Here is a 47,886-nt window from a genome sequence, read left to right as displayed (position 1 = left end):
GCCGTGTGCGGTGAAAGTCGCAAGCACGGTTTTGTAGGAGAGATGGTAGGGGACACTCTGCCATCGACTCTCTAACTTTGTCAAAGGTCAGGATTTCATCGGATTGTCGGGAGGCCTGAGTTTTAACCAGTTAGAAATAAGTCTGAACAATAACAGCGCGCTGATTAAATTAAAGGGAAGTGGAGAAGTAATTGCTTCGTTAACTGGAGTCAATGCCAGCTTAATTGGTGTTGACGATTTCCGAATTGTCTGATATCCTGTCTGCTAAAATAACCGTTACAAGGCAAGTAGTGAGGACTTCATTCCTCACTACAAACCAATTCGATCGTGCAGGTTGTAGCGGACATACTATCAGCCGTTTTGGCGCACTCCGACTCCTCGAAACCGGGTTTTTTACGCCCGTGTGCGGCCTGCGATGCGTCTGTTCGTAAAAAAACCCGGTTTCTTGGCCCCCATGCGTCCAGGACTAGAGAATTGGAAAAAATAAGCTGATTCCGTGTAAACTCTTTCTATTAATTCTGCGCTTTGCCTTATGCCTTCTGCCGAACGGTGACTAATTGCCCGATCGCCTTCAGCGCAATACTGGGAGAAAAAAGTACAGCCGGCGACTCAATCATGTGCACAACTTCCACAAATGCTTGACAAACTTTAGCATCTCCGACGAGCACTTTTAACACCAAATCCATGTAATCAATTGTCAGCCTCGTAGCGAGGTTTAGTTTTGCACCTGTACTTCCCCGATAGCGAGAGTCCTGACTGATGGCAAATGTCCAAGGAATTGTATGTAATTTTGCTAATTTTTTTTGAAATTGTCGAGAGAAACCTTTTAAATTGCCCTGCAGATAGCGCTGCCGCTGCTTTTGGAGGCATTCATCTAACATCTGAGCATCCAGTGCAGCAACCGTTATTCCGTGTCCGTATATCGGGTTAAAAGCGCAAACTGCATGACCGATAATTATTAAGTTTTCAGGATAACGACGGAGGCGCTCGTAGTGGCGCCAACGATTTTCTGTACCTCGATAGCTATAAACTGGTGTGATGGCTTCTGCGTCTTTAATCGCATGATAAATTGTCGGGGTTGGCAAAGTGCGGGCAAATTCTAGAAAGCCTGCTTCGTCTGTGGGGGGATAATCGCGATCGCCCCCGTCGAGAGTCACCAGCCAGCGATTGCCTTCGATCGGAAAAATTGCACCGCCACGAGTGCGAACTGGCGGGGCTAGTGACACAAATACTGGCGCTGTTTCTGACAATTTACCGCTGCATTTATAGATGCGGGTGGCATAGCCGACAAAAGCATTGATAACGGTTTCTTGCGGAGGTTCATAGCCCAAACTTTTCAACCATTTAGGTGTTTTGGAAACTTTGCCACCAGCATCGACTACTAAATCTGCATACAAATTCTCTGTATGGATGTTACTAGGGTTGTGACGATCGCGAAAACGCACCGACACGCCAGCAACCTCCGCACGCGAGGCATTAGCCAGCAACCCCGTTACTGTGCCTCCTTGGAGGAAATGCACGTTCGTATTTTCAGCCAAGCGGCGGCGAATTTGCCAATCAAGTAAATCCCGACTGAACAAAATTAAATCATTTAGATCCGGGCTAAAGTGCGGGGCCCAACCCGCCGGACTAAACCACCCGATCGACCTCGGATCTAAACTACGAGCACCAGCAGCTACCAGTTCGTTTTCCAAGCCGGGAAAAAACTCTTCTAGGATGATTCTCCCGCGATTTAAAAGGATGTGAAGGTGACGAGATTGAGGAATCCCAGGGCGAGGTGCGGGTTTTTCTGGAAAAAAATCTCGTTCAACAATACTTACTCTGTCGAAGTGTTTTGCTAATACTCTAGAGGCAAACAGTCCTGCTAAACTGCCGCCAATAATAATTGCATGACTTTCTCGCTGCACTATCGAATTCCTTCAAAGCTAATTTGCTATGGAATTGGTTGATGAATTTTGAACAATTTGTCTGGGCTTCTGTGCCGACTCTGAATATCGATCGACCACAGATTCTCCTGTGCGATTATTTTAATCAGACTTACATACCACAAATTGCCCTAAAGTGACAGCCGGCCGCAGACATATTTCTACACTTCCAACTGTAGGGGGATGCTTTAGCTCGACAATAAGGCGATGCTTGCCATTGGGGGCATGAGTCTAAAACTATACATTAGTTAACTTGCGCCAATGAGCGCGCGCACCCACTCCTTAACGAGGAATATACTATGTATCAAAATTTGCCAATAAATCCACAACTGTATAACATCGGGTTCTGGCTGGCCCAAGTGCCAGTAGACCAGACTACAACAACAAACAGAGTAGAAGACGCAGCACTCCTCTATTCCGGGCCACAATTTTTTATCGCCTTGATAGCTGGAGTGGTACTCGCCTGCGCTTTCCAACTCTTGCTAACAAATTTATCAGTAGCAGCCGGCCTTTCGTACATTGGACAATCCCACGACGACGACCACCACTCGGATAGCGGCAGCCCCCCAGTCCGCCATATCGGCAGAAAAGTAGGCACTTGGACGCTGATTACCGTCACCATCGCCCTATTCTTTGCTTGCTTGCTAGCAGTTAAGCTCAGCTTGATTAGCAGTCCCGGTTTAGGTGCGATCGTCGGTTTAGTCGTGTGGGCTACCTATTTCTCAATGCTTGTTTGGGTGAGCTCCACCACCGTCGGTTCCTTGATCGGTTCCGTCGTCAACAGCGCCACAGCAGGCTTTCAAGCCATTGTCGGCACCGCAGCCTCGGCTATCGGCGCCAAAGCAGCCAGCAACCAAGTAGTCGCCACAGCCAAAGCAGCAGCAGCAGCAGTGGGCCATGAACTCGGTAGCGCGATCGACCCCACAAGCTTGCGCGAAAACGTCGAAGACTACATCCAAAGCCTCAAACCGCCAGAATTAGACATCAAAGGGATGCGTAGCGAGTTTGAAAAATTGCTCAACGATCCGCAACTAAAAACTATTGCAGCCGAAAATTTGCCAAATCTCGATCGGCAAACCCTCGTAGATTTAGTAAGTTCGCGATCGGACTTATCAAAACGCGACGTAAACCGGATTGTAGACCAACTTCAAGATGCTTGGAAACAAGTAGGAAAACAAGGGCAGCCATCAGACGGCATCGCTCAATTAGTAGACTATCTCAAATCTGCTAAATCGGGAGATTTGGTCTCAGATAAATTGGCAAGTAGGGTAGAAAAAGCCCTCAGCAATCTGGGCGGTCAAAATTCCGGAGAAAGCCCGACCATGATGTCCCAAGCAACGACAATGGCAGTCAATGCTTTAATGGGAATAGTATTGGGTCGCACGGATATTTCTGACTTCGATGTTGAAAAAGTAGTTGGTCAGCTCAAAGAAGCTAAAGACAAAGTTACCCAGCAAACTGATAAAATTACCGCTCAAGTCAAAGGCGAACCCGTAACTTACAGCCCAATTCGTGCCGACGTAGAAAACTACCTACTCAACACTTATTCGTGGCAGATGAACCCCCAAGCCATCGAGCGCGAATTTCGGGACGTGCTCTACGATCCTACCGCCGACCCCGGAACAGTGCGCCGCGAATTAGAAAAACTAAAACAGTCTAATTTTGCCGAAATCTTGGCTAGTCGAGGCGTTTTTACCCAAGACAAAATTAAAGAAATTTCCCAGGAATTAGAAGCAATTAGACAGCGCGTTTTACAAACCGTGATCTTTGCCGAGGAGCAAGAAAAAGCTCGCGATTTGCAGTGGCGGTTGGAAACTTATTTGAAGTTGACGCCGAAAGAGGAACTGACAGCAGCAGGTATCGGGAGCGATTTCAAAAAAATCTTAGAGGATTCCGACGCGAGTTACGAACAGTTGCGCGATCGACTTTCTCCTTACACCCGCGACAGTTTTGTGCAAATTCTCCGAGGTCGCGAAAATTTCGGATTCCAGGAAGTAGAACAGATTGTTCAAGAGTTAGAAAGGACGCGAGATGTAGTTTTAGCAGATGCTAAAGGTCTGCAAGAAGCAGCGCAAGCCCGACTAGATAACCAGTGGCAAAGAGTACAAGAATACTTGAAGTCTACGGGCAAAGAAGAACTCAATCCCGAAGGCATCAAGCGCGATTTGAAAACGCTGCTGGACAACCCGGAAGCGGGAATGTGGGCGCTCAGAGCTAGAGCTTCTAAGTTCGATCGCCAAACTTTGGTAAAATTGCTATCTCAGCGGAAAGACCTCAGCGAAGACCAAGTAAATCAGCTTCTCGAAAGCGCCGAAGAAAATTGGCACAGCGCGGTACATACGCCGCAAAAGTTGGCAGAAAAAGCTAAGGATCAGTACGACCAAACCACCACCGCCCTTGCAGATTACCTTCGCAATACTGGCAAATCAGAACTCAATCCTGAAGGGATTCAGCGGGATTTGACAAAACTGCTGGAAAATCCAAAAGAAGGAGCTTTGGCGCTGCGTGGCCGCCTGTCTCAAGTCGATCGCGATACTTTGGTAAAACTGCTTTCTCAGAGACAAGATTTGAGCGAGGAACAAGTCAATCAAATTATCGACCAAGTGCAGGAAACCCTTGGCTCGATTGTGAAAGCGCCCCGCCGTTTGGCAAAACGGGTGCAAAGCCAAGTGCACGATTTTCAGAGTGTTTTAGAAGATTATTTGCGTAATACGGGCAAGGATGAATTAAATCCCGAATCCATCAAGCGCGACTTGCAACTGCTGCTGCATGACCCGAAAGTCGGTGCATACAGTTTGGGCGAGCGCTTGTCGCACATCGATCGAGCTACAATTGTTTCTCTGCTGTCTCAGCGGCCGGATATTTCTGAAGCAGAAGCCAATCGCATTGTCGATGGAATTTTGTCGGTGCGCGATGAGTTCGCACTGCAAATTCAGAAAATACAGGAGGGTATTCAGTCGGTAATTGACGGGGTTCTCGGAAAAATTCGGGATTACCTCAATTCGCTCGATCGCCCTGAACTAAATTACGAAGGCATTACGCGGGACGTGCGGAAGTTATTTGACGATCCGCAAGCCGGATTTGATGCTTTGCGCGATCGGCTGGGTCATTTCAACCGCGATACTTTAGTAGCACTAATGAGTTCTCGCGAGGACATTTCCGAAGCAGATGCCAACCGCTTGATCGACCAAATTGAAAGAAGCCGCAACACCGTCTTGCAAAGAGCAGAACGCTTGCAGCAAGAGGCGCAGCTTCGCCTCGAAAGCATCAAACTGCAAGCTGAAAAACAAGCCGAAGAAACCCGGAAAGCAGCAGAAGTTGCCTCTTGGTGGCTGTTTTTCACCGCTCTTTCCTCGGCTGCAGCTGCAGCAGGCGCCGGTGCTTTAGCCGTCATCCGATAAAAAAGACTCAAGTTGCGATCGGATTGCATATAGTGCCTGATGTGAGTTTCTACTGACATCAGGCACTAATGTTAGTAAAGGATTTGATCGGGGATTGGGAACGAGTTTGTATTAATTTGTTAGTACGGTTGAATAATGTTATGGTAAACCAGTTCATACCCGTTTTTTGAGGCTGGTGCCAACGGTGAATCTATACATTTTAATTAGCAGTTTTGATGAATTTAAAATAGAAAAGTGAAAAGCCGATTTTATTGATTGTCGTATATTTTATTTGCAGATGTAATAAATAAAAAGTAGCCGGATCTTCATTGCCTCTGCTATCACAATTTTTGAACGGGGTTCAGGCTTGCAGGCTGGATTTGCTTTGAGGCAGATTCTACAACTGTTGCAAGGATTACTGAAGAATGACAAAAATCAAAACATTTATTGGAGTGAAAACCTTTTGGCAAAGCAAACTTCGCGGGCCAGTTCCCTCTCTCCTCAATATTTTTTAGGTACAATAATAGAGAGGGTTCTCCACCCAGCACGCCTGTTCTCCCAACCGCCCGCCGCCCTGGCTGCGTTAGTATCAAACAAACGCGAACTGTTTTGAGTTCGATCGGCGGTTAATTTTGAAGATGCCGATCGTCAGGTTTTGACTTGTAGGTCATAGGTTGTAAGGAACCCCATAGCTAAAGCTAGGGGCTTTCAGGAAGTCCGGCTCGATCGCCAGCGGTTCAAGAAGAAAGCCCGAACCTTACCAGAGACAGGATTAGACCTACGTTTTTTGAGTCACGATACCGGAGAATGCGACGCTAGTTTTCCGATCTATCGCCAAAAGTTAAACAGGCTTAACGGGGTTAAACCAGTGCTTTTGGCATAACAAGCTCAATAAACATTCAAGGGAGCGAACTTTACCCAGCAATGGAGGACTTTATGTCTAATTTTGTTTTTGTAATTGATGCCCAAAAAAGACCGCTAACACCAATTCATCCCGGTTTTGCAAGGAGGCTTCTGAAGCAGAAACAAGCGGCTATTTACCGTAAGTTTCCGTTCACTTTGATTCTTGAAGAGTCCCGACCCGATTTAATCAGACCCCATTTAAAGATTAAAATCGATCCTGGTTCTAGGGTAACTGGTTTTGCCATATTGAACGGCGCACAAGTCATTTGGGCAGCAGAATTGACTCACAGAGGTCAGGCAATCAAAGATGCTCTGCTCTCACGCCGTCAACTGCGGAGGGGACGACGAAATCGACATACTCGTTATCGTCAACCAAGGTTCTTGAATCGCACAGGTCCTAGAGGTTGGTTGGCACCCAGTCTTGAACACCGAGTTTTGACTACACTCACTTGGGTGAACAAACTCATCAAACTTGCGCCTATCGGGTCAATAGCTCAAGAACTTGTGCGATTTGATTTACAACAACTTGAAAACCCTGAAATCTCAGGTATTGAATATCAGCAAGGCACACTTTTGGGCTACGAGGTTCGCGAATATATTCTTGATGCGTGGGACAGAAAATGCGCTTATTGTGGTAGTGAAAATATACCTTTACAAGTCGAACATATTCACCCTAAAGCTAAAGGCGGCACGAATCGTATCTCAAATCTATGTCTGGCTTGCGATTCTTGCAATAAAAAGAAAGATACTCAAAAAATTGAGCAATTCCTGGCCAAAAAACCTGATGTTCTTAAAAGAATTCAAGCACAAAGAAAACGACCCTTAAAAGATGCTGCTGCCGTCAACTCGACACGTTGGGCGTTGTTCAATCAGCTCAACAAAACTGAACTTCCGGTAACTACGGGTTCTGGCGGTCAAACGAAGTTCAATCGAACTCGTTTGCAACTACCTAAATGTCACTGGTTAGATGCTGCAAGTGTCGGCAAAGTCGAAGAATTAAAGGTGCTGACTTCTCAACCACTGCTAATCAAGGCGACGGGACATGGCAGCAGACAGATGTGTGGCACGGATAAGTTTGGCTTTCCAATTCGCCATAAATCAAGAAAGCAAATCCATTTCGGTTTTCAAACTGGTGATATTATCAGCGCGACAGTCACCGCAGGAAAGAAAGTCGGCTCCTATGTGGGACGAGCTCTGTGCCGTGCATCCGGCTCGTTTGATATCGCCACCACGATGGGAAGAGTGGCAGGGATTAGCCATAAATATTGCAAACCCATTCACAAAAAAGATGGTTATTCGTATGGATTTTGAAGAGAGGCGACTGAAGTCGCAGCCGCTTTCCTCCCCATGTCTAAAGCCAGGGGCTTCTCGCTCGTTTTTTGGTGAATAATATGGAACTAAAGCTCTGAAAATACTACACTGGCTGTGGGGGGCAACATACCGGATACCTTGGGAATACCAAGGGCTTTGCTTTCGTCAGCCCAGAAAAGTCCAAACACGCAGGCCCTGCGATCGCCAATGTTAAACAACCTACGTCTCAAACCTCTCCTGGCTAGTTGCCTATTAGCACCGTGAGGAGGGCGACGCCATGCAACTCCGAAAAAAAACACTATTAATCATCGGTGCAGCGCTGATCAGCCTGATTCTGGTTCTCTATGCCACTGCATCAACTATTTTGCTGCATGATTTTCACAACCTGGAGGCACAGTACGTCCGCCAGGATGTCGCACGGGCTTTGGACGCATTAGATGATGACTTGTCGAATTTAGACACCAGCGCCCAAGATTACGCCGATTGGGACGATACTTACTCTTTCGTCGAAACACGGAACGAAAATTTTGTCAAGTCAAATTTCGTCGATTCGACATTTATTTACTTGAGACTAAACTTATTGGTGCTGCTTGACTCCAACGGTAAGACAATCTTCAGCAAAGGTTTCGACCTTAAATCCCAAACCGAAATCCCGATTCCCGAAAGCTTCAAACAGCACTTGACCGAGGCACTAATAGACTCATCGACAGTCGAGGGCGATCGCCCCGTCGCCAAAACAGGCGTCCTCACCCTGCCAGAAGCCAGACTGCTGATTGCCGCCAAGCCCATCTTGAACAGCAACTCCCAAGGCCCGTCGCGGGGGACGCTGATCTTGGGACGCTACCTAGACAGCAGCGAAATCGGTTTGCTTTCAGAACTGACTCACCTGTCAGTGGATTTTAGATTGCCGAGTTTAGATTTTAAAGTGGGAGCCGCGAACTACTCCGGGCACAGCGCCAAGGCGATGGCTCGATCGAGGCAGGAGTTGGAAAATGTCAAACTCAAAATTTCCAACCTCAAATCAGCAGAAATTTTAGTCGAGCCACTCAGCGACACCTTAGTCGCAGGATACGCCCTGATTCGCGACATCCACGGCAACCTAGCGCTGCTGCTGCGAGTAGAGACAGATCGCATCATCTACGGCCAAGGTCAGGCTACCTTGGAGCTGTTTACCTTATCAATACTGGCAGTAGGTTTAATATTTAGCGCCATCACCCTGCTGTTGCTAGAAAAATTAGTTTTGGCGAGATTGGCTTCCTTGAGCACCAGCGTCAGCAACATCGCAGCCAACGGCGACCCAAGCTTGCGCGTTGATATTGCCGGAGAAGATGAACTCGCAAGCTTGGCCGACGCCATCAACCGAATGCTAGAAGCATTGGGCAATTCTCAAGTCGAACGTAATGAAAGCGAAGACCGCTATCGGTTGATGGCCGAAAACTCAACCGACATGATCACCAGACACGACCCCAAAGGCGTGTTTGTTTACGTCTCGCCCGCCAGCAGGGCTTTGCTGGGATACGAACCTTCGGAACTCATCGGCCGCGTCCCCAAGGATTATTTTCACCCCGACGATTTAGAAACCATTGCCAAAGCCCACTGGAAAGTCCTGGCCCTCCCAGTTACTTACACCGTCAGCTACCGCATCCGCCGCAAAGACGGCAAATACATTTGGTTTGAAACCACCGGCCGCACGATCAGCGATCCCCAAACAGGCGAAGTCCAAGAAATTATCGGCATTTCCCGCGACATCAGCGTGCGGAAGCAAACTGAACAAGAACTTCGAGAAAGCGAAGCTGCAATCAAAGCTTTGTACCAAGTGACTTCGGCTCCCCGTACAGACCCGCTCAACCACCTCTCTACCTTTGATTTGCGCCTCCAAGAACTGCTGGCAATGGGATGTCGGCATTTAGGCCTGTCTGTGGGAATTTTGTCCTGCATTCAAGGCGACAACTATCAAATAATGGCTGTTGAGTGTCCCGACGGGTCGATCGTCAAAGACCAAATCTACGATCTGGAAAAAACTTTCTGCGTCGCTACGTCAATGGCAAAAGAACCGATCTACTTTGAGTCGGTGAGATTTTCGGGTTTTTCCTTTAACACGCACGATCGAGCCTTCCCCATTGAAGCTTACATGGGCATTCCCGTCACGGTGGGAGGCAAAGTTTACGGCACTCTGTGCTTCTTTTCTCCGACTCCTGTGACAGAACCGTTTCGAGCTGTAGACAGAGAGTTGATGAAACTGATGGCTCAGTGGGTGGGAAGCGAACTCGAACGCCAGCAAACCGACGTAGATTTGGCAAAAGCTCGCGATCAAGCACTGGCGGCTACTAGAGCCAAAAGCGAATTTTTAGCCACCATGAGCCACGAAATTCGCACTCCGATGAATGGAGTCATCGGCATGACTGGTTTGCTGCTGGATACCCCCTTAACTCGCGAACAGCGCGATTTTGTAGAAACTATCCGCAGCAGTGGCGATGCCTTGCTGACTCTGATCAACGATATTCTAGATTTCTCGAAAATTGAATCGGGCAAATTGGACTTGGAGGAACATCCGTTTGACCTCCGCACTTGCATAGAGGAATCTCTAGACTTGGTAGCTGCTAAGGCGGCAGAAAAAAAACTGGAAGTGGGTTACTTGATCGATCGTACAGTACCCGCAACGGCGATCGGCGATAGCACCCGCTTGAGGCAAATTTTAATCAACTTGCTCAGTAATGCGGTTAAATTTACCGACGCTGGAGAAGTGGTGGTTTCGGTGACTGCCAAAAAGATTTCAGTGCCGGCGGCTAACGCTAAAGAACCGCCATTAATTGCTGGCGAACCGGTAGCAATTAACCCAGCATACGAAATACATTTTGCGGTCAAAGATACCGGTATCGGCATTCCGAGCGATCGCATGGATCGGCTATTTAAATCTTTCAGCCAGGTGGATTCTTCAACGAGCCGGCAGTACGGCGGTACCGGATTGGGTTTGGCAATTAGCAAGCGTTTGGCCGAAATGATGGGCGGTCGGATGTGGGTGGAAAGTATGGGTAGTGTCGCGGGCAATCCTCCGGCTCATTTTAGATCGTCGGCAGTTTTTGATTTGGGATGGGCAGAATCTTGCGAAATTGCCGAAAAATATGGCTATGCCAAATCTGTACTCAGCAACCAGCCGATCGCCCAAAATACGAAATCCGTTGGCTCTACTTTTTATTTTAGTACGATCGTTTCTGGCTGCAAGAATTCCTTACCACTTAACTTGAGCAATTCTCAACCTGAATTAGCTGGGAAGCGAGTCTTAATTGTCGATGACAATGCTACCAACCGCAGAATTTTGACTCTCCAAGCTCAGTCTTGGGGAATGGTGGCTAGGGCTTCAGCTTCGGCTCGTTTGGCTTTAGATTGGCTGGCTGCTAAAGAAATGTTTGACTTGGCAGTTTTGGATATGCAAATGCCGGAAATGGACGGGTTGGCTTTAGCGGCGCAAATTCGCCGGTATCCTGATTGCGAAAAGTTGCCGTTAGTGATGCTAACTTCGATCGGCAGGCAAGAAATTAATTCCCCTTCTATGGAGATGGATTTTGCTGCTTTTTTAAATAAACCCATCAAACAATCTCAGCTTTACAATGTTTTAATCAATATTTTTGGAGAACAGACACCGGAATTTAAAGGGCAGCGCACTAGCGGGCCTTTCTTGCAAACCATACCCGTGCTGGCCGAGAACTTACCGCTGCGGATTCTGTTGGCTGACGATCATTTGGTGAATCAGAAGGTGGCTTTGCAAATTTTACAGCGGATGGGGTATCGCGCGGATGTGGCGGGAAACGGTATCGAAGTGCTCGAAGCTTTGCGCCGCCAGCCTTATGATGTGGTGCTGATGGATGTGCAAATGCCGGAAATGGACGGACTGGAAACTACCCGCCGCATCCGCGAGCAATTTTCAGCAGATTTAACTTTAGAAAATCTCACGGGAGAATCAGAACTTTCCGCAACTGATGAGCAATCTAATAATCGAAAATCGAAAATCGAAAATCCCCCATTGACTGACGAGGAATCTAACAATCGAGAATCGCAAATCGAAAATCAAAAATCGACTGATGAATCTAACAATCGAGAATCGCAAATAGAAAATAGAAAATCGACTGATGAATCTAACAATCGAGAATCGCAAATAGAAAATCAAAAATCGACTAAGGAATCTAACAATCGAGAATCGCAAATAGAAAATAGAAAATCGACTAAGGAATCTAACAATCGAGAATCGCAAATAGAAAATAGAAAATCGACTGATGAATCTAACAATCGAAAATCGCAAATAGAAAATAGAAAATCGACTGATGAATCTAACAATCGAAAATCGAAAATCGAAAATCGAAAATCGACAAGGCCTTGGATTGTGGCGATGACGGCAAATGCGATGCAGGGCGATCGCGAAGAGTGTATGGCTGCGGGGATGGACGACTATTTGAGCAAGCCGATCGCCATCGATCAGTTGGTGCGAGCTTTGATGGCGTGTAAATCTCGATCGAACTCCGCATTCGATCGTCTGCAGCCGATCGTTTGCTTGGATGCCCCGGCGGAACAGATCGAAGGAACGAGTGAATTACAAGTGCGATCGAATGTGGCTGTTGCGGGAAATCCACAACAGACAATTCCCAATTCGCCGGCAGTCGTCGAGTGGGGTGCATCAAATCTCGATCGGGCTTTGTCAGAGGGGCACGAGTCCCTGAGTGCCAAGATTATAGAGGGATTGCGAGAAGTGGAAGCTTTAGACGAGGCGATCGAGATTTACCTCGAAACAGCTCCCGAACTGCTGCGAGGCATCTCTATGGCTCTGTGCAACGCCGATCCGCTGGCTTTGCGGCGATCGGCTCACTCTTTAAAGTCGATTAGCGGTACTCTCGGTGCTTTTCGCTTGTTTGAGCTGTGCGAGGAACTCGAAATCATGGGCCGCATGGGAACAAATGCTAACCAGTCTTTACCCGATCCGGCCTGCGCGCTTTTAGAAGAGGTTGAAGCGGAGTATCAAAGAGTCGAAACGGCGTTGAAAATAGAAAGACTCTACAGCGATACAATCACAGAATAATTAACAAGTGATAACTAACTCTTTGAAGCGAAACAGATATCATGGATAACAATCTAGTTGCTAAGACAGTATTTTTTTCAGTATTAGTACCTGGTGCTTTGTACATTGCTTACGCCGCGAAAGTAGCCCTCAATCTCAACCTTGATATATTCGGTGCAGGTCACACCCCTGCTAAATTAGAAGAAATATCCGGTGGAATCATTAAGTGTAAGTGGTTCCCTAATTCCCACCACTGCCCCGGAAATAATCGTGTTAAATAATCACGGACGCATCAAAACCCAATAAACCAGGCTTTTCGGCGGGGGTGCATCTCAATTTTGTAAAAGCGAACCATTCCGGCAGATAATTTATTAGCGATTACCATAGATTTACTGCCGGAATGCTTCGCCCCTACGAATATATTTGCAAAAATGAAATGCACCCTGGCGGGCTTTGAGCCTGATTAAACTTCTCCAATTTCAGGTGCAATTTCTGGATCTACTTCTTCAAAATTCACTTTATTATAGATATCTGCCACAGCAATTTCAAAGGATAGTGAAGCAAGCGCGATCGTCTCATCCAATTCATTGTACTCAGCAAACGACCATCGCTTATCATCCGTCTTAGAAAAATGTTCGATATATCTCCGATTTTGGTCGAGCAATAAGTATTCTTCAAGAGTGGGAATTGTGCGGTATCCCTCAAACTTTTTGCTGCGATCGTATCCTTTAGTTGAAGCTGACAAAACCTCAATAATTACTCTGGAATTGGTAATCGTATCGGTGCGGTTATTATAATACTCCGGCTTCCCACATACTACCATCACATCGGGATAAGTATAGATGCGCTTCTTGGGTATCCACAAGCGGACATCGCTCATGAAAACTCGATAGTCTAGTTTTTTGAATGCAAAATTTAGTTCGGTACTGAAGTTGAGCGCTATTTGATTGTGATTTGTAGAGCCACCGGCCATAGGAAATATTTCACCGTCAATGTATTCGCTTTTGTAGTCCGCAGCTTCTTCTAGTGCTAGATATTCCTCGATCGAGTAGTATCGTTGTTCAGTAAGTTGCATAGTTCTATTAGAGAGCATTTAACTGAGGCTTTTGTTTAGTGTAACATTTTTGGGTAAGCTTTTTAAGGTTGAGTTTGTGTAGGGGTTTTTGAGATTGTTGGTTTGTGGTATGAATTGTTGGTAAACTCGTCCGCACACAGCCGATCGCCTAGATTGATCTGATATGCGATTGCATCCCAAAAATAGACCTCTTGCAAAAATGCTTTTCATCAATTGATGGGACGGGCTCTGGGGCTCATCCCACAAGAAAAAATAACTCTTGTGGGATGGGCCCCAGAGCCCGTCCTAATTATTTTTGCAAGAGGTCTAATGTAGATTTGGATTTGCCGCCCAAGTGGGGGCGGGTTTTCGAGATTTTTGGTCTGAGGCGATTATGGTTGGTGAACCCGCCCCTACGGTAATTTGGGGAAACACGCTTACTTTCGAGTTACCACAACCCAATCGTCCGCTGTTTTGACAACCTCAGCATTCTGCAAACCTAAATGTTTTAAAACAGGTTTTTCTAACAGAAAATAAGGTTGAGGAAGAGTTTGCCATTTCTGTTTGAGCGTAGGTGCGTCGGCAACAATAACTTGGCGTTGACTGTAAAAATTCAGCGATGGACGGCCCAAGCGGTGAGAAGTAAACACTTGTTGACCCGCCGGAGTTCCTGTGCGGACAATTTCGGCGATCGGCTTAACCGGATAATCCTCCGCCAATTCCCAAACCCAGTTATCTGAAGCCACCAATACCAACAGCGTCAGGTAAGTTCCCCAAATTAAAACTAATATAAACTGTCGGTCTTTGCGGTGCAGCAACACGGCCGCCATTGTCATTGTCAAAGCTACAAACATCAGCATTAACTGCAAATCTCGCTCTGGAGGCGCAATTTGTCCCCCGATCCATACCCAGCCACTGAAGTACACGCAACCGACGACAGCAACTATAGCCAGCACTGCCAAAATCGCGGGATGAGGCAGCAAAGAAATAGCATCAAAACGTTCTTCTGCTTCCTCTTTGACGGGTTCTGGCGGCAGCCACAGTTGCTCCCAAACTTCAGCGAGATAACTGCCAACAGCAAGAGCAAAAGCTGGATAAATTGGCAAAACATACCACGGCAATTTAGTAGTCATCACAGAAATAGCCAGCAGATATACTCCTGTCCAAACCAATACTAATTTTGGCCCGGCAAAATTGCGATTTTCCCAACTCAGGCGCAGCCCTTGTAGCCAAAATAACTGCCACGGCCAAGCTAATTTTAAAATTTCTAAAAGATAATACCAAGGCGGGCCTCTGTGACTGCTTACAGGTTCCGAAATGCGCCGGAAAGATTCGTTAATTAAATTAGTGTGGATGAAATATTGGCCGTAGTGCAGCCATTGGGCAAAATACCAAGCAGCTACTGGCAATGTTCCGATCGCCAATCCGCCCCAAAGATACCCAGAAGTGAGGAGTCGCGGGGTATCCCAAACCAAAAAAATACAGCCAACAGCACCCAGCAGCAGCCCCAACATGACGCCCTTAGTCAGGCAAATGAGTCCGAACCCAATCCCCGCGCCCAAAGCGTAGCGCAAGTCGCGGCGCGATCGTAGCAAACACCACATCGCCCCCAGCAAAAAACACAAAACTGCTCCATCCAACATCGCCAAACGTCCATGCCGCACCACCGGTAACAGCGTCAGATACACGAGGGCAGAAAAAATGGCGATCGAGCGTCTAGGAAACAACTCCCTGCCAATGGCGTAAAGCAAGGGCACTGAAGCCGCCGTCAGCATCGCCGGTACCAACCTCGCCGTCAATTCGCTGACACCGCCGACGGCAAAACAGAGCCCGATTAGCCAGTGTACCAGCGGCGGTTTGTTGAAATAAGGCATAGAGTCGATCGTCGGATACAGCCAATTTAAGTTGCCGCGCCAAATTTCGCGACTTACCTGCGCTGCAATGCCTTCATCCCAATCCCGCAAAGCCACGCCGCCCAGATTCAGCCCGAAAATCAGCACTGCAGCCAACAGAAAAGCCAGCATCCACACTTTGTCTGTAAAGCTGTCATTCCAGCGATTTTTCGGTTTGCGGCCAAGGAATGGAAAGATTTCTGACATAAGTTAAGAGAGTTTTGAGCGTCCCAAACTGAGGGTAAACTTAGACAGCAGTTATTTGCGACTAGGAAAATACCATGAACTTGCCTGTAATTATAGATATTATCATTGGCTTAGTATTTATCTACCTGACTTTAAGCTTGCTAGCTTCGGAAATTCAGGAACTGATTGCTACTGTTTGGCAGTGGCGGGCGGAACATTTAAAGAAGTCGATCGAAGTGCTGATTTCTGGCGGCAGCGAAGGTGCGAAAGATCCCCTGCAATTTAAGCGAGTCGGACAGTTAGCCCATGCGATTTACGCCAATCCGATTATCAAAGATTTGAATCAGGGAGCGAAAGGGCTGTTATCAGAGGGATTCCGCTCTGTTACGCACCGCCTGGGGGATTTGTACCACGGAATTACGGGTACTAAAAATGTTTTCGGCAATAAATCCAGTGGGCCTTCTTATATTCCAGCCGAGTGTTTTTCGGCTAGCCTTTTGGAGACTTTAAAGGTTTCTAGTTTGCTCAGCTCTATCTCTAAAACCAGATTGGAAAGATTTAAAGATTTACAGTTGGCACAAATTCAACAGATTGGAGAAAATCTGAGTTTGCCGGATGCTACTAAACCGATTATTGAGCAAGAATTTAGGTGGCTGACTGCGGAGTTCAATCGAGTTGTTGAAGATTATCAAAACAATTTAGCAAGTTTGAACAACAGCTTAGATCGAATGTCGGAAAAGCTAGGATTTTATATTAAGGATTCTCAGGTTTATCTACCAGAAACCGAGCAGGGAGGGAGAGACTTTCAGAGGCAGATGGCATTTGTCAAGGCTCGTTTTGACAGCAGAATTGAGCGGGTGGCGCTGCTGGGGCAACTGCAACCTAGTTTCAGCAATCTGTTAAATAGTGTTAAAAAAAGTCAAGAGTCGGTAGCAGAAATTATGGAGCTAAAAGAGGAGAGTCCGATTTATCAACAAATTCAAGAAACCTTGGACAGTATGCCAGAATCTTTGAAACGCAGCCTTTATATTTTAGCGCAGCGCGCTGAAAAAAGTGGCGGAAATACTCAAGAGCAGTTGCAGCGGTTTCAGAAAGAAATTGAAATTTGGTTTGACCAATCGATGGAGCGTGCTTCTGGTGTTTACAAGCGGAATGCTAGAGGGGTGGCGATTTTGCTCGGAACTGCGATCGCGGTTGCTGCTAATGCTGATACCATTCATATTATTAATCGGTTGTCGAAGGATTCGATGTTGCGATCGACTGTTAATTTGTACGCTGAGCAGTTGGTGGGAAACAATGCTGAGACTAAATTAGATAATTTAACAAGTCTGAGAAAAGTTCAAAAGGATGTAGATATAGCTTTGGATGAGGTAGCTCTGCCTTTTGGATGGAGCGAACAGAACAGTTTAGAACGTGATAAGCAGAAGAATTTATTGTGGCCGGCTTTGATTACAAAATTGTTTGGTTGGATATTGAGTGGGGTAGCTATTTCTATGGGGGCTGGTTTTTGGTTTGAGGCGCTCAACAAGATTATTAATATTCGCAATGCAGGGAAAAAACCGCCATCTTCCACAGAATCTTGAGGGGTGCTGTTGCGAGGCCAATCTACTAAGTGTCATACCCTTTTAAATTTTAGATTTTAGATGGCCGAATGACTGAAGACTATCGAGCTTTGAAGCACGGGCTTATATCATATCCGGTCGTGGGACCGCGATTGTAGGGGCGGGTTCACGAACAATACCTGCCAATAATTGACAATCTCAAAAACCCGCCCCGACCAGGATATTATGGTTAATTGCTCGGAGATGATATTACAGTTGGATTCTTTTGTGAAAGTGGGATCGCGGATAGGATACCGGATCGATCGGTAATGGCGCGTTTGCCGGAACTAAGGGAAAACACGCAGAATATAAATTCCGTGCGATCGCGGATGGCAGTGCAGCAGAAATAGGGCAAACTGATAGATAGGTTACATAAGAATGGGCGAAATAAACAAGGTCGCTGGCAGTTTCAGAAGCTCTGACTCCAAGGCTGTATCTACCGCTAAACTCACTTTTGGAGGACGGAATATGTTGACTTCTTTAAGGGAAACGACTCCCGCCTCGGAAGACGCAAATCCCCCATCCAAAAGCTTTGTAGTCAAGGAGTCCAGCATCAATGAAGGTGGATATTTTGTTGCCAGAATATTGGCTGGGGAATCTTACTGCATCGATAAATTTACCTGGAAACTTCAAAAATCTGCCTCTATCCTTAGAGAGATTGACAAAGTTGGCTCGACTTATGACTGTCCCTCGAACCAACTGCAATTAGGCTTTGTTATCCTCAGTTCAGATTACCTCGAACCATACAAAAGTCAATTGCCAAAATCGCATAATTCTCTGACTCAAAACAGCGGACTTGGTTCGTGTTATGCCGATCGAGATAGTGATACATTCAGCAACGGCGGTGGGCGCGATAAGCCAATTGATTTACCGTGAGGGGTTCCACTTAATCTTAGATTGTTTTGACTGTTAGTAAATGCGACCAAACGTCCTGGGAATCAGTATTTAGGTGTACCGCAAACCTAGCAAAGTCAAAGCATATAGAATTGTTCAAAATCTACATAATTCAGTTTTCCATTGGATGAAATACAGCTAGGGAAACTCTAGTGCATTGTGCCTCTACGTAAAATCTCACACTCAAATAAAAACTACTAAATATAAGAGGAGTTATTCGGGGGTGAATTACCTCCACTATTTCCGCATCCCTCAACTCAGCCTACTATTAGCAAAATAAGGTCAATCGATTTTAGATTTTAGATTTTAGATTTTAGATTGACTTGCGCGAGATAAATGCTCTTTCTTGAGGATTTTCGATTTTCGATTTTGGATTGATTCCACGGATAAATTCGGGGGCTTGATACCACCTTTGAAATTCGTGGTCAAAAAAAAATTGGATAATAGAACCTAGATTTATTTCAATATTCCCGATTAATATTGCGATCTATTCCCATAGATAGAGGCTCATATTTCCATTTTGGTTAAAAGTAAAAATGCAAATGCCGAGCAAAATAAATCAACAAAAATATTTTTAAAAAGGCATCATCTATCAATTGGGTGTTAAGATATAATGAAATAAGCCTGATGAGATAACTCCGGGGTGTATCTACTAATAATGCCCTTAATGGAGTCTCCAATATGAGTTCTACATTCGCTCAAGTTAACTCACAATCTGCTTTTGAAGAACGGCCAGTGCGCTCCTTAGTCTTCATTGACGCCGGCGTGAAAGATTACGAGTCAATTACAGCAGGAGTGCTGCCCGGACAGCAGGTAGTAATACTCGATCGCACCAAAAACGGCATCGAACAAATCACATCCGAGATGGAAAAATACGCCTCTACTAAGGGGGCGATAGACTCGGTTCACATTATTTCTCACGGCAGTTCAGGCAGCCTACAATTAGGCAATACCGCTCTGGGTTCAGATAACATAGAGCAATACAAAAGCCAGTTGGAAAAGTGGCAAACTTCACTAGCCCCAGAAGCAGACATCATGCTGTACGGCTGCGATGTAGCAGGCGGTACAGGTGTTAATTTCGTCGATCGATTCAGTCAATTAACCGGAGCTGACGTTGCGGCCTCTACCAACATAACTGGCAGCAACGGCGACTGGAATTTAGAATTTGCTAAGGGTCAGATTGAATCTCCCTTAGCCTTGGGGCCAGAGGCTATGGCAAGTTACCAAGGTGATTTAGCTACGATCGTAGTAGCCAACAATAGCGATAGCGGGCCGGGTTCATTAAGGGCTGCGATCGCCACCGCTGTTGCCGGCGATATCATTACCTTCGCTCCAGGTTTAGCCAACCAAACCATTACCCTCACCAGCGGTCAACTCGATATTCCCGTTGGCAAAAACATCACCATTGACGGCGCCGCCGCACCCGGTTTAACCATCAGTGGCAACAACGCATCCCGCGCCTTTTTTGTCAATGCCAACGTTGCGACTGCTACGAATTTTACAGTCAAAAACCTCGCTATTATCAACGGTAAAACGGTGGATAATGGTGGGGCGATCGGTACACAAGACGAAGTAACGATGACCGTAGAAAACGTTCAGTTTACCAACAACGTGGCTGATAAAGGCGGCGGTGCAATCTTCAGCGGCTGGAACAACACCCTGACCGTTACCGACAGTAAATTCACCGGAAATAAAGCCACTGCAACCAACGATGAACGTGGCGCTGGCGGTATTGCTTTTGCAAGTAATAAAAACCTCACCGTTGTTAACAGCGACTTCACCAACAACTTAGGAATTAATGGTGGGGCAATTAACAGCCTAAACGGCAAGTTAACAGTTGAAAACTCGCGATTCATCGGCAACGATACCACCTCCGGCCAGTTCGCCCCAAACGATCCCAACGGCAATTCTTTTTTAAGGGGTTTCGGCGGGGCAATTTACACAGACCGCGCCAGTTCTACTGACGAGCCTTCCGGCACAATTAAAATCAGCAAAAGCGTATTCCAAAACAACAAAGGGCGAGGCGAAGGCGGAGCAGCTTATCTGTTTACCGGCACCCAAGATAGCGTAAGTATTGCAGACAGCACCTTCCAAAATAACGAAATTCTGGCGCTACCCAACGGTGGAAATGATGGAAACGGTGGTGGGGTAACGATTTTGAGCGACAGCACCAACCAGGGATTGACCATTGCCAACACCACCTTTGCGGGCAACAAAGCCAATAATCAAGGTGGCGGGCTGTGGATGCGAAATGTCCCTACTACGATTACTAACAGTACGTTTTCTGGCAACTCCACGGCCTTTGCTGCTGGTGATTTCAACAAACTCGGCGGTGCAATGACTCTTGGTGCACCCACAACCATTCTCAACACGACGATCGCCGATAATTCTGCAGGCTGGGTTGGTGGAGGTATCTTCGCCAATGCCAATAATGTCACCCTCAAAAACACTATTCTTTCCAACAATACAGCGGCTAACGGAGGAAACCCTTGGGGCATTCAGCAACACGTCACCGCCCAATATAGCGATCGAGGAGGGAATTTTCAGTGGCCGGCCAAAAACCCCAATGACGGAAGCGATGTCAATGCGACGGCAAGTGTGACGATCGCAGACCCCTTACTTGGCCCTTTGCAAAACATCAACGGCGCTTTAGTCAGGCCGCTGCTGACAGGAAGTCCGGCAATTGATAAAGGGATTGCCACCGACGCACCTGCTACGGATCAGCGAGGCCTGACTCGCCCTCAAGATGGCGACAGCATTCCAGGTGCGATCGTGGACAGCGGCTCTTTTGAATTGGGAGGTAGTGTCGTCCCAGTGCCCACACCGACTCCGGCGCCAACTCCCACACCGGAACCGACTCCAACTCCCACACCGACTCCGGCGCCAACTCCCACACCGGAACCGACTCCAACTCCCACACCGGAACCGACTCCAACTCCCACACCGACTCCGGCGCCAACTCCGACGCCCGCGCCGACTCCGACTGAGACTCCGACACCCACACCGACTCCGGCGCCCACACCGACTCCGGCGCCTACTCCGACGCCCGAACCGACTCCAACTCCCACACCGGAACCGACTCCGACTCCCACACCGGAACCGGCACCAACTCCCACACCGGAACCGGCGCCTACTCCGACGCCCGAACCGACTCCGCCGCCGACACCAACTCCCGCACCGACACCAACTCCGGCCTCGGATGGTTCCCTGCTCGATAGCCTCAACGCCCCGCAACTCGACTCTGCCACCATCACCCCCAACCCCGTCCAACAAACAATCAACGGCGGTAACGATGCCGATTTCATCATGGGCGGTGGCATCAACGAGTCGATTAACGGACAAGTCGGCAACGATATTCTTTACGGTATGGGCGGCAATGACAACATTGACGGCGGTGCAGATAACGACTCAATCTTCGGCAATGGAGGCAGCGATTTCATCTCTGGCGACGCTGGCAACGATACCATCTACGCTGGCAAAGATAATGACACTGTGGTTGGTGGTGAGGGCGACGACTTGTTGAGGGGAGATTTAGGCAATGATACAGTTGCCGGGGGCTTTGGCAACGACAGCATTTTCGGCGGTAAAGATGACGATATCTTACTCGGTGAAGATGGAGACGACTACATTTTAGGCAACTTGGGAAATGACACACTTAATGCTGGAAATGGCAACGATATTGCCTTTGGCAATGAAGGTGCAGACCTGATTTTTGGCTTATTGGGAAATGACACGCTTTACGGCGGCAAAGAAAACGACAGTCTCAATGGCGGTGAGGGCAACGACTTGCTGTTGGGCGGCAATGAAAACGATGTGCTGTTCGGCGACATCGGTAACGATACCCTGTACGGCGGCAAAGCTAATGATATTCTCAGCGGCGGTGCTGGGGAGGATTTCCTCAGCGGCGATGTTGGGGACGATACATTGACTGGTGGTTCGGGAAATGATGTGTTTTTCCTCAATCAAAGTTTGGGTAGCGACATCATTACTGATTTCCGCAAGGGAGAGGATTTAATTGGGTTGAGTTCTGGTTTGAGTTTTAATCAACTCAGTATTACTTCCAGCAACAATCAAACTTTGATTACTGTGACGGACACCAATCAATTGTTGGCGAAGCTTAACAATATTACCCCCGGTATTCTCACCGCTAGCGATTTCACTCAGGTAACAATCTAACTGGCTGGGGTAGGGTGCGCCATCAGCAGCCCGCCCCTACGCAGGGCTGTTTCATTCTCTTGTAGGGGCAGCCCCCCGTGGCTGCCCCAATCTCTGAAACATGAGCAAATCGTGGATGGGGAGGGTAGGCACGGGGAGTAGGGGTAGCACTACAAGAGTCAAAATCATCGTTTTCTTGAGAATGAAACAGCCCTGCGCCCCTACGGGGGCTACGCCAACGAAGAGGAGCGATCGATCTGATTCTTTTCAAGTGCGATCGGTAATAAATCTTGTTTATTGCCGATCGCCCACACCTAGAATGAGACACACCCGTCTATTGCAATCCTGAGCTGGCTAACCATAAGTAGCGGCCGAATAAAGCCTGCTTTCTCAACCAATAATTTTTAGATTTGTGGGAACTTTTTTACAGATAGGAAAAAAGTTAAATTAATCAAAATTTTAGGGAATTTTCCTGGTTTTATCTAATGTGAATGTATCAGGTACTAGCTAGAGCAATTCTCAGGAACTCAGAACCACATAAAATATTTTCTGAGTTTTACCTGACTAATGCTTCCCAATGGTTTGATGCACTACGTATCTGGCTAATGGTGTGCATAGCAAATCTACCTATAGAGGTTCCAGTGCCGGACTATTTACATTACATCCTCTGCATTTAATTGCTAAAAAAAACCGCAATTTTTACACAGCAAAAGCTGATTAGGTAGAAAAGTATCGGGTTTCACTTAAGGATAAGATTCAAGTTTTTCCCTGAATTTTAATATCCCCGATGGATTACCGAGGTTTTAATTCTGCCTACTGCCTTCTGCATCTCTAGCCTTCTGCTTTCAAGGTGAATCTACCAGCAAATAGTAAACATTCTCATGGGTATGCCAAATGAGTTCAACTTTTGCCACCAACATGGATTCACAATCTGTTCTCCACAATGCTGGTTCTAAATCTATTGTCTTCATTGATTCCGACTTAGATGACTATCAAACTCTTGCCGGTGGCGTGCTTCCCGGTGCAGAGATTATCATTTTAGATAAAAATGGTAACGGAGTCGAGCAAATTACTGCGAAACTGCAAACAATTTCGGCTGCGGGGGAAACTGTAGACCAAGTTCACATTATTTCTCACGGCAATTCTGGTAGCTTGCAGCTAGGTTCTGCAACGCTGAATTCGGATAATTTATCACAATATGAAAGCCAGTTGCAAGGGTGGCGAAATGCGCTAAGCGAGAAAGCAGATATTGTGCTTTACGGTTGCGATGTTGCTGCGGGTTCGGGAAGCGATTTTGTCGATCGCCTGGGCGAGTTAACCGGGGCTGATATTGCTGCATCTAGCGATCGCACTGGCCACGGTGGTAACTGGAATTTGGAGTTTGCCAAGGGTGACATTGAAGCACCGCTAGCCTTGACTCCAGAGGCAATGGCGGATTATCAAGGGACTTTAGCAACTATTACCGTTACCAACAATAATGATAGCGGGCCGGGTTCATTGAGAGATGCGATCGCCTCCGCAGCAGCCGGCGATACCATTCAATTTGCCTCCACTCTTGCGGGCCAAACAATTACCCTAACGAATGGTCAACTTGTTATCAACAAAAACTTGACAATTGACGCCGTTGGTGCAGCCAATTTAACCATCAGTGGCAACAATGCTTCGCGGGTCATTCTCACAGAAGGTGCAACAAATGTTACTCTAAAAAACCTGATTATTGCCAACGGCCGAGTTTCTGGTACTGACCCAAATAATCAGACAACTAGCGCCGGTGGTGGCATTCAAACAGGAGGTAGCAGCACTTTAACTTTAGAAAATTGCCAAGTCAATAATAATGTGGCGGGTTTTGGTGGCGGCATTTACACGGGTTTTCGCAGCACGACGACTGTCATTAACAGCAAGTTTAGCGACAATGATGGTTCACTAGCTAACAATACCGAACGTGGTGGCGGCGCGATCGCCACTAAAAGCGGCGGTGTTCTGACTATCAGAGATAGCGAATTTACCAACAACAAAGGCAGCTACGGCGGTGCGGTTAATAACCTGTTGGGCAGCATGACGATCGAAAACTCTAAATTCACAGGGAACCGCACAGATAAAGGCGTTGGCGGGGCAGTTTACGTCGATGGCGCTAATGCTTCGGGACCGAATGCAACCCCCGGCCCAGTTGCCGGAACTATTGCTATCCGCAACAGCCTTTTTGATGGCAATATCGGAGCGAGAGAAGGAGGCGCAGCCTTTTTGTTTGGTTATTTGCAAGATAAAGTGGTCTTGGAAAATAGCACTTTTATTAACAATAAAGCTGTCAAGGATCTAGCAGGAGTTGGAGGTTCGGGAGGTGCAATTCGTCACGGAAATACCGAACTTACGGTAACAAACTCCACTTTTGCTAATAACCAAGCTGAAGATAATGGTGGCGGTTTGTGGTCAGGAGAGAATGGCAATATCAGCATTGTCAACAGTACATTTTCCGGCAACAGCGCGGATAAGCAGGGCGGAGGAATGCTTGTCGCTAACAGAGATTCCTTTTCGACTAACATCGTCAATTCGACTTTTGCTCAAAATACCGCTGAATTTTCGGGAGGTATTGCTACTTTCAACGACCCTGTGAAATCGCCAATTACTGTCAAGAATTCTATTTTTGATAGGAATACGGCAAGTAATCCTTTTAAAACGAGGCAGCACACTGGACGGCAGCTAATCGATGGGGGAAACAATATTCAATTTCCCGCTAAACTGACCGTGGGAGATCCTAATGATAGTAATGTTACGGCAAATGTGACGATCGCCGACCCCTTACTGGGCCCTTTGGAAAATATTAACGGCGCTTTCGTGCGACCACTGCTAACAGGAAGTCCGGCAATTGATACTGGTACTGGTGTGGGCGCGCCAGCGACAGATCAGCGCGGTGTGAGTCGCCCGGCTGATGGTGATAATAACGGAAGTGCGATCGTTGATATTGGCGCTTATGAATTGAACCCTACAGTCACGCCGACTCCAACTCCGACGCCCACTCCAACTGAGACTCCGACTCCGACACCGGAACCGACTCCCACGCCCACACCGGAACCGACTCCCACACCGGAACCGACTCCGACTCCCACACCGGAACCGACTCCGACTCCGACACCGGAACCGACTCCCACTCCGACACCGGAACCGACTCCCACGCCCACACCGGAACCGACTCCCACTCCGACACCGGAACCGACTCCCACGCCCACACCGGAACCGACTCCCACGCCCACACCGGAACCGACTCCCACGCCCACTCCAACTCCAGCTTCGGATGATTGCCTACTCGATAGCCTCAACGCCCCGCAACTAGATCCTGCTACCATCACCCCCAACCCCGTCCAACAAACAATCAACGGCGGCGACACTACCGATTTCATCATGGGCGGTGTCATCAACGATTCAATTAACGGACAAGTCGGCAACGATACTCTCTACGGCATGGGCGGCAATGACAACATTGACGGCGGCGCAGATAACGACTCAATCTTCGGCAATGAAGGCAGCGATTTCATCTCTGGCAGCGCTGGCAACGATACCATCTACGCTGGCAAAGATAATGACACTGTGGTTGGTGGTGAGGGCGAGGACTTGTTGAGGGGAGATTTAGGCAATGATACAGTTGCCGGCGGCCTTGGCAACGACAGCATTTTCGGCGGTAAAGATGACGATATCTTGCTGGGTGAAGATGGCGACGACTACATTTTAGGCAACTTAGGAAATGACACAATTAATGCCGGAAACGACAACGATATTGCCTTTGGCAATGAAGGTGCAGACCTGATTTTTGGCGACATCGGTAACGATACCCTGTACGGCGGCAAAGAAAACGACAGTCTCGATGGCGGTGAGGGCAACGACTTGGTGTTGGGCGGCAATGAAAACGATGTGATCTGTGGCGACATCGGTAACGATAGCCTGTACGGAGGCAAAGGTAATGATATTCTCAGCGGTGGCAGCGGTGCCGATTTCCTTTCCGGGGATGTTGGGGACGATACATTGACGGGAGGTTCGGGAAATGATGTGTTTTTCCTCAATCAAAGTTTGGGTAGCGACATCATTAATGATTTCCGCAAGGGAGAGGATTTAATTGGGTTGAATTCTGAATTGAGTTTTAATCAACTCAGTATTACTTCCAGCAACAATCAAACTTTGATTACTGTGACGGACACCAATCAATTGTTGGCGAAGCTTAACAATATTACCCCCGGTATTCTCACCGCTAGCGATTTCATTACTCTGTAGTTCTTATAGCAATCCTAAATCCTTTGTGAATTTCTTACTCCATCCCATTAGGAATGAGAATTAAATAACTTCCACAAGATTGTGGGATGGGCGTCCCGCCCATCCAAAAAGGACGGGCGGGACGCCCATCCCACAATAACAATTAAAATTGTAAGTTATTTAATTCGCGAGCCTTAGCAAGGGGAGGGTTGGGGTGAGGTAAAACATTTACGAATCATTTAGGATTGCTATAATAAAGCGGACTTGAGATTATTTCCTTCCAATACCCTCGCACAAACGTCTATCTTCCTCCTTCACATCAGCATTTGTTCGCAAATAATCCCGCACGCGATCGCAACCATCAGCCAACAAATCCACTTTCATAACTCGATCCACATCCCACAAAATCAGCGTATTATCCTCACTCACAGAAGCCACAAATGACCCATCCCCACTATACGCTACCCCCCGAATCGCCGCAGAGTTACCTCTTAGCGTTGTTAATTCCGTACCGTCAAGCTTCCACAATTTCAGCGTATTGTCTACACCACCAGAAGCAATAATATTACCATCCGGGCTAAACGCGACCCCCCATACCGCAGCCAGATGGCCTTCCAGAGTTCTTAGTAACTTACCATCCACAGTCCAAAGCTTAATCGTATTGTCCCCACTGCCAGAAGCCAGAAATTTACCGTCAGGGCTAAACGCCACTCTCCACACCGCAGCAGTATGACCTTGAAAAGTTCGTAGGGGCAGTGCCCCCGTGCCTGCCCCATCAAGCTTCCACAATTTCACAGTACCATCCCCCCCTGCCGAGGCAATTAGCTGACCGTCAGGGCTAAATACGACCTGCCAAATAGGAGCATGATGTCCTGTCATAGTATGCAATAAAGTACCATCGGGCCGCCAAAGCTTGATAGTATTATCTTGACTTCCAGAAGCAATAATTTGACCGTTTGGACTGAAAGCTAATGTAAAAACCGTAGCGTTATGACCTACCAAAGTTGCGATCGCTTTTCCATTTCGAGTCCAGATATTCACCTTATTATCATTTCGGCCAGAAGCAATTAACTTGCCATCGCCACTCAGGGCAACAGCATAAATCGCAGCGTTTTCTACAGTGAAAGTCCTCAACAATTTGCCTTGCCGACTCCACAGCTTAGTCGTGCCATCCTCGCTGCCCGTAGCAATTGTAGAACTATCCGAACTGACATCTAAAGCCCAAATCCCCGCTTTATGTGCAGTAATCATCGTCCGCAATGGGTTTTGACTCTGCCACAGCCGCACCGTATTTTCTGCACCCGCCGAAGCAATAAAACTGCCATCCGGGCTCCAAGCTATCCCCCAAATCGAGGCACTGTGACCTCTAAATGTCATTAATTCTGTGCCATCAACATTCCATAGTTTTATAGTTTTCTCTCGACTTGCAGAAGCAACAGTCTGACCGTCAGGACTAAAAACAACTCCAGATACTACAGCAGAATGACCTTCAAGCGTTCGTAGGGGCAGTGTCCCCGTGCCTGCCCCCTTCACTGTCCAGAGTTTCACCGTTTTATCTGCACTTGCCGTAGCAATCATTTGACCATCTCGACTAAATGCCATTGCTGCTATCACAGAAGTATGGCCTCGGAGAGTTCGTAGGGGCAGTGCCCCCGTGCCTGCCCCGCCTTTGTTCCAGAGTTTCACCGTTTTGTCTCCACTTGCCGTAACAATAGTCTGACCATCTGGACTGAAAGCCACTGAGGATACCCCAGCAGTATGACCCTGGAGAGTTCTTAACAGTTTGCCGTCTTTGTTCCAGAGTTTCACCGTTTTGTCCATGCTGGCAGAGGCAATTGTTTGACCATCGGGACTAAACGCCACTGTCCAGATACCAGCAGTATGACCCTGAAAAGTTCCTAGGGGCCGTGCCCCCGTGCCTGCCCTATCCAGTTTCCAAAGTTTTACAGTCCCATCATCACTTCCAGAAGCAAGAAACTGACCGTCCGGGCTAAATTTGACCGATCGAACGATCGCCTGATGACCTTTGAGTGTTGCTATTTCCGTCCCGTCCCGCCGCCACAGTTTAATAGTTTTATCCACACTTGTTGAAGCAATAAACTTACTGTCTGGACTAATATCAACTCCGAGAACAGCCGCTTGATGTCCCGATAAACGGTTATATTCATCGCCTTCATAAACCGCTTGACCCAATACATTGATAACTTGATTCTCAATATTTTTATCCGTCTTGCCTAAGTTTTGTAATCGGCGCTTAGCTTTAATTGCTTCTATTAGTGCATCCAATCTGCGATTAGAGGCAAACAATCCCTCAGAGGAAGAAACCAGCGCTTCAATTTCACTTATCCGAGCTTCCCGCTCACTAATAACGGCTCGGCGATACTGAAAATAACTTGTTACTCCTAAAGCACAGGCAAGCAGGAGTGCCATACTCACCGAAAATAGTAAGGCCCTCTGTCGTTTCCCTGCTTTTTTTTCTTGAATTAAGCGCATTTGTTCCTGGGCCAGTCGCGCTTCCACTTCTTTAGTGCGTTCTGCTTCTAGAGCTTGTTGAACTTCTCGCCTATCTAGTTCGGCACTAGCAGCTAAGAACTGATAGTCTAGGTTACTCAAGCTTTTTTCCTGCGCCCAGATTTGACCATCTTGTAAGGCTTGTCCCCGCAAAAGTCTGGAAAAATCTGTTTGTTGTGAAGCAACCCAAGCATCGAAGGTTTGCGAGTAGGGGCGCAGTTGCCCTAATTGCTTCTCTACCCATTCCAGATTAAAAACTTCAGCATAAACCCTGTTTCTTACCTGTAAATAACCATTATTTTTGACAACTAATCCCGATAATAATAGTTCAATTTGTTCTGGTGAGTCATCAGTTGATACCCGTCCCACTTTTTTGCTCAAAGGTAGAAATCTTTCATTTCCTTGTAGGGGCAATTGTCCTGTAGTTGCCCTATAAAGATTTGGGTCAGGCACGGGGGTACTTCCCAGAGAGTCCTCTTCAAAGTCCGAGAATGAAACAGAACCGCTGGTTAAGGGGGGGTTAGATTGTAAAATTTGCTGGTAGATGCCGAGTAATCTACCCGCGCGTTGTTCGTTGCGAATAATCCGCTCCTTTATGGTTTTTAAATGTTCCGGCTCATCCTGAGATTCCCATTTATTAATGATATTTTCTCGCACTAAACGATCTACCCAAAACTCTTCTGTTCCTGGGGGAATTGTTACTACTTTTTGCGGTGTTGTTTGAGTTGCCATGTATGCTAAATAGCACAGTTTCTGCGTCAGAAATGGCTGCCCAGAAGTCCAAGCCAATATCTGTTTGAGAATAACTTGATAATTATTGACTACATTTGCCAATCCCGCCGCTAATGGCTGGGCTTCTTCTAGTTCAAAACCTCGTAAATTTATCGCTCGACCAATATTAAAAGGAGTTCGTTTTTTATCGACAATTAAATCCCTAGGTGTTGCTACTCCAAAAATTGCAAAAGTAATACGATTATATTCTGGATTAATTGAGCGTTGATTATAGCAAAAGCGAATTAGGGCGAAAAAATCATCTACCGGGAACTCTAGACTGAGAACACTGTCAATTTCATCAATAAATATAATGATTTTGTTTTCAGGAAACTTGGCCAACAAAATATCTTCAATAAAATGACTCAATCTTTGCAAAAATGATACATCTTCTTCATCACGCCACCAGGTTTTTAAGTTAACTTGCCCTAAAAGATTGAAGCCGCGCCACAGTTCCCCAATCATACCTTTATACCACTGTAAAGGAGTGATATTTTCACTGCCGATGCGGGTCATGTCGATCGTGCTGCATTGAAATCCTTCAGCTTGCAGTCGGTGCAGAGTGCGGACTAATAGGGAAGATTTGCCCATTTGCCGCGAATTGAGAATGTAGCAAAATTCGCCTGCTTTTAAGGCTTCATAGAGTTCGGAATCTGCTTGTCTTACTACGTAGGTAGGTGCATTATTAGCAAGGCTGCCGCCGATTTGGTATTGGTAATTATTCATGATTTTGAGTTCATGGTTTATGAGACTTTAACGATCGCCCACGGCATCGCACAAATGTCTGTCCTCCTCCTTGACTTCAGCATTAGTTAGCAAATAATCCCCCACACGATCGCACGCATAACCCAGTTCATCGAGTTTGAGAATACGCTCTAGATCCCATAAAATCACAGTGCGATCGTCCCCGGCGGAGGCAATTTGTTTACCATCGGGACTAAACGCCACCCCCCAAACGTTCCCTTCATGTCCCGTTAGCGTCGTGATTTCTGTCCCGTCGGTTTTCCAAAGTTTGAGTGCGCCAGTTGAGCCTCCCCCCACCAGCATTTGACCGTCTGGACTGAAATCAACCGCCATCATGCCTCTACTATTTCCCTTGAGGGTTTTGAGCAACGTGCCATCACTCGTCCAGAGTTTAATCGTGTCATCCCTGCTAGCAGTTGCCAAAGTGCGACCGTCTGGACTGATGGCAACTTCCCAAACAGGGCTGCGATGACCCTTTAGGGTCTTGGAAAACCTACCGTCAAGACTCCACAACCGAGCAGTGCTGTCGCTACTGGCTGAAAGCAGCCTCTGTCCGTCAGGGGTAAAATCCACATCGTAAACCCTAGCCCGATGCCCTGTGAAAGTTCGTAGGGGCGGTGCCCCCGTGCCCGCCCTGCCGTCCTTGTTCCACAGTTTCACAGTTTTATCGTTGCTAGCAGAAGCCAGTAGCCCATCTGGACTGACGGAGATATCCCAAACTCCAGCTTCATGACCTGTTATGGTTTTCAGTAGCGTCCCGTCGAACTGCCAGAATTTAATTGTTTTATCTTCACTAGCGGTAGCAAGGAAAGGTGTATTAGCAGGATTGGCAAAGCTAGCACCAGAGAGGAAAGCAACCGAGTGAACGGCAGTATCGTTTCCGGCAAAAGACTTCAGCAACGTGCCGTCTCGCGCCCACAGTTTGAAACTGCCATCGGAAGAGGCGGAAGCTAGCATCTGACCTTCGGGGGAGAAATCCACATCCCAAATCGTGCCGCCATGTCCGTAAAGGACTTTCGAGAAGGGGTTTGTCGGATTCCAGAGTCGAACGGTATTGTCGTCGCTAGCAGAGACAACTATTTGACTGTTGGGAATAAAAGCAAGCCCGCGAATTCCAGATTGATGGCCTTTAAGGACTTTCAACAGCGTCCCGTCCGGCTTCCAGAGGTTGATGGTTTGGTCGGCGCTGGCGGAAGCAATCACATCGCCTGCTGTACTGACAGCGACTTCAAACACTTCCGAACTGTGACCGCTAAGAGTAAGTAGGGGCAGTGCCCCCGTGGCTGCCCCTGGCAGTGCCCCCGTGGCTGCCCCTGGCAGTGCCCCCGTGGCTGCCCCTGGCAGTGCCCCCGTGGCTGCCCCTCCGTCGGGTTGCCAGAGTTTGACAGTGTTGTCAGCGCTGGCAGAGACAATGGTGGGGCGTTTTGTGCCGCTATTGTCTGCAAGTAAAGCAAACTCAACGTCCCAAACTGCGGCGCTGTGACCTTCCAGAGTTCTCACCAGTTCGCCCTCTAGAGTCCAAACCTTGACCGTATTATCTGTGCTGCTAGAGGCTAGCAGCTTTCCATCCGGGCTAAAGGCAACACCCCAAACGGCACCTTGATGTCCGCTTAGGGTTTTGAGCAGTTTGCCATCAATGCTCCACAGGCGAATGGTGCTGTCTTCACTCGCGGAGGCGATGCGCTCACCGTCTGGACTCACGGCGATCGCCCAGATCGCAGCCTTGTGTCCCTGAAAGGTTTTGAGCAGTTTGCCTTCCCGACTCCACAGATAAATGTTGCCGTCCACGCTGGATGTTACCAGGCGCTGGCTGTCGGGACTAAAACGAAGGGCGTACACGCTGCTGATTGTGTGTTGGAGAGTGTACAGCAAGGTGCCATCCCGTTGCCACACCTTGGCTGTTTGGTCGCCGCCTCCGGTGGCGATGAGTTGACCGTCTGGGCTGACATCAACTGCCAGAACCGGGCTGGAATGCCCCAACAGGCGATTGAATTCTGCCGTTCCATAGATGGCTTGTTGCAGCACTTGTTGAACTTGAGATGGCAACTGGGGGCTGGAATTAGCTAGGTTGTCGATCCTGCGTCTGGCTTTGATGGCGCTCACGAGGGCATCTAATCGCTGTTGGGATGCGAATTGCCCGGAGGATGAGGAGGTGAGGGCTTGAATTTCGCTGGTGACGGCGCGATGGTATTGCCAGAGGGCGAAAATGCTGGAGGCGATCGCAACAATTAATACCCCGCTCAACGCCCCAATAAACTTTCGCTGCCGCTTCGCTGTCTCTCGCTCTAAAACTAACCGCTTGCGTTCTTCTGTGAGTCTGGCTTCAACTTCTCTGAGCCTCGCTGCTTCCAGTGCTTGCTGCACTTCCAGCCTGTCTAATTCAACAGAAGCTGCTAAAAAGTGATAATCCAAATCGCTCAAACTTTTTCCCTGGGCCCAGTAGGAAGCGTCTTTTAGCGATTGTCCGCGCAACAGTCGCGATTCATCGGTTTGTTTTGAAGCGATCCAAGCGTTGAAAGCTTGGGAATAAGGACGTAGTTGCTCTAACTGTTTTTCTACCCATTGTAGGTGAAAAACTGCTTGATAAATCGGGTTGCTTACCTTTAAAAAACCTTGGTGTTTTACTACCAAACCTGATAGCAGCAGTTCGATCTGCTCTCGACTGTCATCCGCTTCAACTTCACCAAATTGTAAGAGGTTTTGATAAATACCTAAACTACGTGCAGTGAGTTGTTCGTTGCCAATAATGCGATCGCGAATTGTCTTTAAATGCTCCGGCTCATCTTGCGATTCCCATTTATTGATGATGTTTTCTCTCACCAATGAGTCCACAAAAAATCCTTCGGTTCCCGGTGGTATTTTTAAATCACCCGTGTGGGCTTCCCGCGCCCTTTTTACTACTAATTCACATATTTTTTGCGTTAAAAATGGCTGTCCTCCAGTCCAAGCTAAGATTTGTTTGAGAACTGCTTGCGGATTTGCTATGACATTTTCTAACCCTTTCGCTAATGGTTGCGCTTCTTCTAAGCTAAATCCTGACAAATCGATTGCTTGTCCGATATTAAAAGGTGTCCGATTTTTATCGGCGATTAAATCGCTGGGTGTAGCTACTCCGAAAATTACGAAGGTAATTCGGTTGTATTCTGGATTAATGGCTCGTTGGTTGTAACAATAACGAATCAAGGCGAAAAAGTCATCAACGGGAAAATCTAAGCTTAAAATACTATCAATCTCATCAACAAATATAAAAATTCGCTCCTTCGGGAATTTTTCTAATAAAATATCTTCAATAAATTGACTCAATCTTTGGAGGAGAGAAACTTCTTCTTGTTCTTTCCACCAGGTTTTTAAATTGACTTTTCCTACAAGATGGAAACTGCGCCACAAATCCCCAACAATTCCTTTATACCACTGTAAAGGAGTAATGTTTTCGCTACCGATGCGAGTCATGTCGATCGTGCTGCATTGAAATCCTTCGGCTTGCAGTCGGTGTAGGGTACGGACTAAAAGAGAAGATTTGCCCATTTGCCGGGAGTTAAGCACGTAACAAAATTCGCCAGCTTTTAAGGCTTCATAAAGTTCGGAATCTGCTTGCCGCACTACGTATGTAGGCGCATCACTCGCGAGACTGCCACCAATTTGGTATGTTACCTGGGTCATGGGGTTTATGGGTAGGTTTAAAGCTGAGTATGTAGGGAATTTATTTAGAGGTGAGGATGTGGTGATGGAGCTTCATTATAATATAAATAATGCCCAATTTTGGTTAATTACCCTTTTTTTTAGTCCGCGTAGGCGGACTTTATTTGTATAGCAGCAATTTCCAATCGCCAGGAAAAGTGGAGTTTTCAAGGCGGATATTGGATTACGAAAAGAAACTGTAAAGCCGACTCTAAATAAAGTTGTACGAACCAAAATAGAGGCGGTACAACTCGCAGCTTAGCGTACAGCGGTTGTTATCGATATGAATCAGCCCCATACTAAATAATTTAGAAGCCACTATCGGATCTAATTCCACTCCGTGTTCCGATTTTACCACTTGTTTCAGTGCAACCATAAGTTCGGGATACTCTTGGAATGTGGCCCAAAAACTCCGCAAGTAATCTTTATAAATTCCCGCTATTGTGGGAGCTTCTTGTAGTAGCCGATCTAGCGTTACACTGTTTTGACAGAGGTGGTAAAGAGCTAGCCGCACTAGATAAGGATGTCCCCCCACCATTGCCATCAGTCGATCGGCATTGGAGCCATCTGTCCAATCCACTCCGTGACGCTGGGCTAAAGCAAGTATCTGCTCTTCTGTAAAATAGGGCAATTGCAGCGGTAAACCGATATTAAAAGGCGATTCAGTGAGCTTTAAAGGAATATAAATTTCTGTGGAGTGAAGAACGATTAACCGCAGTTTTCCCAAGGTTTCAATCCGCTTTGCTTCTTCATGCCAGCTTCGCAGCAGCGGCAAAAATTCTCTGGCAATTTTTGGATACTCAAAAATTCTATTTACTTCATTTAAAGCTAAGACAAAAGGTGTACTTATTTCTGCTAATATATATTGTTGCAAATAGATGGTGCAGCTTACTTTGCTACCCATGTCTTCATCCCAATAATCATCTAATAGGGGTGGTAATTCTAGGTGACGGCTGATGTTGGCACAAAACCAGCGTAAAAATTTATCGATATTGACTAAAACAGCTTCCTCGGCTTGCTGAAAATCTAAACTTACAGTTCGATAGTCAAGAGAAGTCGCGCGCTCTAAAATCCGTAGCAGAAGGGAACTTTTTCCCATCTTCCTGGGAGCCTTAATCCGCAGCACACTTCCTGGTTTGGTAATCTCTCGATAGGCGAGTTCTTCAATTAGCGGGTGATGGATATAAAATGGCGAACCGAGGGGCACGGGAGATCCGGGAAATTCTAAAGGTGTTGCGAGGGATTGGCTGCGGGTGAATTCTTCAATTAATTCTCGTTCCTCTGCGGTTAGGGAACGTGATTCTAAACAAGAGCGAAAATTTGATTTGCTAATAGATGTCTGCAAGATTTGAGAGAGAGATTTCCACAAGGATGAGGCTATGTTTCTCAGGTAATGCTCTCCGTAATGAGAGGCAGATGCAATACTTGTATAAGTTTTTCCTTCCCAAACTTGGCGAAGTATGATTTCTTGTACGGGATATAAATCTTTTTGTAATCGCACACGAGTTAGCTGTAGTACCTCATCTATCGTCATAACTGGCAATAACCATATAAGTGTATCGTTGATATTATCACTTATGATTGAGTGTAAAGCTCAGAGCGATCGCCTATTGGATTCCCACACGCTCCTGTCGCGATATTTTTGAGGGGGTAATTGGTCAAATCGGTTAAATATCCCCGAAGAGTATCACTGTCAATAATCAAGAATTCCCTCGCGGGGTAGTGGCGGGTGTATTTGGGAGCATCTCAATGAAAGCAGGCCTCCGCTAGAAATTGGAGTTTTGAGGCAGGAGGCAGGAGGCAGGAGGCAGGAGGGAAGAGGGAAGAGGAAGAAGGAAGGAGCCAGAAGAAGTGTTTTTACAAATATGAGATGCTCCCGGTGTATTTAACCTGTCTGCACTCTTCAAGGGTAAAAGAGTGAACCAACCTCTACAGGTTTTTGAGAATGGTTCTCTTCGTTAAGTTGAATCCGTGACATCCGTTAAATCTGGTGATTTCCCCGTTGCCTGACTCAGGGCTGTTTCATTCTCTTGTAGGGGGAGCCACTCTTTGCTGCCCCCATGTCCCAAACGCCTGTGCAGTCGTCTGTGGCGGGGTAGGCACGGGGAGTAGGGGTAGCACTACAAGAGTCAAAATTCATGTTTTTGGTGAGAATGAAACAGCCCTGCGTTGCCTGACCGATCGCTGAGTGCTATAACCCAATTTTAATGGGCGCTGGCGCTCTTACTGGAAAGGAATCTGCGCTCAGTTTTTCTCGATCGTTGCCCAAAATGTCATCCCGGTGTCACAGTTGATAGTGAAGGCAGAATTAAAAATGTGACAGTTGACTTTGCTAAAGCTGAGTCTATTGATGTTAATTTAATTAACAGTAGTTTCAGATCGCTGCATTTACCGATCGCAAGTGTTAAGTCCCAAAGTCTAATTCTTATTTTTGTACCCCCATTTTTTAAGTTTTTCCAGTAATCACCTCTGAAAAATATTAGCAAATAACCGAGTTGATTTAATGCAAATGGTTCATAAAATGTTCCCAAATTATTTTATTCCTCACGGTCATTGCTACTTGTGGAAGCCTGGATTAGTGGGGCTACACGTTTTGTCCGATGGTTTGATAGCCGTCGCTTATTTTTTGATACCGATTACGCTGATTTATATTGTCAAAAAACGGCAAGACGTACCTTTTGACTGGGTTTTCATGCTGTTCGGCTCTTTTATTATCTGCTGCGGGATTACTCATATTATGGAAATATGGACGCTGTGGCATCCTAATTATTGGTTCTCGGGTTTTCTTAAAGGGATTACGGCGCTGATTTCGCTATGTACCGCAGCCGTGCTGGTGGAACTAATCCCAAAAATCTTGGCTATTCCCAGTCCCGATCAATTGGCGGCGGCAAATTTGGCTTTACAAAATGAGATTGGCGATCGCAAACAAGCTCAGGAAGCACTCTCGGAATTAATGCTAGAATTGGAAAAACGGGTTATCGAGAGGACGATCGCTTTAGAAGTTGCTAATGAACGTTTGCAACAGGAAAATCGCGATCGCTCTTTGGCGGAAAATTCATTGCGGCACTCGGAAGCTAAACTGCGAGAGCAGACTCAGCAATTAGAGAACGCTCTGCAACAACTTAAAGGCGCTCAAGCTCAACTCGTACAAACTGAAAAAATGTCCTCTTTGGGGCAAATGGTAGCTGGGGTTGCTCACGAAATAAATAACCCTGTGAACTTCATTTATGGCAATCTGATTCCGGCTGAGGAATACATTAAAGATATTGTGGCATTGATTAAGGCTTATCAAGTTTATTACCCCACTCCGGCGCCGGAAATTGCAGATAAGATTCACACTATAGAACTCGATTTTATTTTAAAAGACTTGCAAAAACTTTTTGGTTCGATCAAAATTGGAGCAGAGCGAATTAAGGAGATTGTTAAGTCTTTACGAACTTTCTCGCGGTTAGACGAAGCCGACATGAAAAAAGTAAATATCCATGAAGGTCTCGATAGCACTTTAATGATTTTGCAGCACCGCTTGAAAGAACAACCAAACCGGCCGCCTATCCAAGTGATTAAAGAGTATGGAGATTTGCCAGAATTGGAATGCTACGCTGGGCAGCTTAACCAAGTATTTATGAATATTTGCTCTAATGCTATTGATGCTTTAGAACAGATTGTACAGCAGGGATATTTGACCCACGGCTATTGGGAAAATAATTTCTCTGACAACTTACAAAACACCCATTGCCCACTACTAAAAATTCGCATCCGCACCCTTTTAGTTGATGGCAAGTGGGTGCAGATTCACATTGCTGATAATGGCAGTGGCATAGATTATGATGCGATCGCTAAAATTTACGATCCATTTTATACAACGAAACCTATTGGTGCTGGTACCGGGCTGGGTTTGGCGATTTCTTATCAGATTATTAAAGCCCATGAAGGTTATTTGCGCTGCACTTCCGAGGTGGGGAGAGGTACGGAGTTTATCATTGAAATTCCGTTGCGATCGCAATTTGGCGAGCGCCACCGACTGCCAAAGCAAGCTGTTATGAACAAGGTGGGTTTAGGCGTTAATAAATAATGCTGAAGCCAGCTACCATTTTCGGTGACTTTTATTTTTTGCTTAACTTAGGCATCATCAAATCCCTATTATCTGCCAATAACAAGTATTATGTGGGAAGCACTCAAAAACATATTTTCCCCGACTCAGTATATGCCTCACGGTCATTGCTATCTTTGGCAAACGCCTTTAGTGTGGCTGCACGTAACTGGGGACTTTTTAATCGCGATCGCCTACTATTCAATTCCGGCGATGCTGATTTATTTTATTTTCAAGCGGCGCGATGTTCCTTTTTTAGGAATATTTGGTTTATTTGGTGCATTTATTATTCTGTGCGGCACGGGTCACTTGCTCGACATTTGGACGTTGTGGCATTCCGCTTATTGGCTGTCGGGGATTGAAAAAGCAATTACTGCACTGGTTTCCTGCTTCACTGCCGCCTCAATGGTAACACTATTGCCCCAGTTTTTGTCTTTAAAAACCCCCCAAGAATTAGAGGCAATAAATCGCAAGTTGCAAAGTGAGATTGCTGTGCGTGAAGAGGCAGAATTAGCGTTGCGCTACGCTTATGATGACTTAGAAATTAAAGTTCAAGAACGCACTGCAGAGTTGAGAGAAATTAACGGTTATTTAGAAGCAGAAATTAAAGAAAAAATTGTCGCTGAATCTGCTTTACGCGAACGAGAAACTAGGTTAACCGAACAACAAACAGGCTTGCTAGAATTAGCCAAAAATTCTAGTATCTACGAGGGAAATATCAGCGAGGCGTTGAGAGAGATTACGCAAATGGCAACTCGTACCCTGAATGTCGATCGGGCAAGTATTTGGTTTTATCAGGAAGATAAATCCGCAATGTGCTGTGCGGATCTTTACGAACTGACGCCCGATCGACACAGCGCCGGTGCAGAACTGAAAGTTGCTGAGTATCCTAGCTATTTCCAAGCTTTGAATACAGAACAGGTACTCGCAGCGGTTGATGCCCAAACCGATCCGCGAACCCTAGAATTTAGCGAATCTTATTTGAGGCCATTAAACATCTCGTCGATGCTAGATGTTCCTATTACCCATAAAGGGCAAATTGCGGGTGTAATTTGTTTAGAACATCTGGGAACGACCAGGAATTGGACGCTGGACGAACAAAGCTTCGCTAGCTATGTGGCGCAGATCGCAGCTTTAGCAATGGAAGCTCGCGATCGCAAGCAAGCCGAGTTAAACTTGCGTTCTGTCACCGAACGTTTGCAATATTTGCTGGCGACTACCCCGGCGGTGATTTTTAGCTGCAAATTAGGGGGAAATTATGACGTAACGTTTGTCAGCGATAATATTGTTTCAATGATTGGTTACGAAGCCAGAGAATTTCTTGATGGTTCCCTTGATTGGCATAGCCTGGTTCATCCAGACGATCGAGAGATTGTTGATACTTCATTCGCTCAGATATTGGAAAAAGAATCGATTTCCTACGAATACCGCGAACGGCACAAAGACGGTGGTTATCGCTGGATATACGATGAGGTTAAGTTAGTCAAAGATGCTGCTGGTCTACCTGTGGAGTGCGTGGGTTATGGAGTAGATATTACTGCTCGCAAACAGGCGGAACTAGCCTTGCAGCAGCAAGTAAAAAGGGAGCGGCTAGTTAATTCCATTCAAGAGCGGATTCGCTCCTCTCTTAACCTAGAAGAAGTAATGACAATGGCTGTGGAAGAAATTCGCCATTTTTTGTCAACTGATAGAACAGTTATTTACCGCTTTAATCCAGATTGGAGTGGATTTATAGCCGTCGAATCGGTATCCGTCGGTACGATGCCGATTTTGGGAATTGACATTAATGACCCTTGTTTTCGAGAACACTACGTCTCTGTTTACGAGCAGGGACACCTGCGCGCGATCGACAATATTTATACAGCAGGTATTTCAGAGTGCCACATTAATTTACTGAGCGAGTTGGAAATTAAAGCTAACCTCGTGGTTCCCATTTTGCAAGGTAAAAAACTATGGGGGCTACTCATTGCTCATCACTGCCACAGTCAAAGGCATTGGAGCTCTTCTGAGATAGAATCTCTCAAGCAAATTTCCGTGCAGCTAGCAATTGCCATCCAGCAATCCACCCTTTTTGAACAAGCCAAAACAGAAATTGCCGATCGCAAATTAGCAGAAACAGCATTACAAAAAGCTGTTGTAGCTGCTGATACAGCTAACCGCGCCAAGAGCGAATTCCTTTCTTCTATGAGCCACGAACTGCGGACTCCCCTGAATGCCATTCTCGGATTTAGTCAGGTGATGGTGCGCGATTCATCTCTCAACAATCAACACCAACAGCACCTAGAAATTATTAATCGCGCCGGCGAACACTTGCTTTCGCTAATTAATGACATTTTGGAAATGTCCAAAATTGAAGCGGGCCGAAGTCAGCTTAATGAAAGCAGTTTTAATTTAATGCGCTTGCTGAAAACCTTAGAAGAAATGTTTCGATTAAAAGCTAAATCTAAGAAATTGCAGCTAAATTTGGAAGTGGGTGACGGTGTACCGCACTTTGTTAGTGGAGATGAAGGTAAACTGCGGCAAATTTTGATTAATCTTGTAGGAAATGCGATCAAGTTTACAGAGATGGGTAGCGTTACTTTGCGAGTTAAAAAGAAGGTAGAAGAAAGTTTGGGCGCTGAAAACGCAGAGTTTTCGGACACACAAACAAAACTTGCCGACGCGGCTTCTGAACATTCCGAAAGCTTAGCGGTTGAAACCACAGCTATACAAAGAAAACCCGGATGGTGCACTGGTTTTAATCACTCCGAAAGCTTGGCAGACTTTAATTGTGTAGATGCTAATTACCTTCACCCGGAATTGTTACGCCTTCAGTTTGAAATTGAAGATACTGGCCTTGGCATTTACCCTGAAGAGATAAATAAGTTATTTGAACCCTTTGAGCAAACAAAAACAGGTCAAAATTCTCAACAGGGGACTGGATTAGGTTTACCAATTAGCCGCAAATTTGTACAAATGATGGGAGGAGATATTACTGTCATCAGTACACCTGAGTTGGGAAGTAAGTTTGTATTTGATATTCAAATCAGCCTTGCCCCTCTCAGCGAGATTAAAATCCTTAAACCGCAGAAAAAAGTAATTGCTTTAGCACCGAATCAACCAGAATACCGGATTTTGGTTGTTGACGATCGCGCGGATAATTGCCTAGTCATAGAGAGATTATTGTCACCACTAGGCATCCTCGTGCGATCGGCTAGAGATGGTCAAGAAGCTATTGCTGTATGGGAGGATTGGCAACCGCACCTGATCTGGATGGATATGCAGATGCCTGTCATGGATGGCTATGAAGCCACAAGACAAATTAAAGCTCATCCTCTTGGAAAACAAACTGCAATAGTTGCTCTTACTGCTAGCGCTTTTGAAGAAGAACGACAAACTATTTTAGGAGCAGGCTGCGATGATTTCATGCGTAAACCTTTCGAGGCAAAGATATTATTTGCAAAAATGGAAGAACTTTTAGGATTGCGTTACATTTACGAGGAATCTGTTGATGCACCACTAGACAATGACAGCGAAATTAGCGGAGTGACTAGCAATCAATCCGTCGAGTTACAACTCAGTCAAATGCCTCTTGAGTGGGTAGAACAGATATCTCATGCCGCTCATGAATGCTGCGATGAGAAAATTGTCAAGTTGATTGAGGAAATGCCTAGCCAGTTGGCTTTTTCCGCACAATATTTAACTACTTTGGTGCAGGATTTCCTATTTGACGATATTATAGAGATAGCACAATCAGCAGTTGCATCGAGGTAAAAATACCTCTTTTCAATCAATGTAATTGGAGGAAAAATTTATATTTTAAAAAATCTAAGTTTAAGCCCATATAGCGTCTCGTTGCTATCTTATTTTATGCGAGACAATATCCTTTTATATGGTTTCGTTTTTGTTGAGGTAAAATTCTTAAGTGTTAATATCTTTTATTTTGAAAAACTACCGTGAGCGAGTGCATGGACAGCTATCAATATCCTACAATTCAAGCCAACATTTTAGTAGTTGATGATAAGCCCGATAATGTGCGGCTTTTATCTACAATATTGACCGAACAAGGGTATCAGGTTCGTAAAGCGCTGAACGGGCAAAGGGCGATCGCTACAGTGCAAGAGTTTCCGCCGACTCTAATTTTGCTGGACGTGATGATGCCAGAAATGAATGGATATGAGGTATGTGCAAAGTTGAAAGCTTCACCAAAAACCAGTTCCATTCCCGTGATTTTCTTAAGCGCCTTAGATGACGTTTTAGATAAGGTGAAAGCTTTTGATGTGGGAGCCGTTGACTATATTACTAAACCTTTTCAAGGTAAAGAAGTATTGGCACGAGTGGCGAATCAGTTAACAATTCAAAGTCAACAACAGTTACTTCAAGAGCAAACGAAGCAATTCCAAGAACTTGTCGAACGTTTGCAAAACGAAATTAAAGAGCGGCAGGGGGTGGAGCTAGCTTTACGGCTTGCTCAAACAAAGTCGGATCATTTATTGCTGAATATTTTACCAGCAGCGATTGTTGAAAATTTGAAAAAGGGCGAGGGTTCTCCGGCCCAGAGGTTTGATTCAGCAACAGTTCTTTTTGCCGATATTGTCGATTTTACGTCTATTGCTGCTAGAATGTTACCTCTAGAATTGGTAAATGTACTAAACCAGATTTTTTCAAGGTTTGACCAACTAACTGAAAAACACGGTTTGGAAAAAATTAAAACAATTGGAGATGCTTATATGGTAGCGGGGGGGTTGCCGGTGCCGAGGGCAGATCATGTAGAAGCGATCGCGAATATGGCCTTGGATATGCAGGAAGCGATCGCTGATTTTCAAACTGACAGAGGCGAACCATTTCAAATTCGGATTGGCATTCATACAGGGCCAGTAGTTGCGGGCGTAATTGGCACTAAAAAATTTAGCTATGACTTGTGGGGAGATACTGTTAATGTTGCTTCTCGGATGGAATGTCAAGGATTACCGGGATATATTCAAGTTACTACAGCTATTTACGAACTGTTAAAAGATCGGTATTTATTTGAGGAAAGAGGTGCGATCGCGGTTAAAGGAAAAGGAGAGATGATCGCCTATTGGTTAAAAGCTAAAAAAAATAATTCAGCGGTTGAAAGCGATGCTTGTCTAACGCAGTCCACTCCTACGGAACTAAGAGAGTACCCACATACCCCACTTCTTTAAGAAGTCGGGTATCTAACCTAGGAGCTATGGATGAACGTCGAGCTAATCCTTAAAAAATGAAAACAATTTGCAGTTGCCAATTTGTATTTTCCCGGACGATTTCAATGCGATCGATAAATTCTCGAAAGTAAAACCTGCGTTCTGATTCTGATAAATCGAGCCAAAATTGCGACAGGGAAACTGTTTGGGCAATTTCTCGCAAATTTACTGGGGGTAGTTGCGCTAATTTGCTTTGCAGTTCGGCAATTTCGGTGCGGATTTTGTAGGCTCTAAACTCTGCCGTTTCCGTGTCTAATATGCCGCTTTCAATCAGGGCCCAAAGTTGCTCTATGATTTCTTGTTTCGATGCGATCGCCCTGACAATTCCTGCTTTCATTCCATTCATATTCGGCATTTGCAACCCAGCAACAGCATCGGGTAAATCCCGACAAATACCGGCGATGGTTAATTGCAATACTTCATCGTAGGAAAGGCCACTACATTTAGGCTGTTTTGGACAGTTAATCGGTCGCAAATAAAGGTATTCTTTTTCTTTGCGGTAGGAGGTGACTTTGGCAACTGTCATGGGCGATTTGCATTCGGCACAAATTGCTAAACCTGCGAGGGAACGTGGGGCGCTAGCGCTGCGAGGAGAAAGGCAGCGGTTGCGGCGCAGCAACCTGTCTATTTGGGCGGCTTCTTCTCTGGAAATAATCGGGACGTGGGTGTTAGAAATTACTTGGCCGTTTTGATATTCTAAATCGCCTCGGTAGGCGGGATTTGTCAGCCAGCGGCGGCCGGTACTTACAGAAATTTTTTTGTTGTATTTCTTGGCTAAATACCGCACGGAACCTCGCAATGAACCGTAAATTAAAAAGTGTTCAAAAAAGTCTTTGACGGTGGGGGCGGTGGTTTTATCGATCGTATAACAATCTTTGCCGCGCCGGTAGCCGTAGGGAGCCTTACCCGGTGGCATCCGGGATTTGATGCGGTTGCGCGCGTGTCCTTTGCGAATACTCCGGCTGTGTTGGCTGCGCTGGATTTCTGCGAGGATTTGCAGCAAGTTTTTGCGGTTTCTTGGTTCTGTTTCTTCTTGGACAATGATTTCGACGCCGAGGTTTTCGAGTTGGGCGAGGTGCGAACACACTTGCTGCAATGTGTCGCCTAGTTCTTCAAACCGCTGAATTAATAAGTATTTGACTGGTTCTGTTTGGCAGTCTTTGAGGAGTTGCTGCAGTTGTTGTCGCCCTCCTAAGTCTTGATAGGTGCGATCGACTTCTTGACCCCAAATTTCCGGTGCGGGTGCTGCTTCCAGTAGCGGTTCGGTGTAAGAATAAGCGATGATTTTCATCTGTTACTCGCTGAGTTCGATGATATTGCCGTCGGGATCTTGGGTAAATAATGCCGATCGACCTGACGCACTCATTTGGAACGGGCAATTGTGAGCGATTAACTGTTGTTTTGCTGCCTCTAAGTTGGCCACAGAAAATGCTAGATGTCGGTTGCGTCCCCATTTGGCATGGTCTACGGCATCTGGGATAATTGTTGCACCTAAAATTAGGTGGAGCTGGAAGTCGCCGATTTGATACCAGATTCCAGGAAATTTTAAGTCGCGATCGATTTTTTGCAGTTTTAGTACGGTGCTGTAAAAGTGTTGGGATTGTTCCAGGTTGGAGATGAGGATGGCGCTGTGGAGGGATTGAGTAATTTGCATTTTTGTTGGGATTTATGGTTTTTTTTTTACCGCTGATGCAGGCTGATGAACGCAGATTTTTTGCGGTTGGTTGAGTTTTTGATATGATAACATTGTCCGTCGCTCTTAATATATCCATTATCAAGTCTTGTAACAAAAAACTGCCCGCTGGGAGTGTTTTTAACAATGGTTTCTCAAAAAAGTGCGATCGTCTCCAGAGCGGGCAAAATCCGTCTCCGCAATGTCTTGGTAGTTCCCTTTGTTCTCCAAATTTTGGCCGCTGTGGGCTGCGTTGGCTATCTCTCTTACAGAAACGGAGAGCAGATAGTCAACAATATTGTTAGTCAGTTGCGCCACGAAGTGAGTGCGAGAGTTTACGAACGTGTTCAAACCTATCTGGAAGCTCCGCCACTGGTGAATCAGATCAATCAGGATGCTGTACCTTTGGGGGTGTTGAACTTTGACGATTTGGAGCAAGCTAGACCATATTTTTGGAAACAAGTTCTGCAATTTAAGTCGATCGGTCACGCGGGAATTGCCAACGAAAAAGGTCAGTACCTGCGTGTGGGTTGGGTAAATCGGCTGGTTGGACTGGAACAACCTCAGCTTGCCCAGCAACTGATTCCGGGGGGCGGCGACTTGATATATTACAACCTTGACGAGAATGGAAACCCGACAACAATCGAAAAAAACACGCCCAATTATGACGTTCGCACGCGCCCTTTTTACAGAGTAGCTGTTGAGAAGAAACAGGCAGCTTGGAGTGAAGTTTATATTAATTTTGGCTACGGTACGCTGCAAATTAATGCGAGTCTACCCTATTATGATGCCGAAGGGAAACTAATTGGCGTGCTGACTTGCCAGATGGGACTAGATCAAATTCGCCAATTCCTGCAAACCTTAAGAGTGGGTAATTCCGGTCAAGTATTTATCATTGAACCCCAGGGTGAGTTAATAGCCACCTCGCTTAAAGAACAGCCTCTTTCGGTGGGAACCGGTAAAGATACAAAGCGGATCAAAGCACAGGAAAGCAGCAACAGGCTGATGCGTCAAAGTGTGCTTTATCTGCTCGATCGCTTCAAGCGTTTGGAAGACATCGATCAAACAGTTCAACTTGACTTTTATCTGAACGGTGAGCGGCAATTTATCCAAGTTTCTCCGTTAACAGACAAGTACGGCCTCAATTGGCTGAGTGTAGTAGTAGTTCCTGAAGCGGACTTTATGGCGCAAATTTATGCTAACACTCGCCAGACCATTTTGCTGTGTATTGTGGCTCTCATTGTCTCTGTTGCAATGGGTATTTTCACCGCTAGCTGGATTACTCGCCCCCTAAACCAAATTGCTCAAGCTTCAGAATATCTAGCAGGTGGTGCTCTCAACCAGAACGTTGATTCCAGTCGGATTTGGGAAATTGAAACCTTAAGAAATTCCTTTAATAGCATGGCGAGACAACTGCAAGAATCCTTGGAAACGCTAGAAGATAAAGTCAAAGAACGTACCTCGGAACTCGCCACCGCCACTAAACAAATTGCCGCTCTCAACCAGCGTCTGAAAGCGGAAAACTTCCGCATGAGTTCCGAACTCGATATGCTAAAACAAATGCAGCAGTTGATTCTGCCAAAACCTGCCGAACTTGCAGCTATTGAAGATTTAGATATTGCCGGATTTATGGAACCAGCCTCGGAAGTAGGTGGTGATTACTACGACGTACTTTGTACTAACGGGGTTGTCACAATTTGTATTGGTGATGTCACCGGACACGGATTAGAAAGCGGCATTTTGATGGTGATGACTCAAGCTGCTGTCCGCACTCTTCAGGAAATGCAAGAATCCAACCCGGTGCGTTTTTTAGATACCCTCAACCGCACTATTTATAAAAATGTTCAGCGCATGAACTCCGACAAAAATATGACACTAGCTTTGCTCAACTATGCCGATCGCACAATTAGTATCAGCGGTCAACACGAGGAAACTCTTGTGGTCAGGAAAGGTGGTAAAATCCAGCGAATAGACACCATTAATTTAGGATTTCCGCTCGCCTTAGATGAGGATATTTCCCATTGGATTAGCCATGTTTTAGTAGACTTAGAGCCGGGGGACGGGGTGGTGCTTTACACTGACGGCATTCCCGAAGCTAGAAATATGCACAAAAAATTCTATGGTATTGAAAGACTCTGTGAAGTGGTTTCTCAAAACTGGCATTTGAGCGCCGAACAAATCAAGGAAGCCACCATCGCTGATTTGAGAAATTTTATTGGAAAACAAAAGGTTTTTGATGACATTACTTTGCTAGTATTGAAGCAACAGGGAAATATTGTGCATAATTGATTATTGACCGAAAGCATCCAGGATACAAGCCCCCGGATTCATTCCTTCGCAGACTCATAACCCAGAAATAAAAGACCTGTATCCCATGAAACTTGCCCCCCGAATTTATCCGTGGGGTCAATCTAAAATCTAAAATCTAAAATCTAAAATCGATTGACTGTCGTCAACCAGGTTTCTACGAGAAAGCTTGGATTTAGTCGCCAAGCATGGAACCAGCAACCGGATTTATCGCTTTGCCCGTGTAAGTTATAATAATTTACAGCCAGGGTAAACGCATCTAAATTAAGTTGACAGAAAATCATATTTGTGCATGATTTGTTTTTTATAAAACAATTCTTAA

At 46.2% G+C, this 47,886-nt stretch carries 20 protein-coding genes; 12 read left to right on the top strand and 8 right to left on the bottom strand.

The window, feature by feature from the left end; genetic code table 11:
* Window positions 1–530: 530 nt before the first annotated feature.
* Window positions 531–1,907 (bottom strand): 2-polyprenyl-6-methoxyphenol hydroxylase-like oxidoreductase, encoded by a 1,377-nt coding sequence (locus tag QT984_RS24515; protein WP_333052993.1) that lies wholly within the window; start codon window positions 1,905–1,907, stop codon window positions 531–533.
* Between the two features lie 317 nt (window positions 1,908–2,224).
* Here QT984_RS24515 and QT984_RS24510 point away from each other — a divergent pair, with 317 nt between their 5' ends.
* From QT984_RS24510 to QT984_RS24495, 4 genes are all read left to right on the top strand, one after another.
* Window positions 2,225–5,326, top strand: coding sequence for an MFS transporter (locus tag QT984_RS24510; protein WP_333052991.1), 3,102 nt, complete (start codon window positions 2,225–2,227; stop codon window positions 5,324–5,326).
* 915 nt (window positions 5,327–6,241) lie between these two features.
* Window positions 6,242–7,519 carry an RNA-guided endonuclease IscB gene (iscB, locus tag QT984_RS24505; protein WP_333052989.1) on the top strand — a complete coding sequence of 426 codons (1,278 nt, stop codon included), beginning with the start codon at window positions 6,242–6,244 and terminating at the stop codon, window positions 7,517–7,519.
* Between the two features lie 277 nt (window positions 7,520–7,796).
* Window positions 7,797–12,587 (top strand): response regulator, encoded by a 4,791-nt coding sequence (locus QT984_RS24500; protein ID WP_333375165.1) that lies wholly within the window; start codon window positions 7,797–7,799, stop codon window positions 12,585–12,587.
* Window positions 12,588–12,628: 41 nt separating this feature from the next.
* On the top strand, window positions 12,629–12,847 hold the full coding sequence (locus QT984_RS24495) for a hypothetical protein (RefSeq protein WP_333052985.1): 219 nt from the start codon (window positions 12,629–12,631) through the stop codon (window positions 12,845–12,847).
* 182 nt (window positions 12,848–13,029) lie between these two features.
* On the opposite strand, the gene QT984_RS24490 is transcribed toward QT984_RS24495, so the two are convergent.
* Both QT984_RS24490 and QT984_RS24485 read right to left on the bottom strand, forming a co-directional pair.
* Window positions 13,030–13,641, bottom strand: coding sequence for a Uma2 family endonuclease (locus QT984_RS24490; protein ID WP_333232049.1), 612 nt, complete (start codon window positions 13,639–13,641; stop codon window positions 13,030–13,032).
* Between the two features lie 416 nt (window positions 13,642–14,057).
* Window positions 14,058–15,719, bottom strand: coding sequence for a glycosyltransferase family 39 protein (locus QT984_RS24485; protein ID WP_333052981.1), 1,662 nt, complete (start codon window positions 15,717–15,719; stop codon window positions 14,058–14,060).
* Between the two features lie 74 nt (window positions 15,720–15,793).
* Between QT984_RS24485 and QT984_RS24480 the strand changes: the two genes are divergently transcribed.
* From QT984_RS24480 to QT984_RS24465, 4 genes are all read left to right on the top strand, one after another.
* Entirely contained in the window at window positions 15,794–17,281 is a 1,488-nt protein-coding gene (locus QT984_RS24480) for a hypothetical protein (RefSeq protein WP_333052979.1), read from the top strand.
* A 486-nt stretch (window positions 17,282–17,767) separates the two neighbouring features.
* Complete coding sequence (locus tag QT984_RS24475; RefSeq protein ID WP_333272684.1) at window positions 17,768–18,175, top strand: hypothetical protein; 408 nt, start codon at window positions 17,768–17,770, stop codon at window positions 18,173–18,175.
* 699 nt (window positions 18,176–18,874) lie between these two features.
* A complete protein-coding gene (locus QT984_RS24470; RefSeq protein WP_333375163.1) occupies window positions 18,875–22,369 on the top strand; it encodes a DUF4347 domain-containing protein in 3,495 nt (1,164 codons plus the stop codon).
* A gap of 873 nt (window positions 22,370–23,242) precedes the next feature.
* Window positions 23,243–26,608, top strand: coding sequence for a DUF4347 domain-containing protein (locus tag QT984_RS24465; protein WP_333375161.1), 3,366 nt, complete (start codon window positions 23,243–23,245; stop codon window positions 26,606–26,608).
* 249 nt (window positions 26,609–26,857) lie between these two features.
* On the opposite strand, the gene QT984_RS24460 is transcribed toward QT984_RS24465, so the two are convergent.
* The 3 genes from QT984_RS24460 to QT984_RS24450 all read right to left on the bottom strand — a co-directional run bounded on the left by QT984_RS24460 (window position 26,858) and on the right by QT984_RS24450 (window position 35,825).
* Window positions 26,858–30,595 (bottom strand): WD40 domain-containing protein, encoded by a 3,738-nt coding sequence (locus QT984_RS24460; protein ID WP_333375159.1) that lies wholly within the window; start codon window positions 30,593–30,595, stop codon window positions 26,858–26,860.
* A 27-nt stretch (window positions 30,596–30,622) separates the two neighbouring features.
* Complete coding sequence (locus QT984_RS24455; RefSeq protein ID WP_333375157.1) at window positions 30,623–34,273, bottom strand: AAA-like domain-containing protein; 3,651 nt, start codon at window positions 34,271–34,273, stop codon at window positions 30,623–30,625.
* 229 nt (window positions 34,274–34,502) lie between these two features.
* Entirely contained in the window at window positions 34,503–35,825 is a 1,323-nt protein-coding gene (locus tag QT984_RS24450) for an AAA-like domain-containing protein (protein ID WP_333375155.1), read from the bottom strand.
* A gap of 969 nt (window positions 35,826–36,794) precedes the next feature.
* On the opposite strand from QT984_RS24450, the gene QT984_RS24445 reads away from it, so the two are divergent.
* From QT984_RS24445 to QT984_RS24435, 3 genes are all read left to right on the top strand, one after another.
* Complete coding sequence (locus QT984_RS24445) at window positions 36,795–38,363, top strand: ATP-binding protein (RefSeq protein ID WP_333052968.1); 1,569 nt, start codon at window positions 36,795–36,797, stop codon at window positions 38,361–38,363.
* Between the two features lie 90 nt (window positions 38,364–38,453).
* On the top strand, window positions 38,454–42,134 hold the full coding sequence (locus tag QT984_RS24440) for a GAF domain-containing protein (protein ID WP_333052967.1): 3,681 nt from the start codon (window positions 38,454–38,456) through the stop codon (window positions 42,132–42,134).
* 194 nt (window positions 42,135–42,328) lie between these two features.
* Complete coding sequence (locus tag QT984_RS24435; protein WP_333053144.1) at window positions 42,329–43,546, top strand: adenylate/guanylate cyclase domain-containing protein; 1,218 nt, start codon at window positions 42,329–42,331, stop codon at window positions 43,544–43,546.
* Window positions 43,547–43,595: 49 nt separating this feature from the next.
* Here the strand turns inward: QT984_RS24435 and QT984_RS24430 are convergent, their stop codons facing one another.
* Window positions 43,596–44,876 carry a recombinase family protein gene (locus QT984_RS24430; protein WP_333211046.1) on the bottom strand — a complete coding sequence of 427 codons (1,281 nt, stop codon included), beginning with the start codon at window positions 44,874–44,876 and terminating at the stop codon, window positions 43,596–43,598.
* Window positions 44,877–44,879: 3 nt separating this feature from the next.
* Window positions 44,880–45,239 carry a VOC family protein gene (locus QT984_RS24425; protein ID WP_333211044.1) on the bottom strand — a complete coding sequence of 120 codons (360 nt, stop codon included), beginning with the start codon at window positions 45,237–45,239 and terminating at the stop codon, window positions 44,880–44,882.
* A 165-nt stretch (window positions 45,240–45,404) separates the two neighbouring features.
* Here QT984_RS24425 and QT984_RS24420 point away from each other — a divergent pair, with 165 nt between their 5' ends.
* On the top strand, window positions 45,405–47,546 hold the full coding sequence (locus tag QT984_RS24420) for a SpoIIE family protein phosphatase (RefSeq protein ID WP_333211042.1): 2,142 nt from the start codon (window positions 45,405–45,407) through the stop codon (window positions 47,544–47,546).
* The last annotated feature ends 340 nt before the right edge of the window (window positions 47,547–47,886 follow it).

Origin of the sequence: Microcoleus sp. Z1_B2 (assembly GCF_036700325.1) — a bacterium.
Lineage (GTDB): Bacteria > Cyanobacteriota > Cyanobacteriia > Cyanobacteriales > Microcoleaceae > Microcoleus.
Note: the sequence above shows the minus strand (reverse complement) of the source record. Positions and strands in the feature narration are given on the sequence as shown.

Coding starts and splice junctions, on each gene's coding strand:
- QT984_RS24510 (WP_333052991.1), top strand. CDS start 2,225: ATGTATCAAAATTTGCCAATAAATCCACAACTGTATAACATCGGGTTC.
- iscB (WP_333052989.1), top strand. CDS start 6,242: ATGTCTAATTTTGTTTTTGTAATTGATGCCCAAAAAAGACCGCTAACA.
- QT984_RS24500 (WP_333375165.1), top strand. CDS start 7,797: ATGCAACTCCGAAAAAAAACACTATTAATCATCGGTGCAGCGCTGATC.
- QT984_RS24495 (WP_333052985.1), top strand. CDS start 12,629: ATGGATAACAATCTAGTTGCTAAGACAGTATTTTTTTCAGTATTAGTA.
- QT984_RS24490 (WP_333232049.1), bottom strand. CDS start 13,641: ATGCAACTTACTGAACAACGATACTACTCGATCGAGGAATATCTAGCA.
- QT984_RS24485 (WP_333052981.1), bottom strand. CDS start 15,719: ATGTCAGAAATCTTTCCATTCCTTGGCCGCAAACCGAAAAATCGCTGG.
- QT984_RS24480 (WP_333052979.1), top strand. CDS start 15,794: ATGAACTTGCCTGTAATTATAGATATTATCATTGGCTTAGTATTTATC.
- QT984_RS24475 (WP_333272684.1), top strand. CDS start 17,768: ATGTTGACTTCTTTAAGGGAAACGACTCCCGCCTCGGAAGACGCAAAT.
- QT984_RS24470 (WP_333375163.1), top strand. CDS start 18,875: ATGAGTTCTACATTCGCTCAAGTTAACTCACAATCTGCTTTTGAAGAA.
- QT984_RS24465 (WP_333375161.1), top strand. CDS start 23,243: ATGAGTTCAACTTTTGCCACCAACATGGATTCACAATCTGTTCTCCAC.
- QT984_RS24460 (WP_333375159.1), bottom strand. CDS start 30,595: ATGAATAATTACCAATACCAAATCGGCGGCAGCCTTGCTAATAATGCA.
- QT984_RS24455 (WP_333375157.1), bottom strand. CDS start 34,273: ATGACCCAGGTAACATACCAAATTGGTGGCAGTCTCGCGAGTGATGCG.
- QT984_RS24450 (WP_333375155.1), bottom strand. CDS start 35,825: ATGACGATAGATGAGGTACTACAGCTAACTCGTGTGCGATTACAAAAA.
- QT984_RS24445 (WP_333052968.1), top strand. CDS start 36,795: ATGCAAATGGTTCATAAAATGTTCCCAAATTATTTTATTCCTCACGGT.
- QT984_RS24440 (WP_333052967.1), top strand. CDS start 38,454: ATGTGGGAAGCACTCAAAAACATATTTTCCCCGACTCAGTATATGCCT.
- QT984_RS24435 (WP_333053144.1), top strand. CDS start 42,329: ATGGACAGCTATCAATATCCTACAATTCAAGCCAACATTTTAGTAGTT.
- QT984_RS24430 (WP_333211046.1), bottom strand. CDS start 44,876: ATGAAAATCATCGCTTATTCTTACACCGAACCGCTACTGGAAGCAGCA.
- QT984_RS24425 (WP_333211044.1), bottom strand. CDS start 45,239: ATGCAAATTACTCAATCCCTCCACAGCGCCATCCTCATCTCCAACCTG.
- QT984_RS24420 (WP_333211042.1), top strand. CDS start 45,405: ATGGTTTCTCAAAAAAGTGCGATCGTCTCCAGAGCGGGCAAAATCCGT.